This window comes from Corynebacterium nasorum (assembly GCF_032821635.1).
Taxonomy (GTDB): Bacteria; Actinomycetota; Actinomycetes; order Mycobacteriales; family Mycobacteriaceae; genus Corynebacterium; species Corynebacterium kefirresidentii.
In genome coordinates this window covers 1-56826 of record NZ_JAVBIE010000011.1, presented here as the reverse complement: position 1 = coordinate 56826, position 56826 = coordinate 1, and the positions used below count along the sequence as shown (strand labels likewise).

Below are 56826 nucleotides of genomic sequence, written 5' to 3'. Positions count from 1 at the left end.
GTAGCGTCCCCACCGCCCAGAACCCCGCCTCCGGCTATTTGCTGTCCTTCGATAATGCGCCGTCCATCGTCCTCGATATGGGCCCTGGCACCTTAGCGCAGCTGGAACAGCAGCAGGATCCTTGCGATGCGCACGTGGCTTTTAGTCACCTGCATGCCGATCACTGCCTGGATTTCCCCTCTCTGATGGTGTGGCGCCGCTTCCATCCCACGGCGCCCGCGGCCTCAAGAAATATGTGCTTCGGGCCGGAGGCTACGCCGACGCACCTGGGCCGCCTGTCTTCCGATGAGGTCGATGGCATCGATGACATGTCCGATACCTTCGCCTTTAGCGCATGGGAGCCGGGCGAGCGCCAGCTTGTCGACGATGTATATATCACTCCCTTCCCGGTCACCCACCCGGTAGAGGCCTATGCTTTGCGCGTGGAACATACTAAGACGAGCCAGACCATCACCTACTCCGGTGATTCTTCATATACGCCCGCGCTTGTCGACGCCGCACGGGGCGCCGACATTTTCCTCTGTGAGGCAGCCTGGGGCGCGAGCTCGGAGGGGATGGCACCGGATATGCATATGTCGGGCGCGGAAGCTGGCAGGGCGGCGCGCGAGGCGGGCGTGGGCAAGCTCGTGCTCATCCACATCCAACCGTGGGGCGATGCCCAAGCTACCTTGGAGGCCGCTCGCTCCGAATTCGACGGTGAGATTATCCTCGGCGCCGCGGGTATGGAGTTCTAAGATACGCTGGACGGCATGACTGAATTTACTCGTGCCGATGGGCGCGCGCTGGACCAGATGCGCAGCGTCCGCATTACCCGCAATTTCACCACCAACCCGGCCGGCTCGGTGCTGGTGGAGTTTGGCAATACCCGCGTCATGTGCACCGCATCCGTAGAATATGGCGTGCCTCGCTTCAAGCGCGATTCGGGCGAAGGCTGGCTGACCGCCGAGTACGCCATGTTGCCTTCCGCCACCCACGACCGTATGCCGCGCGAATCCATGAAGGGCAAGGTCAAGGGCCGCACCCATGAGATTTCCCGCCTCGTCGGCCGCTCCCTGCGCGCCGCAGTGGACTTGGAGGAGCTAGGGGAGAACACCATTCAGCTCGATTGCGATGTCCTCCAGGCTGATGGCGGCACCCGCACTGCCTCTATCACCGGCGCCTATGTTGCGCTGGCTGACGCCATCGCGCACCTCAAAGCCGAGGGCGTCGTCCCCGGCGAGCCGCTACTTGATCCCATCGCTGCAGTCTCGGTAGGCATCATTGACGGCGAAATCTGCCTTGATCTGCCTTATGAGGAGGATTCCCGCGCCGAGGTCGACCTGAATGTAGTGATGCAGGAATCCGGCGACTTCGTTGAAATCCAGGGCACCGGTGAGCACGGTCTCTTTGGCCGAGAGGAGCTCAACGAGATGCTCGACGTAGCGCAGAAGGGTTGCCGCGAACTCATCGCCGCACAGAAGGCGGCGTTGGGGTGGTAATTCTCGTCGCGTCTAATAACCCTAAGAAGCTCGGCGAGCTGGAACGGATTCTGGCTGATGCCGGCATCGAGGGTGTCGAGCTGCGCCCGCTTTCCGCCGTGGAACCTTATCCAGAACCGGTAGAAGATGGCCGCACTTTTGCCGATAATGCGCTCATCAAGGCCCGTGCTGGCGTGGCCGCTACCGGTTATGCCACCGTGGCGGATGATTCGGGCCTCGCTATCGAAGAGCTCAACGGCATGCCCGGCGTGCTTTCCGCCCGTTGGTCCGGCCAGCACGGCAATGACCAGGCCAATAATGACTTAGTCTTGGCGCAGATGGCCGATGTCCCTGATGAGCGCCGTGCCGCAGCCTTTGTCTCGGTCTGCGCGCTCGTCACGCCCGAAGGCGCAGAGCACGTGGCCGAGGGCCGCTGGGAAGGCCGCTTCTTGCGCGAGCCGCGCGGGGAAAACGGCTTCGGCTATGACCCACTCTTCCAGCCGGAAGGCGAGTCCCGATCGGCTGCAGAGATGTCCCCAGAAGAAAAGAACGCGGTCTCGCATCGCGGCCGCGCTCTTAGTCAACTTGTCCCCGCCATCGCGGAGCTTGTCCACAACTCTTAGAGTTGGAACTCCTCCGTGATTTCCTTGCGGCGCTTGTGCTCCATCCAGAAGGACAGGAAGGGCACCACGCCCGCAAGGGCGGTGGTAAAGAGCTTGCCCACCGGCCACAGCGCGCGCGGGCCGAGGATGAGGATGGACAGCAGGTAGGTCATGTACGCGATGCCGTGCACGATCGCGATATAGGTGGCCCACTCGGGGATATCCATGCCAATGATGTACTGGCAGACCATGCGGATGACCAGGATGATCAAGAAGATACCGGTCACAGTGGCCGCGATGGAGAAAAACTTCAAGGGTCCGCGGATGCGGGCTTGGCGGGCGGGGTGAACTTTATTGGTCATAATCAGCTTTCTTCATTCTCGCCGCGCCGGCGGCGCGGGGTATTCATGGCGTTGAACGTTTCCACATCCATCTGGGGCCGCTGGGGCAGGAAATCCTCATCAATTTTGGTTTCTGCCTGCGGCTGTGTGGGAGCGTCGGCCGGGGCGGTTTTGTCTGTGTCATCCATGTCGCGGACTTCTTCCTCGGCCGCGAGGCGCTCGTTTTCATAGCGCAGCGTGGTGCGATAGGCATAAACCACGAACACGGCAAACAGTGGCCACTGGAAGGCATAGCCCAGGTTTTGGAAGGTGCCCGAGCCGGAGCGGAAGCGGGTCCATTGCCAATAGGCCAGGAATAGGAAGAGCACGACGAAAAACGCGATGAGGAGGACGTGCCACCATCGCACCTGCACGCGCTTGTTTTTCTGTTCCTCTTGAGTGCTCACGCGTTCCACCCTACCCACCAACGGCCGGAAAACAGAACACCCCTGGTTTCTGGATTACCCGCCCACCGTGTACACTATGTCAAGTCCCCCGCGCCCGTGGCGGAATTGGCAGACGCGCTAGATTTAGGTTCTAGTGTCTTATGACGTGTGAGTTCAAGTCTCACCGGGCGCACCATAGGCGCCGTCGACCCTCGTGGTCGGCGGCGTTTTCGCATATCACCGTCCGTATTTCACCCTAAGATGGGCATTATGAAAAAGCTGTTTTCCACCCTTATCGTTGTCATTCTCATCGCCGCCCTGGCGGTAGCTGCGGTGGTGGTGTGGCAAGTCCGGGAACCGGTGGACGTGGAGACCGAATCGAGCAATACCAAGGTCATCAAGGCCGTGGAGCGCGAGGAACAGGTGGTGCTCGTCTCCTTGGGGATTGAGGGAATATCGGAGGAGTCCGCTACCAGCACGCTGTGGAATTGGCAGGTCCCAGGCAGTGAGCGTACCCAATACATCAAGTACTCCTACCGCGCGAAGCTCGGCATTGAAGGATCCCAGGTGCACGTAGAAGAGGAATCCCCGCACCACTTCCGCGTGCAGATCCCAGAGTTCATTTTCATTGGCCACTCGGATGAGAACTTCGAAACCGCGGTGGAAGATAATGGCGCGCTGAGCTGGATTACCCCGGATATCGATAAAGCGGAAACCATCACCAAGATTCTGGATGAGGACAAAAAGAAAAAGGACATCGCGGATAATCGCGATGTCCTCCAAAGCCAGGCCAAGCAGTTCTACACCGGCATTATTTCCGGCGTGGACCCGGAGGCTGAGGTAGATTTTTCCTTCCGGTAGCTAGTCCACCTCGGTGAACTTGCGGTCCCAGGAAGAACGGACCGGGTTGGCATCGGCCAGCAAGATATCGAAGCGGTCGTTGGCAATCTCTACGATCTCACCCATCGCGGTGCGGTACTCCTGCTCCGGGGAGTTGGCCAGCCTGCGTACGCCGGCGTCAATGACGCGGTCAACGGTGTCATTGGTATCTAGATAAGCCACAAAGGGCATATCGAAGCGCTCGCGGTAGGCGGCGGAAAGCTCGGTAATGCGCTCGGTCTGCACATCATCCAAGTCGGTTAGTCCCAAGGAGCCGCGGTCGGCGGAGATGGTGGCGGCTTCGTCGGCGTCGGCAAGCAGCAGCTCATCCATGGCCGGGTAATCGTGGATGAGGGCAGCACGGCGGGAATCATCCGCGGTTAGCACGGCTACCTGAATGGCGGCGCGCAGCTCATTGATATCGCTGAAAGGCCGCGACTCCCACGCCAGTTCGAGCGGCCACGTCTCGTTATTGAATAGCGGGCGCAGCGCGGAGACGAATTCCTCGCGGGAGGCATTGTTGAGCTGCTGTAGGCTTACGCTCTTGCCGACGGCCCGAGACACCTGCGTGCCCTGCTTACCCCCGGTGTGGAAGAACAGCAGGTTAAGCACGATGGCCGTAATGGCGCCGATGGACATGCCGGAGGAGACGAAGGTTTGCGCCCACTCCGGGAAGGCGGAGGCGATATCCGGCTTGAAGGTCACCAGCATGGCCAGGCCGAGCGCGGAAGTGACGATGACGGAGTTGCGGCCATCGGAAAGATCGGCCTTGGCGATGGTCTGTAGGCCCACCCACGCTACGTTGGCGAAAAGCGCCAGGGAGGCGCCGCCAAGCACAGGGGACGGGATGGCGGCCACGACCGCACCGGCCTTGGGCAAAATGCCCAATACCATCATGAATCCGGCGGCAGCCACGGCCACCCAGCGCGATTTCACGCTGGTCAGGCGGACCAGACCGACGTTTTGTGCAAAGCAGGTATACGGGAAGGAGTTCATTACGCCGCCCACCAGGGTGGAAAGGCCATCGGCGCGGATGGCGCGCACGACATCATCGCGACGGATGCGCTTTTTTACAATCTCGCCGGTGGCAAAGACATCGCCAGTGGTCTCCACCATGGTGATGATCATGACAATGATGAGCGAGAAAATAGCCACCACGTCGAACTTTGGCATGCCGAAGTAGAACGGGGTGGTGATACCGAGGGCGGGGGCGGAGGAGACTTCGCTAAAGGAGGCGTCGCCTAGCACGAGCGCTACGCCCGTACCCAAGACTAGGCCGATGAGCACGGCCAGGGTGCCTAGGAAGCCAGAGGAAAAACGCTGCACCAAAATGATGACCGCGAGCGTGCCAAAACCGTAGAGCAGGTCACGGGTGGCTGGAACTCCCTCGGCGTAATTGACAAAGTCATTGGCCGAAACCCCCAATAGTGAAGTGCCCATCACCAGCAGGACCGAACCGGTGACCACCGGCGGGAAGAAACGCAGCACTTTGCCAAAGACCGGCGCCGCGAAGAAAGTAAACAGGCCGGCGACGATGATGGCGCCATAAATGGTCGGCAGCGAGGCCACCCCGCCTTCGCCGTCGGTTGCGCCCAGGCCGATGGCGATGATCGGGGAGACGGCCGTTGTGGTTACGCCCTGCACGATGGGCAGGCGCACGCCAATGCGCTTGCCGACGCCCATAGACTGAATGATCGTTGCTATGCCACAGGTCAAAAGGTCCGCATTGATGAGGTGGATGGTGGTTTCCGCATCCAGGTTAAGCGAGCCGGCGATGAGCAGTGGAACGATAACCGCCCCGGCATAAAAGGCCAGTACGTGCTGCACACCCAAGGCGGCTAGTTTGGGGGCGGGTGGGACGGTATCTACTGGATGCTTGGGCTGGGAAGCCACGAAGTCCTCCTTTGTGCGGAAGCGAAGCTGAACGGGTTTAACAGTAGAGGTTCGTGCAGGTAGCGACCAAAAAATCGGGGTGATGAGGAACACGTTCGGGGCTAGTCCACCCCCGATCTAAGACGTACGTGCGTTCTGCATGAAATCACTAACCAGCGAAACAACACGACCGGTTTATATTTAGCCTTTCCAACGTCTGCTGAACTTGTTATTACCGCTGATGTAGTCAACAATTGAGGCCAGAGGGGCTTGGTGCTGTGGCTCGAAAAAGCGGCATTTACCCCTGATAGAAATTCGCCCGAAAGAAGGGAATTATGACTACCGCAACGCAGCCTCAACAGTTTGAAGCGTGGAAGGGATTTGAGTCCGGTCCATGGACCGAGGGCATCAACGTCCGCGACTTCATTCAGCGTAACTACACGCCGTACGACGGCGATTCCAGCTTCCTGGCGGGCCCGACCGAAAAGACCAAGCGCGTCTGGGAGACCCTGGAGAAGAACTACCTGTCCGTCGAGCGCGAAAAGCGTGTCTACGATGTTGACACCCACACCCCGACCGACATTGACGCTTTCCCGGCCGGCTACATCTCAGACGACGATGACGTCATCGTCGGTCTGCAGACCGATACCCCGCTGAAGCGCGCCATGATGCCGTTCGGTGGCTGGCGCATGGTCAAGCAGGCCATCGCCGAAGCAGGCAAGGAAGTCGACCCTGAGGTGGAGAAGATCTTCACCCGCTACCGCAAGACCCACAACGATGCGGTCTTCGATATCTACACCCCGCGCATCCGCGCTGCTCGTTCATCACACATCATCACCGGTCTGCCGGATGCTTATGGCCGTGGCCGCATCATCGGTGACTACCGCCGCGTGGCTCTCTACGGTGTGGACTACCTGATCGAGGAAAAGCAGGCTTCCCGCGATTCCGTCGCAGACGCTGGCTTCTCTGAGCACTGGGCACGCTTCCGTGAGGAACACTCCGAGCAGATCAAGGCCCTGAAGAAGCTCAAGAAGATGGCTGAGTCCTACGGCTTCGACATCTCCAAGCCGGCTAAGACCGCTCACGAGGCAGTACAGTGGACCTACTTCGGCTACCTGGCATCCATTAAGTCCCAGGATGGCGCCGCAATGTCCATCGGCCGCCTGTCCGCCTTCTTCGATTGCTACTTCGAGCGCGACCTCGCCGCTGGCATCATCACCGAGGAAGACGCCCAGGAAATCATCGACTCCCTGGTTCTCAAGCTGCGCATCGTCCGCTTCCTGCGCACCATCGATTATGACCAGATCTTCTCCGGCGACCCGTACTGGGCAACCTGGTCTGATGCTGGCTTCGGCAACGACGGCCGCCACATGGTCACCAAGACCTCCTTCCGTCTGCTGCAGACCCTGGTAAACCTTGGCCCCTCACCAGAGCCAAATATCACCATTTTCTGGGATCCAAAGCTGCCAGAGGGCTACAAGGAATTCTGTGCCCACATCTCGATTGAGACCTCCTCCATCCAGTACGAGTCTGACCGCCAGATTCGTGAGCAGTGGGGCGACGACGCCGCAATTGCCTGCTGTGTTTCCCCGATGGAAGTGGGCAAGCAGATGCAGTTCTTCGGCGCTCGTGTGAACGCCGCTAAGGCTCTGCTTTACGCCATCAACGGTGGCCGCGATGAGGTAACCGGCAAGCAGGTCGTAGAAGGCTACGAGCCCATCAAGGGCGATGGCCCGCTGGACTTCGATGAAGTTTGGCAGAAGTACGAAGAGATGCTGGACTGGGTTGTTGGCACCTATGTTGAGGCCCTCAACATCATCCACTACTCTCACGACAAGTACGCCTACGAGGCAGTCGAGATGGCGCTGCACGATTCCAATATCGTACGCTCCATGGGCTGCGGCATCGCCGGTCTGTCCATCGTCGCCGACTCCCTGGCTGCTATCAAGTACGCCAAGGTCACCCCGGTCCGTGACGAGACCGGCCTGATTACGGACTACGTCACCGAGGGCGAGTTCCCGTTCTATGGCAACGACGATGACCGCGCCGATGACATCGCCGCAACCATTGTCCACACCGTGATGGAAAAGATTAAGGCCATCCCGATGTACCGCAATGCCATCCCAACTCAGTCCGTGCTGACCATTACCTCGAACGTGGTCTACGGCAAGGCAACAGGCGCCTTCCCGTCGGGCCACAAGGCCGGCACGCCGTTCTCCCCAGGCGCTAACCCTGAAAACGGTGCCGACAGCCACGGCATGGTTGCTTCCATGCTGTCCGTTGGCAAGCTGGATTACAAGGACGCCTTGGACGGCATCTCGCTGACCAACACCATTACTCCTTCCGGATTGGGCCGCACCCCAGAAGAGCGCATCACTAACCTGGTGGGCGTTCTGGATGCCGGCTTCATCATGGAGAAGTAAAAACCACTCAACCCTCAACCATCTCGAAAAGGAGAAAATCATGGCAACCCCAACTTTCGAAGACCGTATGTCAGCAATGAAGGCAAACCGCGATGCACACCAGATGAACTCTGGTCTGTACCACGCCAACATCAACGTGCTGGACAAGTCCACCCTCGAGGACGCCGTTGAGCACCCAGAGAAGTACCCGAACCTCACCGTTCGCGTCTCTGGCTACGCTGTCAACTTTGTCAAGCTGACCAAGGAGCAGCAGCTCGACGTTATCTCCCGCACCTTCCACCAGGGTTCTTAATCATGGCTGATGGCGTTACTGGTGTTGTCACCCTCTCTCCGGAAGAAGGAGAGCGTGTCCGCGGCGTAGCTGCGGGCCTGGGAGATAATGCACAACTCGATGACATTACCCGCCCGGAGCTCATGGAGGCGCGCCGTACCGGCGATATCGCCCTCGTGCACTCTTGGGAGCTCGTGACCGCCGTCGATGGCCCGGGAACCCGCATGACGATGTTCATGTCCGGATGCCCACTGCGCTGCCAGTACTGCCATAATCCAGACACCTGGGAGATGAAGACCGGCACACTGGAGCGGGTCGAGGATGTGGTCAAGCGCATCAAGCGTTATAAGCCCATCTTCCAAGCTTCCGGTGGCGGTCTGACCATCTCCGGTGGCGAACCCCTCTTCCAGATTTCCTTCACGCGCAGCGTGCTTAAGGAAGTCCACGATGCGGGTATTCACACCACCATCGATACGGCTGGGTACTTGGGCTCGCGCTTGCGGGACGAGGACCTAGACAATATCGACCTCGTGCTTCTCGACGTCAAGTCGGGCGACGAGGAGACTTACCGCAAGGTCACCCAACGCCAGCTCCAGCCAACACTGGATTTCGGCGACAGGTTGAACAAGATAGGTAAGCCGGTATGGATCCGCTTCGTAGCGGTGCCTGACCTCACGGACTCGCCAGAGAACGTGGAAAATGTGGCCAATATCGTGGCGCGTTGGAAATCTAACGTCGAACGCGTCGAGGTCTTGCCCTTCCACAATATGGGCAAAGACAAGTGGGAAGGTCTAGATATGACCTACCAGTTGGCAGACACGAAGCCACCAAAGCCGGAGGACGTGGAGAAAATCCGCGACGTCTTCCGCTCGAAGGGCTTGGAAGTCTACTAGCCTGGGAGGGCATGACCGACTACCGCCGCTTTGGCCACACAATTAAAGAGCACCACCTAGAAGTCCCGTGGGATTATTCCAATCCCCACGGGACTTTTGGGCTTTATGCCCGCGAAATCATCCCGCCCGGCGGAGAGGGCCTGCCCGCGTTGCTTTACCTCCAGGGCGGGCCTGGTTTCCCAGCACCCCGGCCGCTGACACCCACGGGGCTTATTGGCAAGGCACTGGAGCGGTACCGCGTGATCCTCATGGACCAGCGCGGCACCGGCCGATCGCACCGCATCGATGCACTGAGCCCGGCCGCGGAGCGCACCGCAGCGCACTTGGCGTTGCTGCGCCAAGATAATATCGTCCGCGACGCCGAACGTTTGCGCGAACACCTCGGCCTGGAGAAGTGGTCGCTATTCGGCCAATCCTTCGGCGGCTTTTGCATTACCGCCTACCTGTCCCAGGCCCCCGAACACGTCGAGCATGCATTTTTCACCGGTGGCATCCCCACGCTGAAGGGTGCAGACGATCTATACCGCGCCACTTTTAGCAAGCTCAAGGCTCGCCAGCAGCGTTTCTACCGCGAATTCCCGTGGGCCCAGGACAGCATTGAGGAGATCATCTCCCACTTGGACAATTCGGATGAGCGCCTTCCCACCGGAGAGCGTCTGTCCTCGCTGCGGTTTCGCACCATCGGTATTGAGCTCGGCCGCGGCACCGGTTTTGATTCGCTGGCTTATCTGCTGGAAGAGCCTTTCCGCACCGTGGCAGGGGAGAAGCGGCTGCGCGGCGATTTCTTGGTGGACGTCGGCCAGCGCGTGAGCTTTGCAGACGGCCCGCTGTATGCCGCTATCCATGAGTCAATCTATGGCGGCGCCGGTGGGCAGGCCGTTACTCATTGGGCGGCGCATCGTGTGCGCGAGGAATTCCCGGAGTTTGCGGAGTCCGGCACGTGGTTGACTGGCGAGCATATCTTTCCCTGGCAGTTCGACGAGGACCCTGCTCTGCACGCGTTTGCCGACGCCGCCCACGGCCTCGCCCGCCACGAATTCTCCCCGCCCTATGCGCTCGGTGAGGTGCCGACCACGGCCGCGGCCATATATGTCGATGATATTTTCGTTCCGCTCGAAGAATCCTTGGCTACCGCCGCCCACCTGGGGGACCTGCGGCCGTGGATTAGCAACGAGTTCCAGCACAACGGCATTCGCGAAGACGGTGCGACCATCCTGGGCAGGCTTTTTGCGCTTATCGACGATCACTAGCGTTTCGCTATTTCCTATGCGAAAATATTGGTGATTGTCACGACATTTAGGGAGATATTTTGATCGCCACCATAGTTATAGTCCTCATCCTGTTGCTTATCTTGGGAACCCTCTTTGATGGCTATTTCATCGTTCGCACTCGCGAAGCTGCCATCTTGGAGCGCTTGGGTAAATTCCAAAAGGTGGCGCATGCTGGCCTGCACTTCAAGATGCCGTGGGTAGACCGCGTACGCGATAAAATTTCGCTGCAGGTGCGCCAGCTGGATGTGATGGTGGAGACCAAGACCAAGGACAATGTCTTCGTCCAGATCCCTGTGGCCGTGCAATACGAGGTAGTTGAAGGCCGAGAGCGCGAGGCATATTACATGCTCTCCAACCACGAACAGCAGATTGTGGCCTACGTGCAGGATAATGTTCGTTCCTCCGTGGCGAATATGGACTTGGATGATTCCTTCTCCTCCAAGGACACCATTGCTCGCAATGTTGCGGCTTCCCTGCGCGATAATATGGCCGAGTACGGCTGGAACTTTGTCAACACCCTGGTTACCGATATCCGCCCCGATTCCCGCGTACGCGAGTCCATGAACTCCATTAACGCGGCGCAGCGTGAGCGCGAAGCGGCCGTCGCCCAAGCAGAGGCCGAGAAGATCCGCGTGGTCAAAGAGGCCGAGGGTGCCGCCGAAGCAAAGAAGCTGCAGGGACGCGGCGTTGCGGACCAGCGCAAGGAAATCGTCGAGGGCATTGCCCAGCAATACGAAATGCTTCGCGACGCCGGCGTGGAAGAATCCCCCGAGGCGCTCATGCTGGTCTCTCAATACCTTGACGCGATGGTCGATGTCTCCCACAACGGCCAGGCCTCTGTGCTGTACATGCCCTCCAACCCGCAGGGCATGGGTGACCTCTTCAGCGGCATGCGCGACGTGCTCATGGCCAACCGCGCCCTCGACTCCGCCGAGGGGGCGCCTCAGCACCGCCGCCCGCAGCCGCACAAGCCATCCCGCGCCGAGGAAATCGAGCGCGAGTCCAAGCGTCAGGCAGAGCGTGCCAAGCGCGAAGCCATCGCTGCCTCCCAGCGTGCTGAGCAGGAGCGCTCCGAGCAAAATCGCGGTGAGCAACAGGCGCAGCAGGGCCAGCACTCCACCGCGCAGCCCCAGGCTGCCCGCGAGTACTTCCAGCAGCTGCGCGACCAACTCAAAAACGAGGACTAGCCCTGAGCATCGATAACCTCTTTGACGCCTATACCGCCCAGCGCGGTATTACCCGCCGCGCAGAAGTTGTACCCGACCACGAGTGTCAGATTTTCCCCGCCGAGACCAGGGCTGCCTCACAAGTCGATGCCTTAAACGCTGCCCGAAGCCTCGTTCACGACGCCCTTTCTGCCGACCAAGAGCATGAGTCCCAGCGCGACGGGGACAATTCCGACAACAAGTAGGTAGGTCCGCTCCGCACCCGCCGAGGAAGGGTCATACAGCGTCGACAGCGTTCCCGCTAGCGAGGTTCCAATGGCCATGGTGAGGAAATACAGCGCGGAAAAGCGCGTCGCGTACGCTCGCGGCGCGTGCGCGGCCGATGCCGCCATACCCACCGGCCCGATAAATAGCTCGCCGAGCGACATCAACAAGATGGTCACGGCTAACACCACAAATGGCGTTGAATTTTCTCCGCCCCCGACGAACGGCAACAGCACAAACATTCCGGAACCTGCCACCATGATGCCTACGGCCATCAGCACACGCCGCGAGCATGCCCACCGTGACATGCTCGCCGCCAGCGGTAGGGACAATGCCAGGATGAACAGTGGATTGAGTGATTGCGTCCATGCCGCCGGAATCTCAAACCCGCCGACCATGCGGTCTACACGTTGATCCGAGTACACGGCTAGCACCCCGTAAATCTGCGGCTGGAGAGTCCAGTAGGCCGTCGAGCAGAAAAAGAGCGGGATATACGCCAGAACCTGCTTCCGCTCCGGCACGCTGACCCGCGGGGATCGCAGCATGCTGGCGAAGAGGGTGAGGGCGGCCGCGATCGTCGCAAAGAGCAAAAGCATGGCGAGCTTGTCTGGTGGAACCATCACCGCGACCGCGACGCTGCCCACTACAGCCACCACAGCTACCGCCGCGGCCTTGCTTGGTGCGGCAGTAGGGTTGGGAGGCCGGTTATCGAACTCCGTGACTACCCGCTGGCGCAATAACCCGTAGAAAACACACCCGCAGCACATGAGGCCTGCGGCTGCGAGGAAACCGGCATGGTAGCCGTACTTTTGTGCCAGCCAGCCCGTGAGCATCGGTCCGAGTAAGGCGCCGATATTTATCCCCAGGTAAAAGATTTGAAAAGCTCCATCCCGTGCGCCGGCCGTGGGAGGAAAAGCCGCGCCCAGAATGGTAATTGCCGCCGTTTTAAGCAGCCCTGAACCCAGCGCAAGCGGCAACAGTCCGGCCACGAGGCCCGCCATACCAGGCACCAAGGACAGCGAAAGGTGCCCGCACATGAGCAGACCCGCGCCGGCAAGCAACGTGCGTTCGGCGCCCAGGAGCCGGTCGCTGACCCACCCGCCAACGAACGTGCACAGGTAGAGCAGACTGCCGTACGCTCCGACGAGCGCCGTGGCCTGCGCCTGGTCCATGCCGAGTCCGCCGGAGGTGGAATAGAGGTAGTAGGCGAGGATGGCCTGCATGCCGTAGAAGCTAAAGCGCTCCCACATTTCAATTCCGGCGATAGCCGGCAAAGCCACCGGTAAACGCCGAATTGAACGATGTTTAATAATTGTCATAAAAGCACTATAACGGCCGAAAGTCTGTGATAAACCTAAAATCATGGATATTTCAGCGGAGGACATTGCCGCTCTCGACGCACGCCACATTTGGCATCCCTACGCCGAGCCAGGCGAGCCCACGCTTGTGGTGGACTCGGCCGCCGGCGTTTATTTAACACTCGCGGATGGCACCACGCTTATCGACGCCATGTCTTCCTGGTGGGCTGCCGCCCACGGCCACAGTCACCCACGGCTCAAGGCGGCAGCGAACGAACAAATCGAGAGGATGAGCCACGTCATGTTCGGCGGACTCACCCACGAACCGGCTACGCGGCTTACTCGTAACCTCATGGAATTAACGCGTGGTGATTTTGAGCAGGTCTTTTATTCCGATTCCGGATCTGTATCGGTCGAAGTAGCCATCAAAATGGCACTGCAGTATGCCCGTGGCGCAGGGCACCCAGAGCGCTCCAAGATGTTGACGTGGAGGTCGGGGTATCATGGCGATACCTTCGCGGCGATGAGCGTGTGCGATCCCGAAGGCGGCATGCACTCGATGTGGACCGGTACCTTAGCGCAGCAGATTTTTGCCCCGGCGCCGCCTACTCGCGGGGCTAGCCCGGCCGAGCGCGCGAACTATCTGCGCGAGCTGGAAGCGTGCATCACGGAAGAAGTTGCGGGGCTAATTATTGAACCTGTAGTCCAAGGCGCGGGTGGCATGCGCTTTCACGACCACGAGCTGGTCCGCGGGGCCCGAGAAATCTGCGACCGCCACGGTATCGTGCTCATCGCGGACGAAATCGCCACCGGGTTCGGGCGAACCGGCGAACTTTTTGCCACCCAAGCCGCTGGCGTTGTGCCAGATATCATGTGCGTTGGCAAGGCGATGACCGGCGGTTTTATGACCATGGCTGCCACGCTCGCCACCGCGAAGGTGGCCGTGGGGATGCGTCCGCGCGCGCTAATGCACGGACCAACATTTATGGCTAATCCACTCGCTTGTGCCGTTTCGGCCGAGGCAACTGCGCTCATTTTGGAGGGCAATTGGCGCGAGCAGGTAGCCGGCATCGAAAAGCAGCTGCAACGAGGGTTTGAGGGCCTGTCCGAGGAACCTGGGGTAGCCGACGTGCGCGTACTTGGCGCCATAGGTGTGGTGGAAATGGAATGCGATGTAAATATGTCCGCAGCGACGGCCGCAGCCGTAGCCCAAGGTGTGTGGTTACGTCCGTTCGGCCGGTTGATTTATATCATGCCGCCGTTTATCAGCACCGCAGATGAAATAGCGCAAATGTGCCGCGGCGTGCGCGCTGCGGTGGCAGGAGGACGACAGTGATAATTTACGTGACGGGGACGAATACTGACGTCGGTAAGACTGTGGCCACGGCCGCGCTCGCCAGCGCGTTCAAGCAACGCGGCCGCGAGGTCATCTACGCCAAACCGCTGCAGACGGGAGAGCCGGAAGGCAAGGGGGATGCGGCGACCGTCGGCAAGCTGGCGGGGGTGGAGGTAGCAGAGATGGTGCGCTTTCCGGAGCCACTGGCGCCGAATCTTTCTGCGCGCCGGGCCGGCATGCCCCAACCCGGCCTGCAGGAACTTAAAGAGTGGATTGCCGCCCTTGACGCACCCGGCCGTGTGGTGCTCGTGGAAGGCGCCGGCGGGCTCCTCGTGCGTTTAACGGACGCCTATACGCTTGCCGACGTCGCCGATAAGCTCCTCATCGTCACCTCCCTTAACCTAGGAAGCCTCAACGCGGCCGAGCTGACCGTGCGCGAGGCACAACGCCGTGGAATTGAGGTGCTCGGGCTAGTTGGCGGCTCGCTGCCGGCCGATCCGGACTTGGCTACGCGCCTGAACCTGGAGGAGATGCCGGAGGTGACAGGCTGTACGTTTTGGGGCAGCCTGCCGGAGGGCATGGCGCGCATGGCACCGGCCGAATTCGCTCGGGTAGCCGCGGAAGTCTACGCGGACTTTGTCGAGCACGCCGAGTAGCGCTACCTCGCAGAGGCAGCGCTAGCGGACCCAACGAACCTTGCCATTGACTCGGGCAAGGTGCCCACGCAGCGGCGGGGCATTCGGATCATCTTGGTTGACCCCGTTGTGATACGGGCAGCACACCGTGAGGTTGTCCATATTGGTCAGTCCTCCGTGCTTCCAAGCCTTCAGGTGATGGATCTGGGCCTTGTCCGCAGGGTGGTTGCACGGCGGCCACGGGCAGGTAGGGTTTTCGGCCGCGGCCATCTGCCGCTGTTTCTCGGTGGCGTAGCGCGAGGTGCGATACAGGTTGACGGGGCCTTTAACGGGATGGATAAGGGTGGCTAGTCCGTGCTCGGTGAAGGTGCGCTCGACCAACTCGGCGCCGGTAATCGTGGCGCCATTAGTCAGCCGCAGGGTGACTTCTTCACCGTCGCCGTCCAAGATGCGGTCCAGCGCGTTGAGCGGGATGATGACGTTGGTTGTGGTGCGCGCCGAAGGCGCACCCGTGCCGCGAAGGAGATCGCGCAGGGAATCGAGTGGGCGCGCGGGGTCGAGCGCGGCGTCAAACTCCGCGAGGAAGGCCGAGGGGGCGGTAATCCGCATGGTCCAGGGGCCATTCGGGCGGCGAAGGAGCTGGACCCCTTCGCGGGGCGGCGTGCGGCGCGGGCGGAGGTCGCGCAGGCGTTGCTTGGCGCGGCGGGCGATTTCAGAGGCGGGGCCTCGCAGGCGGCACAGCTCTACCCGCAAGTTCCACGCATCGCGCTGTGTGCGCACGCGGGAGACATATTTTTCAATCAGCTTGAGCGTTATGAGGTCATGGTGGCGAGCGGCCGTGGTGGCGTGGCGTTGCTTCCGGCTGAAGCGGGTTGGGCCGTAATAAACTGCGGCAAGCGCGCGGAGGTTGCGAGCTTCTACATCTGGTAGACCCAGCTCGATGAGGGCGCGCTCAGACATGCCGCGGGCCTCGGCGAGGATATCCATCGCCGAGGCTATGTGGGAGGCATAAGTCTTCAGTGCGCTCATGGCCGCAACTCTAAACAGGACCGGCAGTAGAACCGAGTCGTAGACGGCCGCAGCTGTGGATAGCTTGTTTAAGTGTCAACTGCCTGCGGTGGGCGGAAGTGGCACAAAGGCGCGAAACGAGCGCGCTTTAGATCGCTACCACCGTGCTAGAAAGGCCCCCGGATCGCGCGCAGTTGCGCAATTGCACCGTACGGCCAGGCTGTGGATAAGGAGACCGGCCCGGTCAATGCGTTCGTCACTGCGCTGGACGACGCCGCGCTAGCTTAGGCCCTTCATCACGCGGGCGACGTGGCCGGTGGCCTTGACATTGTAGTGCGTCTGGCCGATGGTGCCGTCCGGCTCGACCAAGAAGGTGGAGCGGATGACGCCCTGGACGACCTTGCCGTAATTCTTCTTCTCGCCAAAGGCACCGTAGGCGGTCATAACGGACTTATCCGGATCCGACAGGAGCGGGAAGTTCAGCTCATGGTCCGCGCGGAATTTTGCCAGCGCCTCTGGCTTATCGGGCGAGATGCCTACGACGGCAATATTGAGATCATTGAGCTGCTCCAAGGAATCACGGAAATCGCAGGCCTCCTTGGTGCAGCCCGGGGTATTGGCGCGGGGGTAGAAATAGACGAGTACGCGTTGGCCTGCGTAATCGGCGAGGGAAACGGTGTTTCCGGCGTCGTCGGCGAGCGCAAAGGCAGGGGCGGTATCTCCAACGTTCAATCGGTTTTCAGTCATGGTTCCCACCATACTTACCGGCCGGGCTGCACGCTTTTGCACCGGCGGGGTAGAATGATCCCGTTAAGAGCGAACCTAAGTTAAGAGGAGAACTTCGTGGCACGCAATATTGAAGACATTCAACGCGATATCGAGCGCACTCGCCGCCAGCTGGCCGGCACCCTGGACGAGCTTGCGCAGCGCAGCAAGCCGCAGAACTTTGCCAACGAGGCCAAGACCGCGGCTACCGATAAGCTGCAGGACCGCAACGTGCAGATGGCCCTTGGCGGCGTCGGCGCCGCTGTGGTTGGACTAATTGCTTTCTCGATCTTCCGTTCTCGCCGCCGCAAGAGCGACTTGAAGGAGCTGCAGCGCCTGCTGTCCGAGCGCCACTAATTACTAATTAAGGAAGTCCCCGCACACCGCGGGGACTTTTTTCGTAGGCTGGGTTGGGATGAAGACACCAATCCCTTTTTATTTGCAGGAAATCCTCAATAAGGTGCGCGATAATCGCGACGGCACCGTGGCGGATTATATTCCGGAGTTGGCTAAGGCGGAGCCCGAGTACCTCGGCGCCGCGATGTGCACCACCACCGGCCACGTATATTCCGCGGGCGATGATGAGGTGGAATTTACCCTGCAATCCCTGTCTAAACCGTTTGTTTACGCACTGGCGCTGCAGGAGCTCGGCCTTTCCGCGGTGCGCGAGATAGTGGGTATGGAGCCTTCGGGGGAGGCTTTCAATGAGCTTTCGCTCAACCGTGATGACCACCGGCCGGTCAACCCCATGATTAACGCGGGCGCGATTGCGGTCACGCAGTTGATTAATGGCGTGGATTCGGAGCCGGCCGCGCGCGTGGAGCGGCTGCGCACCTATTTCTCCCGGTTGGCAGGCCGCGACTTGCTTATCGACGACGCCATGCGCTCGTCCGAGCTCGATGTCAGCGAACGCAACCTTTCGCTAGCGCACATGCTGCGCAATTACGACATCATCCAGGACGAGGCACACGATGCGGTCTCGACGTATATCGAGCAGTGCTCGATTGTGGTGACGGTGCGGGACTTGGCAGTGATGTCGGCAACCTTGGCCAATGGTGGGGTGCAGCCGGTAACGGGAGACAAGATTTTGGATGCGGACGTGTGCCGACTGACGCTGTCAGTGATGAGCTCGGCCGGCATGTATGACGGCGCCGGCCGGTGGATGGCCGAGGTGGGAATCCCGGCGAAGTCGGGTGTTTCAGGTGGCCTCTTGGGTACTCTGCCTGGCCAGCTGGGTGTGGCGACGTTCTCGCCGCGGCTGAACAAGGAGGGCAACTCGGTGCGCGGGGTGGATGCGTTTAAGTTGTTGGCGAAGGATATGGGCCTGCACCTAATGTCTACGGATGAGCGCTATGGCGTGAACCCAGTGCGCAAGGTGGAGCAGGATGCCGAGCTGACCGTCATCTATCTGCAGGGCCTGATTAACTTCAACGCGGCCGAGACCATCTTGTACGAGCTGATGGAGTCGGATTTTGGCGAGGGCACGGTGGTGCTCGAGCTATCGCATATCACCGGTACGAACCGCATGGGCCGGCGCATGCTGAAAGAGGGGCTGCGCCGAATTCGCGAGTCCGGCTTCGATATTGCGATTGTGGATCCGGATGGAGAGTTGGAAAACCGCACCATGGCGGACGGAACTGAGGTGCCCAAGGGAGAGCCGGAAGACTACACGATCAACGGCGAACCCGTTTAGGTTTGGGTTACCTTACTTAGTCAGGTTAGGATGTCCTATGTAAGGCCCATCGCGGCTGCTGCGAGGGCATCCAACAACCAAGGACTAAAAAATGGCTCATACCCCCTTCAAGGTGATGGCGGTTGTGGCGGCATCGGCAACCGCACTCGTCGGCTGTGGCGCAGCTGAGGAAGTAACTGGCGGCTCCAGTGGCGATGCCGAGTTCTCCTTCACCGATATCACCGGCCGTGACGTGGAACTGGATAAGGATCCCGATCGCGTGATTTTGGGGGAGGGCCGATCGATTTTTGCCACCGGTGTACTCGACCCCGATAATCCACTGGACAAGGTCGTTGGCATCGGTACGGATCTCAAGCAGAACGTGCCGGATTACTACAAGGCGCTGGAAAAGGAACTGCCGTCCGTAAACGAGGTTCCAGAGATTGGCGGCTTTGCCAAGGGCGATGTGACCGTGGAAAAACTCGTGAGCCTAGACCCGGACCTCATTGTGCTCTCGCTGGATCAATACGATGCCTCCCGCGAAGCTGGCCTGACCGACAAGATGGACCAGGCTGGTTTGAAGTATGCGGTCACCGACTTCCGCCGCGACCCGCTGGAGAATACGCCTAAGACCATGGACATCTTCGGCGAGATCTTCGGCCAAGAGGAGCGCGCTGAGGAATTCAACGCGGACTGGCAAGAGACGGTGGATCTGGTTGAAGACCGCGCAGAGAAGGTAAAAGATAAACCAAAGACCTTCGTTTGGAGAGCAGCAGGTGTCTCCGATTGCTGCGGTTCGTGGAACGATTCCAATATCTCCCAGCTGGTCAACGCGGCCGGCGGCGAGAATATCGGCGATAAAGTCATTCCGGGCGAGTCCGGCACGATCACCCCGGAAAAGGTCCTTGAATCTGACCCGGACATGGTTATTGCCACCGGTGGCGATTGGTCTGAAATGAAGGACGATGAGGGCCACCCAGTCGGCTATGCGGCAGTCGGTTATGGCATTGATGAAAAGAAAGCCAAGGGCAGCGTCGCCAAGCTGCCGGGCAAGCAGGCCGGCTTCGATAAGCTGCGTGCAGTCAAGGAACACAACCTGCACAGCATGTGGCACCAGTTCTATGATTCGCCGTTTAATTACCTGGCGCTGCTGCAGGTGGCGGAGTGGATTGACCCGGAGGCGTATGCCGATATGGACGTCGCCAAGCAGTGGATGGATGCGCAAGAAAAGTACTCGCCGGTTTCCGGCGAGGGAACCTTCTTTAGCACCAACTAATGGAGGGCGCAGAGGTAGCCGCGCTGGCGCGGCAGCACAAGAAATTAACGTGGCAACGCATCGGCATTGTTGCGGGCCTGACCCTGATCGCAGCCGTGGCTTTTATTATCAGCAACTTCGTGGGTGCGATCGATATCAGCCCGGGCGAGGTCATGAAGGGCATAGTCAATCCTGCGGGGCTGGATGACCAGACGCGCACGGTGCTGTGGCAGCTGCGCCTGCCTATGGCCGTGATGGCCGTGCTCATTGGCATGGCGCTGTCTATGGCTGGCGCGGAGATGCAGACCATCCTTAATAACCCGCTAGCCGAGCCGTTCACGCTGGGCATTTCGGCGGCCGCCGCGTTTGGCGGCGCCAGCTCCATCGTGCTCAAATGGCAGCTGATTGCGCAGCCGCAGTTCAATCTCGCGTTGGTGGCGTGGCTTTCGGCCGCGGTAGCCACCGCGATCATCGTGATTGCGGCTGTTATTCGCGGCGCTAAAGCGGAAACTATGGTGCTGCTGGGCATCGGCTTGGTGTTCTTCTTCCAAGCCATGCTGGCGCTTATCCAATACCGGTCTTCGGCCGAGGCGCTGCAGCAGATTGTCTATTGGTCCATGGGTTCTCTGACTCGCGCCAACTGGGCGGCCAATGGCGTGCTGGCGGCCGTGCTCATTATCGCCCTGCCTATCCTGTGGGTGCTGGGCTGGCGCCTGACGGCCTTGCGGCTTGGCGACGCCCGCGCTACCGCCATGGGCATCAATACCTCGCGCCTGCGCGTAGTGGTGCTTATCGTGGTCTCGCTGGTCGCGGCGACGACCGTGGCCTTCGCAGGCATCATCGGCTTCATTGGCTTGGTGGGCCCGCACATCGCCCGCATGCTGGTAGGCGAGGACCAGCGTTACTTCCTGCCGGCCTCCATGGCGGCGGGTGCAGCCGTGATGTGTGCAGCGCATGCGGTGAGCCTGATGATTAAACCAGGCTTGGCTATTCCTATTGGCATCGTTACTTCGCTGCTGGGCGTGCCATTCTTCATTGCTATCGTCATGACCCGAAGGAGGGCACTGTGGACGTAGAACTGACTATTTCCGGCCTGAGTGCGGCCTATGGCAAGCATCGCGTGCTGGAGTCCGTGGATGTGGAAAAGCTCCACGGCGGGCAGCTAGTTGGCCTTTTGGGGCCGAATGCCTCTGGCAAGACAACGCTTATTAAGTCCCTAGCCGGCGTGCACCGCGGCTGTGACGGCGAGGTGGATTTCCGCGTCGATGGCACGGCCCCGCGCGGCAAGCGACGCCGCCAGCTTATCGGCTACGTGCCGCAGGACCTTACGAGCACGGCCGCGCTGCGGGCCTTTGAAGCCGTGCTGATTTCCGCGCGCCGGGAGTCCTGCGAAGACCCGATTACACGCACGGGTGAGGTACTGCACTCCTTGGGGCTGGATGCGATTGCTTCGCGCTACCTCAATGAGCTCTCTGGTGGCCAGCGTCAGCTTGTGGCGGTGGCACAGATGCTGGTGGGAAATCCAGGCCTCATGCTTCTCGACGAACCCACGTCCGCCCTCGACCTCCATCACCAGATCTTTGTCTTGGATGAGGTCCGTGCCAAAGCACAGCGCGATGGCAGCCTGGGCCTTGTGGCCATCCATGACATCAACCTGGCCGCGCGCATGTGTGACCAGCTGGTGGTGCTTAAAAAGGGTCATATTCGTGCTCAAGGTAGCCCTGCGGACGTTCTCACGGGGGAGCTCGTGGAGGGCGTGTATGGGGTAGAGGCGGACGTCGTCCAGCATGGCGGCGCTCCACTCATTGCCCCGTTGCGGGTGAGATAGCACAAGGCCGGGTAATCGCCCGGCCTATTTTTATTAGTTTTAGTGGTGAGCCATCAGGCATCTGGTTTCTTGGCGCCGTGAGCACATAAGTCATGTGCGGCGCGGTGACAAGGACTGGCTCATAAAAAGAAAAATCTCGAGGTGCCGTTCTAAGAACAACGCCTCGAGATTCGTATTGTGCGCCATCAGGGAATCGAACCCCGAACCCACTGATTAAGAGTCAGTTGCTCTGCCAATTGAGCTAATGGCGCATTGTTGACTTCCTGCCGTGTGGCTCTCTGTGCAACGAGTAGATACTCTAGCAGCCATTCTTTAAAAGTGTAAAATCGCCTGGTCAAAGCGGTTTTTAAAGGGTGTATAACAAATTGGTTAATGCCTGAAGTGGCTTCTGGTAATTGGCGGAGGGAGACGCTAATCTATGTTGGTCTGTGAAAGCAGCAATTACGTGTCTAAGGGCAACTCAGTGAAAAATTCCCTCCCTATCGCGCGCCGTCTCGTAGCGGCCGTGGGCGTTGCGTGCATTTCCCTAGCCGCCGCCTCCTGCTCCTCTGATTCCTCAGCCGAGAATCAGGCTGCCGACCAAGAATCCACCGCCGCCGCACATGCGGATGGAGACAAGGATGGCGGCAAAGAGTCCGACAAAAAGAAAGACGGCCTTGTAGCCTCCGTAAAGGACGGGGCGACGGATGTAGATCCGTCTAAGCCTGTCACCGTGGAGACCACGGGCAAGCTCAAGAGCGTCACCATGACCAATGAAATGGGCGTGGAAGTTAAAGAAAAGCTCTCTAAAGACGCCAAGACGTGGTCTACTGCGGAGGACTTGGGCTATAACCACACTTATTCCATCGCGGCCTCCGATGTAGATGGCAACAAGAAGAACCTCAGTTTTTCCACCCCGCAAGCAGCGGGTGTTGCCGAAGTCTCGCTTACCCCTATTCCGGATTCTGAGGTTGGCGTAGGACAGGTCATTGGTGTGAACTTCGGTGTTCCTATTACGGACCGGAAGGCGGCTGAAAAGACCATTACTGTGAGCACTAACCCCAAAGTGGAAGGTGCTTTCCACTGGGTCAATAACCAGGAGGTGCGCTGGCGTCCGAAGGATTACTGGGAGCCGGGCACTAAGGTTGAAGTAAAGGTGGACCAGTATGGCAAGGACCTAGGTGGGGGAATCTATGGCGGTGAAAACGCCAAGACGAATTTCACCATCGGTGACCGCACGGTGGCCATTATTGATAACGCCACCAAGACGATGAAGGTCTTTAAGAATAAGAAGTTCTTGCGTGCCATCCCGGTCTCGCTTGGCCGCGATTATCAGTACGATACGCCCAATGGCCGCTACGTTATCGGCGATGAGCACCCGCAGCTAGTCATGGACTCGGAGACCTTTGGCCTAGCCCATGACGCGGGCGGCTACCGCACGACCGTGGACTGGGCTACGCAAATGTCTTATTCCGGCATCTATGTCCACTCCGCTCCGTGGTCCGTGTGGGCGCAGGGAAATACCAATACGTCCCACGGTTGCGTCAATGTGACGCCGGAGGCTGCGCAGTGGTTCCAGGAGACGATGAAGCGTGGCGACGTGGTGCGGGTATTCAACACCTACGGCGAGACGCTTAATGCGTTGGACGGTCTCGGTGACTGGAATATGTCCTGGGACGAGTGGTCTAAAGGTAACACGGACGCTAATCAGTAGCGGCTAAGGGCCGCGCAAGGCACAAGCGCATGGCTACAGTGGTGGCCATGCGCTTTTCTGTTTTGGACCGCGGGGCAGCCGGCCCACTGGATCAGGTGGCCGAACACGCCCGGCACGTAGAGAAGTTAGGGTTTCAGCGCTTTCTAGTGGCCGAACATCACGGTGTGCCGGGAATACCAGCGGGGCAGCCGGGGATGCTCGCGGCGCACGTTGCGGCACGGACGCAGCGCATTCGGGTGGGCACGGCCGGCATTATGTTGCTCAATCACCCGCCGTTTCTGGTGGCCGAGCAGATTAATCTCCTCGAGGCGCTGTATCCCGGGCGCATTGATATAGGGATTGGCTCCTCCGTCGGGTTTACCGCGCCGGTGCGAAAGGCGCTGCGCCAGGGGGAGCCGGCCGAGGTGAAGCAGCGCTTCGAGACGGAGCTAGCCACGCTCTTGCGCTACCTGCGCGGCGAAGAGGCGGTGACGGTCAGGCCTGAGTATAGGGGCACCCCGCTCTATGTTTTGGCGGGCTTTCGCTCGGCAATGGTGGCGGCAAAGTTGGGACTTGGTGTCATTCTGGGCGGTCCTGTAGCCACGCAGGAGGCCGCTGCGCGAGTGTATCGCGAACATGCGCTTGCCGACGCCCCGCCTATTATCTCTTCGCTCAATATCGCCGTTGCCGAGACGTCCGCGGCCGCCCGTGATCTCTTGTTGCCGGAAGCCTATGCGAAGGTGCGAGCGCAATCGACCGGCGAGTTCGCGACCTTGCGGCCGGCGGGCGAGCTGGACATGGATGCCCTCACGGGGCAGCAGCGACGGCGCATTGAGGAGGCGTTGGCCCATGACGTTTGGGGAACGGTGGAGGAAGTGAGGGAGGAACTAAGGGGCGTCGGCAAGCGGCTAGGCGTTAGTGAGTTTGTGGTCACCGGAGATATGCCAGATGTTGCTGGCCGGGCTCGTTCGGAGGAGCTGTTGGCGAGCATGCAGGTAGAAAACTGAAAAAGCCCGAGCGCGAGGCTCGGGCACTTGGGGTGGCTGACGGGACTCGAACCCGCGACACCCAGGATCACAACCTGGTGCTCTACCAGCTGAACTACAGCCACCATCGCTGCTTTAAAGCAACGAGATATAGGTTAACTCACGCCGCCTAAATTACAAAAACGCCTGGTAATCTGCGGTGGTTTCCGCCTTAATCTGCTCCGCCTCGGGGGAGGTAGGCCCCTCATCGGTGCGGAAGACGCTGCGGCGGTAGAAGTCTAGCTCGCGGATGGATTCGATGATGTCCTGCAGTGCGCGGTGGGCCATGCCTTTATCGGGCTGGTTGAAATAGGCGCGCGGGTGCCAGCGGCGGGCAAGCTCCTTGATGGTGGACACGTCGATCATGCGGTAGTGCAGGGCACTATCGAGCCGGGGCATATAGGTGCGGATGAAGGTGCGATCAGTGGCGATGGAATTGCCGGCCAGGGGAGCGGGGTGCTCCGGATCGCAGTACTCGTTGATGAGCGCAAGTACGGCATCTTCGGCCTCGCCGATGGAGGTGGTGGACTCGCGGATTTCTTTATCCAACCCGGAATTGGCATGCATCTCGGTGACGAAGGAATCCATCTGTGCCAGCTCCTCCTCGGTGGCGTGGACGACCAGATCGATGCCCTCTCCCAGGATGTTGAGATTGCCATCGGTGATGACGGCGGCGACCTCGACGATGACATGGCGCTCGGGGTCCAGGCCGGTCATTTCCAAATCGATCCAAACGAGGCGGTCGTGCTTTGCGGCAATGTCGGAATGTGGCATGCGGCCCATTCTACTCCCGCCTCCTTTTACCCCTAGATGGGGTACGGGCGGGGTTGTTCTGGAGGGGTGATTGCCACTGGGGAGGGCGGCCTTCCCGCGAGTGTGTTTCCATCCTGCATAAAAATAATTGGTGATTTGCCTCATATACTAGTGTGAGTTAGGGCATACTCTGGGTTATCGCTCTTCATTCGGGAGGTGCGACAGACTTAGGAGAGACCAGATGGCAAACTTCCTCGATGCCCTCAATACCGTAATTTGGTCCCCCGTCTTGGTGTTTTTATGCCTCGGCGCGGGTATTTATTTCACCGTGGTGACACGCGTTTTGCAGGTGCGCTGCATTCCGGACATGCTCAAGCAGATCGTCAACGGAGAAAAATCCGCAGACGGCGTTTCTTCCTTCCAGTCCTTGATGGTTTCGTTATCTGGCCGCGTGGGTGTGGGTAATATCGCCGGCGTGGCCACGGCCATTGCCTTCGGTGGACCTGGTGCCGTGTTCTGGATGTGGGCCGTAGCGCTACTCGGCTCGTCCACCTCGTTTATCGAATGTACGTTGGCCCAGATCTACAAGGAAAAGGACCAAGACACCGGCGAATACCGCGGAGGGCCTGCGTACTACATCGAGAAGGCCTACAAGCACACTAAAGCCGCACCCTTCATGGTGGTCTACGGAATCGTCTTTGCCGTCGCTATGATCCTGGCAACCAGCTACTTCCTTCCCGCAATTCAGGCCAACGCGGTAGCTGCTGCGGCCGATACCGCGTGGGGTGTGAACTCTACCTGGGCGGCCGTTGTCCTGGCGGGCATTTTGGCCATCATCATTATCGGTGGTGTTAAGCGTATTGCGAACTTCGCCACCATCGTCGTGCCATTTATGGCGGTTATCTACATTGTGATTTCTGTGGTGGTCATGTGCATGAACTTCTCGCAGATTCCAGAGGTCTTCGGGCTTATCTTCAAATCTGCTTTCAATATGGAAGCCGGCTTCTCCGGCATGCTCGGCGCGGCCATCATGTGGGGTGTAAAGCGCGGCATCTACTCCAATGAAGCCGGTCAAGGCACCGGTCCGCAGTCCGCTGCAGCCGCTGAGGTTTCCCACCCAGCTAAGCAGGGCTTCGTGCAGTCCTTTGCGGTCTACGTCGATACGCTCTTTGTCTGTTCGGCTACCGCGTTCATGATCATTTCTACGGATATGTACACCGTCTTCCGCGGTAGCTCCGAGGATGGTGAAGTGGTCTAGCACGGTTCGCTGCCAGAAGGCGTTGAGGTGGGGCCTGGCTACGTGCAGTCCGGTCTCGATAGCGTCTTTGCAGGATGGGGACCCACCTTCATCGCGGTCTCCATTGCCTTTTTCGCCTTTACGACGGTCCTAGCGTACTACTACATGTCCGAGGTTAACCTGACCTATTTCAACCGGTGGGTACGCTCCCGCGCTGTCCGCCGTGGCCTGATTTGGGTGCTGCGCGCGCTGATTATTGTCTCCGTCATCGTCGGTGCTACCACCAGTCCGGGGGCGGCGTGGGCGCTCGGTGATATCGGCGTTGGCACGACGGCATGGCTTAATATCATTGCCATCCTCTTCCTCCAGGTTCCTGCCATCAAGGCACTCAAAGACTATGAGAAGCAGAAGAAGGCTGGTAAGGATCCGCAGTTCGACCCGGAGGCCTTGGGAATCAGGAATGCAGACTTCTGGGTAGAGCGCAAGCGAGCACGCGGCGAGGACAGCGTGCTCAAAAACAAGGATCTAGAAGACGCCGGGGCTTAGCCCATCTTGGCGTAGAAGCTGCCCACCAGCGGTGCAATTACCGGGGTGGGCAGCACTTGGCTGAGGGTATTCATAGCCTTCGACAAGGGCCCTGGCACCACGCGGCGCTGGTTGCGGCGCATCGCTGCAATTGTTTCTTGGGAGCAAGACTCATAGGTGGTCCACAAAAAATCTGGAACTACCTTGTCCACGATTGATTGGTCTTCTTCGGCGATGGTGGCCTCGCGCACGGGGCCGGGGGCAAGCAGGGTGCAAGAGACCCCGGTGCCCTTCAGCTCGTAGTGCAGGGCCTCTGTAAACGCATTAACGCCGGCCTTGGTGAAGACATAAGTGGCGTTATTGGGGATGGGGATATTGCCCGCGGCAGAGCCGACATTGCAAATGGCGCCGCTGCGGCGCGGCAGCATCCGCTCCAAGGCAGCCCGCGTAAGACGGTGGACGGCAGTGCCGTTCAGCTCAAACTGGGTTGTCTCATAGGACCAGTCCTGGTCCATGAAGGGGCCGAAGCTGGCGATGCCGGCGGAATTAACCAGGATCGACACCTCGTGGGTGGCGATGGTGTCGGTTACGCGGGCGACGTCGTCAGCCACGGCGAGATCCGCCGGTAGGGCGATGGCGTCAATATTGTGGCGCTGCTTGAGCTCCGTAGCGATGGACTCCAGTAACTCGCGGCGGCGGGCCACGAGGATGACGTTATAACCCAGGGCAGCGAAATCCTGTGCCATGGCTTTGCCAATGCCTTGGCTGGCTCCCGTGACGAGGGCATAGGAGGTGCGGGAGGGGGCGGGAAGTGACATGGTTATTCCTTTCCGGGGTGGGGCATGGTGAGACCTAGCGTAAACAAAAAGCCTTGAAGCGGCGAGAAACTCGGCGCCTCAAGGCTTCACACGGTGCCCCCAGCAGGATTCGAACCCGCGACACATGGGGTAGAAACCCACTGCTCTAATCCACTGAGCTATGGGGGCTTATGACCCACTTATAGTAGCCCACGACGGCGGGGAAACCTAAGCCAGGGTGCGCTGCGGGGCGCGCAGGATGTCCACCAAGTCTTGGGCGGCAGCGGTCAGCTCGCGATCCGTGCGGTAGGCCACGATGGCGTAGTAGTGCGGCAGCTCATCGGAAATTGGGCGGTTGATAATGCCCTGTGGCTGCACAGCAGGCGCGCAATTGGGCACGATACTTACGCCTAGGCCACTGGAGACCATGGGAATGGCGCTATTGAGGCTGGCTACCTCCTGGGTCCTTTCTGGCTTGAGGCCAGGGCGGCTATTCCACAGGTCGCTATAGAACTCTGCTAGCTCAGGAAGCTCGCGGCTGCGCGGCGGAATGAGCCAGGTTTCGCCGCGCAGGTCCGCGAGCGAGACGGGAGAGTCTAGCCCTGCAAGGCGTTGGGGTAGGGCGACGGAGTAATCAAACGTGGCCACCTGGTGGATGGTGAGCTCGTGGGCGTAGCGGCGGAGGAAGGCTTTTGGGTCGGATGTCGGCAAAAGCGCTAGGTCTACCTGGCCATCCAGCAGGCGTTTGATGGCGGTGGCCGGCGCGGCGTCGTCCAGCGAGATAGTGGCAGTGGGGTAAATCCGCTTCAGTTCGGCCAGGGCGGAAGGGGTAAATTCCCAGTTCAAAATGGGGGCGGAGGCGAGGGAAACGGTGCTGGCCTTGTCGCCGGTGATTTCGCTGATATGGCGCTGGGTTTCGTTCAGTAAAGCGTCAACCTTGACGGCCGTTTCATAGACATAATCGCCGGCCTCCGTGGTGGAGACGCCGGAGCGCCCGCGCGAAAGGAGCTGGGCATTAAGTTCCTTTTCTAGCTTTCGTATGGAAAGGCTCAGGGACGGCTGGGTCATGTCGAGGGACTCGGCAGCGTGCGTGAAAGAGCCATTGTCTACAACGGCGCGAAAATAAAGAAGTTGACGGGTGTCCATAAGCTCCATCATGGCACATGTAAAGACAAAATGTGTGTTAGGTGGGGAACTAGGTTGCGCTATACAATGCGCACTATGGCAAATGAGCAGGTTAACAGTGTAAATAAGGCGGGGAAGAAACCTCGTTCTTCCTGGGGAATTTATGTCGCAGCGATGCTTATTGCCGGCTTGATCGCTGGTTTCATTTCCCTGTTTCTCCTCGCCGATTCCCTAGCGGCCCTGGGAATTCCGGACCCCGGCCGCATTACCACCTTTGGCCTGCCGCTCTTTCGCGGCTTGGCTTGGATACTCATGGCTTTGTCCATCGGCTCGTTCCTCGCCTCGTCGTTCCTCATTGCTCCGCGTGGAGACAACGCTGCGCTTATCGACGCCCCCTTGTCCGTCGACGGCCACATCGCCGCGCGCACAGGTACCTGGGCTTCCTTCGGCATGGCGGCCGTGGGGCTAGTGGAAATTCCGCTCATTATGTCCGATCTCACCGGAGCGCCATTTTTTCAGGTATTTGAACCTTCCACTATGAAGATGGCGTTGACGGAAATTTCTACCACCATTGTGTGGGGAATCTCCGTACTCATCGCCCTTGTCGTGGGCGTTCTTGGCCTGTGCGGTCGCGGCTGGTCGATGCAGCCGGTGCTGCTTTTCTTGTCCATCTTGCAGGTTGTGCCCATCGGCATGGAAGGCCATTCCGCGGCTGGTGGTGACCACGACTATGGCACCAATTCGCTCCTGTGGCACTTGGTCTTTGTCATGCTGTGGGTAGGCGGGCTCATGGCGCTAATCGCCCATGGTCGGCGCCTTGGCCCCAATCTCGCCTTTGCGGTAAAGCGTTACTCCGGCATTGCCTTCATGGCCATTGTGGTGCTGGCAGTATCGGGCTTGATCAACACCCTCATCCGCATGAATATCTCCGATTTGGTGGATTCTGCCTACGGCATCATCTTGATCACTAAGTTCGTACTCACGATTTTGCTGGGAATCTTCGGCCTTGCTCACCGCGAGCTCACCATCCCGCAGCTGGGCAAGGATCCGCGCCTTTTTATCCGTATCGCCATTGTGGAAGTAGCGGTTATGGCCGGCACCATTGGCGTGGCCATTACGCTGGGGCGCACCGTGCCCCCAGCGCCGCGTGATCCGAACCTCAACTCGATGCAGATTTTGATGGGTTATGAGCTCTTTGAAAAGCCCACGGTGCTCAACGTGTGGACTATGTTCCGCTTTGACATCATGTTCGGCACCATTGGCCTGCTCTTGGCCGCGGCGTATGGTTACTGCGTCTACCGCGTGCATAAGCGTGGCCTGACGTGGAACAAGGGACGTACTGCATGGTTTATGAGCGGCGCGTTGGGTATGACCCTCGTGATGTCTACCGGCCTGGGACTTTATATGCCAGCGATGTACTCGATGCACATGTTGGTACATATGATTTTGTCGATGGCGGTACCGCTTCTGCTCGTCCTTGGTGCGCCACTGACCCTGCTTATGGAGGCCTTTGAGCCTGGGCCGAAGGGTCAGCCGAGCCTGCATGACTATGCGCTGGCGGCCACCCAATCTAAGGTCGTCGCGTTTATTACCAATCCGTTTGTCAATCTCGTGCAGTACCTATTTTTCCTGTACGTGTTGTATTTGTTCCCGAGCCTGTATCAATTTGCCATCTCGGAACACGCAGGCCACCTCATTATGAACTTTGCGTTCATCGTTTCTGGCTGCTTCTACTTTTGGGAAATCATCGGGCCGGACCCGCTTCCCAATCGTCGATCTACCCCATTCCGCTTGGCCGTGCTATTCCTTTCCATGCCGTTCCACCTTTTTGCTGGTGTATATCTCATGCAGCTGCAAAGCGTGCTGGGTGCCGACTTCTATCAGTATTTGGACCTGCCGTGGGATCAGGATCTGCTCCAAGATCAGCGCGTGGGCGGCGGCATTGCGTGGGGCTTTGGCCAGTTCCCGCTGGTCATCGTCTTTGGCAAGCTCTTCCTGGATTGGCTGGGCGATGACCGTGCTACCGCCCGCCGCCATGATATGCAGGCGGATGCGGACGATGATGCCGAATTGGAACGCTATAACGCGATGCTGCAGGATATGGGACACGGCGATGAATCGAGCTTCCGCGGGCGCTAGCCTGTGGATAACCGTTTAAAAATCTCCCCAAACTCTGTCCTTCGTTGACGGATACAACAAGTTATTCACAGGGTTGGGGTCGCCGGCATGGTGTGGCTTGTGCGCGGGCATCAGGATGTGCAAACGAGCGAGGAAAACCACACTCGCCAACCCAACTATCCAGCAAAGGATTTTCTAGCACTATGTCCCAATACCCAATTACCTTGACCGGTCGCCTTACTCGCGACCCAATCTTGACCAAAACCTCCACTGGGGCCTATAAAGCCAAGCTGCGCGTCGCCTCCTCGCGCCGGATTCCGGACCGCCAAGCCGATGCCGGTATGGACAATACGGAAGGGCACAACACCAAGGCGCCGCAGTGGCGTGACGTGGATCATCTTTATATCGACGTCGAGATGTGGAATCAATTCGCCATCAACGTGCGCAAATCCCTGGCAAAAGGCATGCCTCTAGTCATCGTAGGGTCTCTCGTTACCGAACAATGGCGTGATGACCAGGGTGCCGATCATTTCCGCACGTATATTAAGGCGCAGTACGTGGGCCTGGACTTGAACCGTCACGTTATCGGTACAAAGCGCCTCGCCCCGCAGTACAACCAGGAAAATATCGCGGTCCCAGAGCTGGGGGACAATGCTATCGAACCAGACGTGGACCACAGCCTGCCGTCGCAGCAGGCGGGGCAGGGAGACACCGCTGCCGATACCGCAGCGGACCGCTACCTTGCCGAACGAGCCGCAGCTGCACGCGGTGGGGAAGAAGATGCCTTCGACGCCGAAGTGGAAGAGGAGGCTGCCGAGGCAGAATCTGCCCCAGTGAACGCTTAAGCGTTTCCTCCCTGGCTTGATCGCCTCGGGCGTACCTGACCCGAGGCACTCGAGCGGTGGTTCTGATGTAGTGTTTGTGTAGATAAATACGTCTCCCAAATTTTTGCAAAGGGGTAAAAGTGGGCGAATTCATCTACACGATGAAAAACGTGCGTAAGGCAATTGGCGATAAGGTCATCCTTGACGATGTAACAATGGCGTTCTACCCAGGTGCCAAGATTGGCGTGGTCGGCCCCAATGGTGCCGGTAAGTCCTCCATTTTGAAGATCATGGCCGGCTTGGACCAGCCTTCCAATGGCGAGGCCTTCCTAGATCCGGGCGCCACCGTGGGTATCCTGCAGCAGGAGCCGCCGCTCAACGACGAGAAGACCGTGCGCGGCAACGTCGAAGAGGGCTTGGGCGAAATCTTTGAAAAGAAGCAGCGCTTCGAGCAGATCGCCGAAGAGATGGTCACCAACTACAGCGATGAGCTCATGGAAGAAATGGGCAAGCTGCAAGAAGAGCTCGATGCTGCTGATGCATGGGAGGTCGACTCCAAGATTGAGCAGGCAATGGAAGCTTTGCGCTGCCCGCCTTCCGATGCCCCGGTGACCAACCTTTCTGGTGGTGAGCGCCGTCGCGTAGCGCTGGCTAAGCTCCTGCTTACCGAGCCGGACTTGTTGTTGCTCGATGAGCCTACGAACCACTTGGACGCCGAGTCTGTGCAGTGGCTGGAAAAGCACTTGGCTGATTATCCGGGCGCTGTCTTGGCCGTGACCCACGACCGCTACTTCCTCGACCACGTCGCGGGCTGGATTTGTGAGGTTGACCGCGGCAAGCTCTACCCATACGAGGGTAACTACTCCACCTACCTGGATAAGAAGCAGGAGCGTCTGGAGGTTGCCGGCAAGAAGGACGCGAAGCTGCGCAAGCGCTTGAAGGACGAGCTGGAGTGGGTACGCTCCGGTGCGAAGGCTCGCCAGGCCAAGAACAAGGCCCGTCTGGAGCGCTACGAGGAGATGGCTGCAGAAGCCGAGAAGTACAAGAAGCTCGACTTCGAAGAGATCCAGATTCCTACCCCGCCGCGCTTGGGTAATAAGGTCGTGGAGGTCAAGGACCTGCAGAAGGGCTTTGATGGCCGCACCTTGATTAAGGACCTCTCTTTCACCCTGCCGCGCAATGGCATCGTGGGCGTTATCGGCCCGAACGGCGTGGGTAAGACCACCCTGTTTAAGACCATCGTTGGCCTGGAGCAGCCGGACGCCGGTTCCGTCGAGGTGGGCGATACCGTCAAGCTGTCTTACGTGGATCAGAACCGTGAGAATATCGACCCCGAGGCAACTGTCTGGGAGGTCGTCTCCGGCGGCCTGGATTATATTCACGTGGGCCAAAACGAGATGCCTTCGCGTGCCTACCTATCCGCTTTCGGTTTCAAGGGCCCGGATCAGCAAAAGCCGTCCAAGGTGCTCTCCGGTGGTGAGCGCAACCGTTTGAACTTGGCGCTGACCCTGAAAGAGGGCGGTAACCTGATCCTCCTTGACGAGCCGACCAACGACTTGGATGTGGAAACCCTCGGCTCGCTGGAAAACGCGCTCGAGAAGTTCCCGGGCTGTGCCGTGGTCATTTCCCACGACCGCTGGTTCTTAGACCGCACCTGTACCCACATCTTGGCCTGGGAAGGCAATGTGGAAGAAGGTCAGTGGTTCTGGTTTGAGGGTAACTTCGGCGATTATGAGAAGAATAAGGTCGACCGCCTTGGTGAAGAGGCAGCCCGTCCTTCTCGCGTGACCCACCGCAAGCTGACCCGCTAAGTAGCTGAAGCCTTTACTGAGGAGAATGATGGCAACCCCAAGTGTGCACACGTATCGTATTCAAACCCGCTGGTCGGATTTTGATATGTACGGCCACATGATGAATGCAAACTACATCGAGCTCGCCCAGGAAGCGCGCTTGGCCTTTGCGAAGGAACATATCTATTCCAAAGGCCTTGACTTCATTGCGTTCGTGCGCCACCTCGATGTGGACTTCCTTCGCCCGATGGAGTTTAAGGACACCACTACGGTGGAGGTAGAAACTACCATTTCGCAGATTGGTACCACCTCGTTTACCACTACCCAGCAGGTCAAGGATGACCAGGGTGAAGTCGCGGCAACCGTGGAGTGCGTGCAGGTAGTCATTGATCGTCAGCAGCAGACTCCTCGTCCGCTGACGGAACAGGAAAAGGATATTCTGCAAAATACCGCGGCCAATTAACCGCGGAACGGAGCGAAGATGAGAAAGGCAGGGCCCGAAGGCATGGTCACCGAGACTCTAGAAATTGGAAGCGGTGGACCTGGCCTTCGGGCCCTTGTCACGCGCGCGGTTGGCTTGGATTCGGGTGCTTCGGTGCGGCTACGCCAGCTGACTGACGACGTCGTCGATGTCTTTGTCACCACACCTTTCGAGGTGGTTGCCTCCCGCCGCGTGCAGGGCGTCGTTTCCCGCGACGGGGCAGTGGTTTCTGCGGCTACCCTGGCCGAGCTGCTCAAGGAGCAAGAATCGAGCGGAACGCTAGATTTGGGACCTGCCCGCGATGCGTCGTGGCCGGGAGCGCTTCCGCCGGCCACTGGCTACAGCGTGGTCGATACCTTGCCGGTTACCGTGGTGCGCGAGCTCTCCGATAAGGGTCAACAACTGACCCGGCAATTTTCTGGCCCCATGGGCCCGCCATCCAGCTTGCTGAATCAGACCGTTGTCACGGTCGAGGGGGAAGGTGCCACGGTGGAAATCCCTATGCGCATGATTTTTGCCTGCACCAATTTGGGTTTGATCCCTGGTTTTTCCGCACCGATGGATGTGCCGAGGCACCTGCGGGTGGCTCAGCTAGGCAGGTGGGTGCGCCTCGACGCCCCCTTTGGCAGCATCTACCGTTCCACCCGGCTGTCGTTGTTTTAACTTCCGTCGCCTAGCGCACACGGGTTGGGCCTGCGTCCATTGTTTCTGTTCAACAAAACGGCGCCCGGTGATCTCATTTCGAGTAAAGGCTTCGCAAAAGTAGTCCGTCTTAGGGGTAGGCGACTTTTAGCGTAGTGGCGAGAATTCTCTATTGAGCTGCGTAATTACCTGGGATGTTGGTGGCTTGTTACCCCCGCTTTGTGAATTCAGGAACATAGTGCCGCACACAAACGTGTCCTGCGTTACCCTTACGTGGTCGATATAATTTACTCCACCCGCAAGGAGATTGTGTAATGCGTATTGCTGTGCCTAAAGAAATCATGAATAACGAGAATCGCGTGGCTCTCACCCCGAGCGGCGCTCAGACCCTCGTTCACGACGGCCATGAGGTCCTCATTGAGACCGGTGCTGGTGAAGGCGCATCCTTCCCGGATTCCGAGTACGAGGCCGCCGGTGCCAGCATCGTTGGCACCGCGGAGGATACTTGGGCACAGGCGGAACTGCTGCTGAAGGTCAAGGAGCCGCTCGAGTCTGAGTACCAGTACCTGCGTCCGGACCTTACCGTCTTTACCTACCTGCACCTTGCCGCGGACCGCCCTTTGACTGAGGCGCTTGTTGACGCCAATACCACGGCCATTGCATATGAGACGGTTACTGACCGCCACGGTACCTTGCCACTTCTTACCCCGATGTCCCAGGTGGCAGGCCGCCTTGCCGCAATCGAGGGCACCCACCACCTGCTGTCCACGCAGGGCGGCCGCGGTCTGCTGGTTTCTGGTGTTCCAGGTACCCAGCCAGCACGCGTCGTCGTGATCGGCGGTGGCCAGGTTGGTGCGTCCGCCGTTGCCATGGCCCACGGTCTGCGTGCCGAGGTCACCGTACTGGACCTTGATCCGCACGTTTTGCAGCGCTTCGATGACCAGTACGCCGGCAGCGTGCGCACCTTGATTTCGGATCCGGCCACCATCGATAAGGAACTGCAGGAAGCTGACCTCGTCATTGGCGCGGTACTCATCCCAGGCGCCGCTGCACCAAAGCTGGTGCGTGAGGAGACCGTAAAGAAGATGAAGAAGGGTGCCGTCCTCGTGGACGTCGCCATCGACCAGGGTGGTTGCTTCGAGAACTCCAAGAAGACCTCCCACGATGACCCAACCTTCCAGGTCCATGACACCTTGTTCTACTGCGTGGCGAATATGCCGGGTGCGGTGGCCAATACCTCCACCCGTGCCTTGTCCTCCGCAACTCTGCCCTACATTCGCGCGGTGGCCAATGACAGCCTGGATGCCGCCATCAAGCGCTTCCCGGGCCTAGAGGGTGGCGTAATGACTCGTGGTGGCCGTTTGGTCTCCGAGCCTGTACGTAAGGCCTTTGACTGGGAAGACTAAGCATCAGGTCCCCATAGTGTGGGCTAGATAAACCACAAGCCCGGTTCCTCGCTAAATAGCGGGAGCCGGGCTTTGTCTCTTGGGTGGGGCAAGACGGTGCGATTATGGTGCCTTGTTGATCATCATGGCGGCCACGCGCTGCATATGATCCCAGATCATTTCGCGGTAGGCCGGTGGGATGGTTTCCTCGTCGATTTCCGCGAGGGAGTTACCCATTAGCTCTAGCCACCGGTCATGCGCGGTTATATCGATGGGGTAGGGGGCGTGGCGCATGCGAAGGCGCGGATGGCCGCGGTTTTCAGAGAAGAGCTGCGGGCCACCCCAATACTGCGCCAAGAACCAAGTGAGGCGCTGCTCGGCGCCTTCCCAGTCATTATCGGGGTACATCGGACCGATGACATTGTCCTCTTTGACCTGGGAATAAAAGCCGTGGACGAGGCGCTCAAAGGTCTCCATGCCGCCAATAGCCTCATAAACAGAATCCATTTACTCTTCTTCTTCCTTGCGGGGATCGGGAATGCCGATGCCGTGCGGGTAGGGGGTAGTAATGCCTTTAGTGTGCATGACATTGAGCACGCGGGATTGCAAGAAACGCTGGACGTCCCACTGCTTGCCCGGCAGGGTCTTTGTAGACACGCGGAAGGAAACATAATCCGGTTCGAAACCGGACATGCCATCCACACGAGGCGTGCTGAGGATGAGCTTGCGTACCTTATCGTCCTGCGCGGCTTCCTTCACTGCGTCCTCGATGACCTCGCCGGCGAGCTCTGGGTCATTAGAAAGGCCCACAGGAATCTGGATGCGGGCAACGGAGTACTCATCGGAGTGGTTAGCTACCTGGAGGATTTCGCCATTGCGCACGTACCACAGAGCACCGTCGATATCGCGGACCGTGGTGATGCGTAAGGAGATGGACTCGACATCGCCAAAGACGCCGTTGCCAAGGTCAACCACGTCGCCAATGCCGTATTGATCCTCAATGAGCATGAAGATGCCGGAAAGGAAATCCTTCACCAGTGCCTGGGCGCCAAAACCAAGGGCGACGCCAATAACACCGGCGGAGGCGATAAGCGGTGCCACGTTAACGTCTAGCTCATCCAAGATGGCAATAACGGCCCATACCCACACGAAGATAGCGGCGGCGGAACGGGCCACTCCGGCTAGCGTCTTAATGCGGGAGGCGCGCCGGGTTTCGCGGGTATGGCGCATGGCCTCTTCTTGCTGGGTCGGTTCGGGGCGGTTGGCTCGACCCTTGAATTTTCCGCGGAAACGCTGCTTATCCAGCCCGGAAGATTTGATGCTGTTTTCGGCCACCTTGTTGATAATGCGGTGGAGGAGCCAGTGGGCAATGACGGCCAGGATAAGGATAACGGCGATGCGAATCGGGCGCTCGATAAGCCAGCTTTGCACCTTCTCGTCATTCCAAAAACTAGAGACGGACTCGACGGCCGAGTCCTTGGTGGAAGCGGCTGAGGCTAAGAATTGCGTATTCATCATTCTTTCTTAGTCGTGGACAATGGGAACCGCGCCCATTGTAAAGGCCGAGCCTGAAAACGCGATGAGTGGTGGGTGGCTAGGTGGGTGAAAATAAATACCTATCTTTCCTTAGCAAGTGAACAGCTTGGTCTAGACTGTGTTGCTATGACAGAACGCAGCACGCAGAACCTCGCTCAAGGCTTTACGTCCCGTTCCATCCATGGCGGCTACCACCCAGACCCGCACATGGGCTCTATCAATGTGCCGATCTATGCGTCAACCACGTTTGCGCAAGATGGCTTAGCGCAGCTGCGCGGCGGGTTCGAATACGGACGCGTGGCAAACCCCACCGTGCGCTCGCTCGAACGCACTCTAGCGGCGCTAGAGGGCGCTGAGTATGCCCGCGTGTTCTCTTCCGGCATGGCCGCCGCCGATACGCTGATTCGGATCTTGGTGCGCCCAGGGGATCACGTCATTTTGGGTAATGATGCCTATGGTGGTTCCTACCGGCTACTGAATGATTTCACTGAGTGGGGCGTGGAGATGTCCATCGTTAATACCAGCGATACCGCCGCAGTAGCCGCGGCGGTCCAGGACAATACCAGGCTCATCTGGTTGGAAACGCCCACCAATCCGGCGTTGAATATCACCGATATCGCCGCGGTGGCCAAGATTAAGGGCAACGCGCAGGTCCTAGTGGACAATACTTTTGCTACGCCTTACCTGCAGAACCCATTGGAGCTCGGCGCGGACCATGTGTTGCACTCGACCACCAAGTACCTGGGTGGGCATTCCGATGTACTGGGCGGTGCGGTGGTTACTAATGATGCCCACGTGGACGAGCGCCTGCTCTACTTCCAAGGCAATGTGGGTGCGGTGAGCTCGCCTTTCGACGCCTACCTTACGGCTCGCGGAATCAAGACTCTTTCGGTGCGGATGGATCGCCACTGCGCCAATGCGCAAAAGGTGGCAGAGTTCCTGCAGGGCCGCCCCGAGGTAAAGCAGGTGCTGTACCCAGGGCTGAAAGATCACCCAGGGCATAAGTTGGCAGCACAGCAGATGCGCGGATTTGGCGGCATGATGTCCGTGCGCTTTCATAGCGCGGAGCATGCCAAGCAGATCTGCCTCAATACGCGGCTTATCTGTCTAGCGGAATCGCTGGGTGGGGTGGAATCGCTCATCGAGCACCCGAAGAATATGACGCACGTATCCGCGGAAGGATCCGAGCTGGTGCCGCCAGATGATATGGTGCGCATCTCAATCGGAATCGAAGATATCGATGACCTGCTCGCGGACTTGAAGCAGGCCCTCGACGCGCTATAGGCCGCGGGACCGGGGCCAGGACCGGGACCGAGCCCTTAGCGCGGTGGTGGCTTAGGAGCGCACCACGGCGAGGAGGGAACCGGCGGTTTTATCGGTTTCCTGCAACATGAGTGGGTCGGTTCCCGGCATCGGAGAAATAGTGGTATCCGGCCACTGGGAATAGGTGGGGATGCCCACAATGTGCAGGCGCGCATCCAGCTCGCCGTTCGGGTGAACGGTGCGGCGGGTCGTCCCATCGGTTTCCGGCGAACCGGTGGGTTGTCCGTGATCGGGGAAGGGGCGAACGCGGCCGGAATCTACCAGGCAGCGGGTCATGGAATCGCCGGCGGTGCGGATATCGGGGCGATGCATAAAGGCGTCGACAAGCGTGGGTGCAGAAGCCGAGCGTGGGCCGGAGGTTAGGGTGAAGTGATCTGCCTCGATGGCCAGGGTGGGGTGATCGCCTAGGAAGTGGGCCAAGTCGGCGTCAACAAGCGCGAGCAGCTGGCGCACGCGGAAGAGCGGCGGGCCGGAACCTATCATCTGGCCAAAGGACATTACTTGGGCATAGCGGCCGGTGCGGGACTCGCGGGTATAGCGGCCCTCCGAGCCAAGGATGGAGGCGGGCTTGCGCGATTGCGATAGCGACCATAGCGCGGCCTTGATGGGGGAGTCGTGGCCGGCGGAGGCCTCCCGGATATCGCTTTCCATGGACTGGGCAATATGCTCGGTGAGCTCATCTATGTCCCCGGTAAACCCGGCAATTTGGTACATGAGATCGTTCATGTCCCACGGCTCGGTAACCATGGGCGCAATAGCCGCGCCTAGCTCATCCGGGGCGGTGGCATCGATGACCTCGAGAATGTCAGCGCGCGGGCGCAGCAAGGAATCCGGGCGCACGCGCTCCAAAGTGGTGATATAGGCCTCGTAGCTATCGCGGGCGATAGCGGGCCAAACCTGGGCGTCAAAGTCGATGTCATGGGTGCCGTTGAGCTCCGCAATGACATTCTTCAGACGGCGGCGTGGCATGGTAGGCGGCAGCTCACCGTATTCGGACTTGGGGTGGTAGGGATAGCCGCGGCCGGAGGAAATGATGAAGTTGGGCTCGTCGCCGCAGGGCTCATAGCGCAGGCCGGAACGTGTGGAAGAATCCTCCACGAAGGTGCCGCCGCGCTCGATGGTGGTCAGCGCCATGATGTCATAAAAGCCCATGCCCAGCCCGCGTACCAGCACGTCTTCACCGCCGGGGATGGCGGCGTAGTCCTGCTCCACTGGGCTATCGGGAGCGATCCAGTTCAGGCCGGAAGCCGCCAGCTGCTTTTCCTGCTCGTTGTACTCCGGAACCATCCAGCCATAGGCCAGCACGGTGGCATCGGTGCGCACCTCGGAGCCATCGGCCAAGCGGAGCACGTCTACGTGGCCATCCTCGCTGATGGTTTCCAAACGGCTGAAGTGGTTCACGGTGGAAATGCTCTTAGGTAGGCGAGCAATGACCACGTCATAGACCCAGCGCAGGTACTCGCCATACAGCGCGCGCGAGGGGTTGGATTCGGGGCGGGTAGCGGCAAGTTCTTCGCGGTAGTCCTGGGCAATATGTGCGGCCGGAGGATACTTCTCAAAAAGCTCGCGCTTGGCGGCGGAGACATTGTCGCCATCGCCGCGCAGGAGCTGAATCCACTCGTATTGGATGGGCCCCTCGAGCACGGGGGCGTCCACGGTGGAGCCGGGCTCGGTGAAAAGGGTGACAGCGCCGGCGCGAGTATTCATGCATAAGGTCTTGGTTTGATCCGTTTCCCAAATGCGGCCGGCACCATGCTGGGCATCATCGATGAGGTGGACGGTTATGGGGTCGCTGGAATCGTCCATGCGGGCGGAGAGGCGTTCCAAGATGGAAATGCCGCGTGGGCCCATGCCGACGATTGCGATTGCTGGAGTAGACATACTACCTATCGTGCCACATCCAGACCCTTCCACGAGCATCGGACCCAGCGGTGGTATTTAAATAGACTAAACAGTCTATACAAAAGTTTCTTTCCCCTTGTTATGGCAGGTAATAGGGTAGACCGTCCAGTCTTGTATTTGTGGGTATGGATATGCTCTAATGGGCGAGTACTACTTAAGAATTAAAGGAACTCGAGCTTTTATGAAGCAACTTTCTCGGCTCCTGAGACCAGTGGCCGCGGTCTTGGCCAGCGGTGCGCTAGCTCTCTCGCTAACCTCCTGCGCCTCTACTTCCCATGCCGCGGAAGATGGCATGGTCACCTACGTCGAGCCCAATATGTTCAATAACCTCTATCCCCCCTCCGGCGGCTATTACCCCAACGGTGGCGTGCTCAATAACATCACGGACCGCCTGCTGTGGCAGGATCCGGATACCCTCGAGCTGCACCCGTGGATTGCGGAGGAGATGCCTAAGGCGAACAAGGACAATACCGAGTTCACCTTTAGGATTCGCAAGGGTGTGATCTATTCTGATGGCTCCCGCCTCGATGCCGCGAACGTAAAGAAGAACTATGACCTCTACGCCCTAGGCGATGAGGACCGCATGCTCACGCCCTCGGAGCAGCTTCCCAACTATGAAAAATCCGAGGTTATTGATGATTACACGGTGAAGTTCTACTTCAGTGAGCCCTCCCCAGGCTTTCCTCAGTCCACCTCCGTGATGAATCAGGGCCTGCTTTCTAATGCCACGCTGGATTTAGATGACACCGGCTTCGCGCCGGGCAATGCCACCGCTATTTCTGGTTCGGGCCCCTTCGTCATCGAGGAAGAAGAGCTGGGCACCAAGCTGGTGCTCAAAAAGCGGGAGGACTATGACTGGGCACCACCGGCCCGCAAGGACCACCAAGGGCCGGCCGACATTGAGGGCATCAATATTGTTCTCGCAGCCGAGGATTCCGTGCGCGTGGGATCGCTCGTGGCGGGGCAGTCCGATATTGCTCGCCAGATCGAAGCCCCCGATGAGAAGCACCTCAAGGATCAAAACCTGGAGATTTTCGCCGCGCCCACCCGTGGCGTAAACAATAGCTTCCACTTCCACTTCCGCCACCCACTCTTGGCGGATAAACGCGTGCGTCAGGCCATTATTCACGCCATCGACCGCGATAATATTCTGAACACCCTCTTTTCTGACTCCTATCCCAAAGGCACATCGATCCTGGCCAAGACGGCTATTGGCTATAAGGATCAAGCAGCGAATTATGCCTTCGATCCAGAGGAATCTAAGCGCTTGCTCGATGCAGCCGGTTGGCGCGAAGGAGAAGATGGCATCCGCGAGAAAGACGGCAAGCGCCTGTCCGTGACCTTTAATGAGGCAGTCCCGCAGCCGCGCTCTAAAGAGATGTTCACCAAGGCCCAAGAGATGCTCAAGAACGTCGGCATCGAGGCCAACCTCAACCCAGGCGACCGCTCCGCGCAGCAGAAGGCCATGAAGGACCAAGACACCGTGCAGGTACGCCACACCATGACCGGCCGCGCCAATGTGGATACCTTGGCCACGTGGCTAGATGGCACGGGCCGCAATTCTTTCCTCAACTATGACGAAAAGACCGATAGCTTCGGCGATAAGAAGCTGCAGAAACTGGTGGAAGACTACTTCGACCTCAGCAACGAAAAAGACCGCCTAGCTATGACCGGCCGCATGCAGGACTACCTTTCCGAACAGGCCTATATCCTGCCCATGTTTGAAGAGCCGCAGGTCTATGGTTTCCAGCCTTATATCGAAGGCTTTAGTACCGAGGCCATCGGCCGCCCATCGTTTTATGCGGTAGACATCAACACCGCAGAAGGGGAGGAGTAATCCATGAGCCTGAAATCGATTGCCCTACGCATCGGTCAAGCCGTGCTCGTAATCTGGGCTACCTTCACCCTTTCTTTCATCCTTTTGGCGGCGCTGCCTGGCGACGCCGTGGCGACCCGCTATGACAACCCCACCCTGGGGCTCAACGCCGAGCAATTGGCCGCTATCCGTGAGGTTTATGGTGCCGATGAACCGATCTTGAGCCGCTACTTCAGCGCGCTCGGTGGATTCCTCACCGGTGATTTCGGCTTTTCCGTCGCCACCGGCACTGCCGTATCGGAGATGCTAGCGGATGCCCTTCCTTCCACACTGGCGCTGGCTATCCTTGCCTTCCTCCTAGGAGTGGCCCTAGCCTTCCTCATGGCCATCGCCTCCACCTTTGGTCCATTTTCCTGGCTCCGTAGCTTCTTCCGTAGCCTGCCGTCCGTGATGGTTTCCCTGCCCACCTTCTGGATCGGCATCATTTTGATCCAGATATTTTCCTTTGGTTTGGGATGGGTGCCGGTTATCGGCGCGAGCGATGCCCAAAGCCTTATCCTGCCGGTGATTACCTTGGCCATCTTCGTGGCCGCACCGCTGGCACAGGTGCTCCTGCGCTCCATCGATGAGGTAATGGATATGTCCTTCGTGCAGGTAGTGCGAGCCAAGGGTGCTAGCGGTGCCTGGTTGCTGTGGCGCAATGTCCTGCGTAATGCGTTGCTGCCGGCGCTGACCATGGCCGGCCTTACCTTTGGTGAGCTCGTTGGCGGCTCCGTGGTGACGGAAGCAGTTTTTGCCCGCCACGGCATTGGCGCGTTGACCGTGGATGCGGTGGCTAACCGCGATACCTCCGTATTGCTCGCCATCGTGGTGCTGGCCGCGGCTGTCTTTGTTCTTATCAATCTCATTGTGGACCTGCTCTACCCAGTGCTTGACGTGCGCCTGCGCGAGGTCAACCACGATAGCGCACGCAGCACCACCACCACCGCCAATACTCCCGCAAAGAACGAGAAGAAGGTCCAAGCATGAAGCTTAAATCCACACGCCTGAAGCTCACCCCGGGCACCATCATCTCGCTTATTGTGCTGGGCCTGGCGGTGCTCTGCGCACTGTTCCCCCAACTGTTTACCTCCCAGGATCCTAACCAGGGCGGTGACACCACAGCGCTGCTGCAGCCCAGTTTCCAACATTGGTTCGGCACCGATGCCGTAGGCCGTGATCTCTATGCCCGCGTGGTCTATGGCGCGCGCCAATCCCTACTCGGCGCGCTATTGGCGGTACTTTTCGGCCTGATCGTTGGCACCGTCTTGGGAATTGTCGCCGGAGTGCGCCGTGGCTGGGTAGATGCCGTCATCATGCGCATCGTGGATGTGCTGTTGTCTATTCCTGGCCTCTTGCTTTCCCTGTCCGTCATCATCGTGCTCGGACACGGCATCTTTAATGCTGCCATCGCCGTGGGCATTACCTCCGTGGCAACCTTTGCGCGCCTCGCGCGCTCTCAGGTTCTTAGTGTTGCCGGCTCCGATTTCGTCGAGGCCGCCTACGGCTCCGGCGGCTCTGCCTTCCAGGTGCTCGTGCGCCATATTCTTCCCAATTCACTCACCGCGGTCTTTGCTGTAGCAGCACTGCAATTTGGCCTGGCCATTTTGCAGCTAGCCACCCTAGGCTTCCTGGGCTATGGCGCTCCGCCCCCAACACCGGAATGGGGCCTGCTCATTTCTGAATCACGCGACTATATTGCCACCGCCGGCTGGCTGACCATCGCCCCCGGCATCGTTATCGTCGCCGTGGTCCTCGCGGCCAACCACCTCAGCCAGACACTGCGAAAGGCGGCCTAATGTCCCTGCTTAGCATTAGTGATTTATCCATTACGTACCGCACCGCCCACGGCGAGATGGAAGCGGTCAGCGGCATTGAGCTCGAAGTGAACCCCGGGGAAATGACCGCCATCGTGGGCGAGTCCGGCTCCGGCAAGTCCACCTCCGCCATGGCCGCCATTGGCCTGCTGCCAGACAATGCCTCGATTGTCTCCGGCACCATTACTTTCGACGGCCACGATGTCACCCATTTCTCCCAAAAGCAGTGGCGCACCCTGCGCGGCCGCCGCATTAGGTTGATTCCGCAAGATCCCAATAACTCGCTCAACCCGCTCAAGACCATCGGAGCCTCGGTGGAAGAGGGCATGGCCATCCACCGGCAGGGCGATAAGGAGTCCCGGAAGAAGCGTGCTCTGGAGTTGCTGGAGCGCGTGGGCATTGATGATCCACAGCGCCGTTATGATCAGTACCCGCATGAGCTTTCCGGCGGCATGAAGCAACGCGTGTTCATCGCTGCCGCTGTGGCACTGGAGCCAGAGCTCATCATCGCCGATGAGCCTACTTCCGCGCTGGATGTCACCGTGCAGAAAATCATCCTGGATCTCCTTGATGAAATGCGCGAAGAGCTCACCATGGGCATCCTTTTTATTACCCATGATCTGGCCGTGGCGGGTGACCGCGCCAATAATATTGTGGTGATGGAAAAGGGCGCCGTCCGCGAGTCGGGCGTAGCCGCCCGTGTCCTCACCGATCCCCAGCATGCCTACTCCAAGCGCCTGCTTGCCGACGCCCCCTCGCTCACCGCCCCTACTTCCTCCCAGACCGCATCTCCGGTGTGGAATAGTACGCCCGCCCAGCAGGAGACGTTACTCGAAGTCGAGGGGCTCACCCAGCGCTTCGGAGATTTCACCGCGGTAGGTGACATCAACTTTTCCGTAGCCCGGGGCACTACCCATGCCTTGGTGGGGGAGTCCGGTTCCGGAAAGACAACTACCGGCCGTGCCATATCTCTGTTGAGCACGCCTACCTCGGGAAGTATTCGCTTGGCGGGGGAAGATATCAGCACCGCCCGCGGCAAGCGCCGCCGGGAGCTGCGCCGTTCTATCCAGATGGTCTACCAAAATCCTTTTGGCTCGCTCGATCCACGATTGAGTATCGGCGATACCATCGCTGAGCCGGTGCGCAACTTTACTGGGGCCTCGAAACGCGAAGCCCGAGCGAAAGCACAGGAGTTTCTTGATTTGGTGGCCTTGGATTCTTCCATGGCAGCCCGCCGTCCTCGTGAGCTCTCCGGCGGCCAGCGCCAGCGCGTGGCTATCGCCCGCGCCATGATCATTGAACCCGATCTTGTGGTGCTCGATGAGGCCGTTTCTGCGCTCGACGTCACCGTACAGGCACAGATCCTGCGCCTGCTCGATGAGCTGCAGCGCGAGTTGGAGCTTACCTATATCTTCATCTCTCACGACCTCGCGGTAGTCAACCAGATTTCCGATACCGTCTCCGTGCTCTCCCACGGCACACAAGTGGAATCCGGGCCCACGGCGCAGGTTTTTGCACACCCAGAAACCGAATACACCCGTCAGCTAATTGAGGCCATCCCAGGCTCCCGCTACCGCGCTGGAGACCTAAACTTGGGGCTATAAACCGAGCCCTAGAAAGGTTGGACTGAGAATATGACCGACATTATTAACGAGCTCTCCCACGCCTCCGCCGAGGTGGAGCAACTGCGCCGCGCGCGCCAAGAGGCGCAGGACAATGCGCAGCTGAGCTTTAGCGCTTTGCTTGAGCCTGCAGAGCCAGGTGAATTCACCTATGCAGAGCGCTATGCCGTCGCGGCTTTTAGCGCTGCGGTCTACCAGGCGGGCGAGGCAGCAGATTTCTACTTCGACCTGCTGGGTGATGAGGTCGATGCGGACCTTGTTGCCGCCGTGCGCGCCGCAAGCCAGCGTGGCGTGTCTACCGGCCCCTACTACCAGGGTGACTTCCTTATTTTTGGCGATACTGCTGCGGAGGCAGCGCTCGGAAAGCGCCTAGCCGCTGCCTTTGACTGGGCCCACCTTTTGGCCTTCCACCCCAAGGACGCCTCCCCGCAGGCCATCGGTCACCTCGACGCCGCCGGGTGGTCGGCTACCGATATTGTCAGCCTGTCTCAGCTGGTGGCATTTTTGGCTTTCCAGCTGCGCGTGGTCCACGGTCTGCGGGTGCTCTCTGGCGAGGAGAGCGCTGCACGCCCCGCGGCCGAGCGTGCAGCCGGGGTAGCTGACCCAGGCTGGCAGGTTACCGCGAATACCCTGCAACCCGATACCGTGCTGCCGGACCACTTTGTCAACCACTCCCTGGGCTGGAAGCCTTGGGTAGAGGCACTGGCGAAAGAGGACTTCACCGCAGCGCATACCGACGCCCTCATCAAACCAGAGCGCATTGATTCCGAGTACTTCCGCTTGCTCGCCCGCGATCCCGCGGCTTTGAAGGCGCGTACGCTAACTGACTTGGACATCTTCTATAACACCGAAGGCGGCCTCTCCCGTGCGGACCGCGAGCTCGCTGCCACTGTGGCCTCGCGGTTCAACGGTTGCGAGTACTGTGCTTCCGTGCACCAGGCGCGGTGCGTCCAGGAAGGAGGCGACCGTGAAATCGTAGACCGCCTTTTGGATAAAGGCATCGACGCCGATCTGGGTTCTAAAGAGTGGGACCTTATCCGTCGTGCCGCTGTGGCGTTGACCGAAACTCCCTTCGCCTTCGATGCGCAGCTATGCACCGACCTTCGCAACGCCGGTTTCGATGATCAGTCCATTCTGGACCTCATCTACGCATCGTCCTTCTTTAACTGGGCCAATCGCTTGATGCTTACCTTGGGGCAGCCGGATGTGCCCAAGCGCTTTCGCCAATAGGTGGTGATTGGGTTGGTGCGGCAACCTCAGCGGAGGATCCCTATGATGGGGCGGCATGACTGATACTAAGAATCTCACCGCACCAGCACACTCAGAGGCCGCAGCCCCGCGCAAGGTGGCCGTCGTCACCGGCGCCACCGGTGGCATGGGCCGCGAAATCATCGCCGACTTGGCTGGTGATTACCACGTGTACGCACTGGGACGGAGCGCGGCGGACCTGCCTAAATCGGAATCCATCACGCCGATCGCCATCGACCTAGTAGCAGGTCTCGATGAAGGCATGGCGCTGCCGGAGCTGGATCGCGTAGATGTGCTCGTGCACGCCGCCGCACGGGCTACCAAGTACTCCGTGGAGGAAGCCACTCCGGAAAATTGGCGCGCGCACATGGACCTCAACGTGCACGCCCCCGCAGAGGTGACCCGCGCTTTGCTGCCGCAGCTGCGTAAAGCCGAAGGCACAGTGGTCTTTATTAATTCTGGTGCTGGCCGCCACAGCTATGGCGATAACGTCATCTATGCGGCCACGAAGCACGCGTTGTATGCACTCGCAGACGGACTACGCATCTCCGAGCCGGGAATCCGCGTTTCCACCGTCGCGCCCGGGCCTACCGATACTCCGATGCTGCAGGGCCTGCAGGATTATGATCCCTCCCAGGTCATTGCACCGGTCGAGGTGGCGCGTGCCATTCGTACCGTAGTAGAGGCGGGGCCGACCACTCAGTTGACGGAAATCCAGGTCAGGCCGCGAATCGAACTATCTCTGCGCAAGTAATAAATCAAGTGTTATTAAGGTTCATCATGCAGTGATGGGGGTTGGTTTCGGCCCGCCCGTTACACTCGAGGGCTGTGACTTCCCAAAGCCGAAAACGGCCCGCCTATCTCCTTATCTCAGATGCCCTACGTGACAAGATCGAGCGCAATGAATTAGAGCCTGGTCAGCGTTTTCCTACCGAACGCGAATTGGTCCGAGAATTTCATGTCGCGCGCATGACCGTGCGCCATGCCTTAGACATTTTGGAAGATGAAGGCCTTATTGATCGCCGCCGTGGGCGCAGCGGCGGCACTTACGTGCGCACGGTTCCCCCTACACTGAGCCTGACCAATAAGGACAGTATCGCCACTCAACTACGCGAGCGTGGGCACGAAATCACCGTGCGGGTGGTCTCCGTGAATAAAACCCATGTGCCCAAACATGTGGCAGCGGCCCTGGGGGTGAATGATGCCACCTATGCGTGGGATATTAAACGCCTTTTTATCGTCGATGGTAAGCCCGTCATCGTCTCGCGCTACACCATCCCAGTGGACATGGCTCCCGAGCTCAATCAGCACGACCTGCGCGAGCCCATCCTAGACATACTGGCAGGCTATGGCCTCCAGCCGGTCTTCAAACGCGAGAGTATGAGCGCCGCTACCGCTCGCACAGAAGAACAGAAACTCTTGGGCGTGAGCCGATCGCACCCGCTTTTGCGGTTCGTACGGCTGCTGAAGAATGAGACCGGCGTGGTCTTTGCCTATATCGAAGAGTCGCTGCGCTCTGATATCGCCAATGTAGAAGTGGTCTTGGGCGAGGATCCTGCGCCACAACCCGTACAAACCCGGGACGGCGGCGCAGGAAAGCCGGCCTAGCCAGCGTCCACCTGGCGGTTGCGTAGCGCGCGGGCCACGCGGTCGCGCTGCTCGGTAACTGTACGACGCAGACCACCGGGCAGGTCCTTCTGCAAGAAGGCATCGGCTCTGTCCAAGCCCTTGCGGGTGATGTCCCAGGAAGGGAAGAGGCCGGTAACTGTGGTCAGAGCCACCTCGGAGGATTGGGAAGCCCACACCTTTTCCGCGATATCGAAGAACTCCGCGGTGGGAAGGAACGCATCGCCATGCGGATAGAGCAATCCTTCAAGTTTGGAAGTCAGCTCGCGGTTGGTGAGATTACCAGCCACGATTTCTTCCCATACCGCGCGCTTGTTTTCCGCAGTTGCCACTGCGGCGCGAGCGCGCAGCGAAGAGTAGTAGCCGGTGGCGGAATTATCCCGCTCCAGTTGCGCATCCGCGGCAGCGGGGACGTCCTCTATCGCGCCGTCGGCGGCAAGTGCCGCGAGCGCGGACCAACGCAGCCCTGCATCCTCGGAGGATTCGAGCACGCCGCGCAGGTAGTCACGCGCGCTATCGTGCAGGCGAATTTTCGCCAGCGCCTGGGTGCAGATGATGGAGCGCTGGGCATCGGAACTGCGGGCGCCGTCGAGGAGGGCGTCGGCAAGCAGGGTGCTCTGGGCGGCCCACCGTGGATCGGCATAGTTCTTCAACGCGCTGGAGGCCTGCAAAACAATGCGCTCGAGGACGGCAAGCTCGGTCTCGGCCTGCATACCGCGGGCCACGAGTTGGATGAAATCGCGGGCGCGCATAGTCCCGGCGCGGGTCATCTCCCAGGCGGTGGACCAGCACAGGGTGCGGGCCATAGGATCAGCAAACTTATCGATATTATCCAGCAGGAATTGCAGGGAACCCGCGTCCAATTCGATGAGGCAGTAGGTCAGGTCATCGTCATTGGGCAGCAGGAAGTCAATGTCTGCTAGCTGGCGGCCGATGAGCTCTGGAATCTCGGTGGAGGAGCCATCGACATCCATCTCGATGCGATCGGTGCGCACCACCTGACCGTCCTGCAGGTTATACAGGCCCACCGCCACGCGGTGGGTGCGCAGCGTATCGCCGTGCTGGGAGAAGTAGGCATGGGTAATCGTGCCTGATTCATCCGCGTTGAGTGCCACGCTCAGCGTGTTGATGCCGGAAGTCTTAAGCCACTGCTGCGCCCAGAAGGAAAGATCGCGGCCGGAGGCCTGTTCCAGGTGGCCAAGCAGATCATCAAAGGTGGCATTGCCCCAGGCATGGGCGGCGAAGTGGCGGCGCACGCCGGCCAGGAAGTTTTCGCGGCCGACATAAGCCTGTAGCTGCTTCAGCACCGAAGCACCCTTGGCGTAGGTAATGCCATCAAAGTTTTGCTCCACGGTTTCGATATCGCTGGCATCGGTAGAAATCGGGTGGGTGGTAGGCAGCTGATCCTGCTGGTAGGCCCAGGACTTTTCTACGTTGGCAAAGGTTACCCACGCGGTATCGTATTCGGTCTCTTCCGCTTGGGAAATGGCCGCTGACCAGGTGGCGAAGGACTCATTGAGCCACAAATCGTCCCACCACTGCATGGTGACGAGATCGCCGAACCACATATGGGCCAATTCGTGCAGAATGGTATCGGCTCGGCGTTCGTATTTATAGTGCGTGGCCTGGGAGGTAAAGACGTACTCATCGCGGATGGTAACGCAGCCGGCATTTTCCATCGCACCCGCGTTGAACTCCGGCACGAAAATCTGGTCATACTTGCCAAAGGGGTAGGGGAAACCGAAATTGCGGTGATAGAAATCAAAGCCCTGCTTGGTCTCCGTAAATAAGCGCTCAGCATCTAAAGCATGGGCGAGCGAAGCACGGCAGTAGATGCCCAGCGGTACTTCGAGCTTTTGGGCCGGCTTGCCCTCTGGGTGTGCGGTCAGCTCGCCGCGCCAGGTATCGGTGACCTCGTGGTAGGGACCGGCGCACAGGGCTACCAGGTATGTCGATAGTGGGTAGTCGATAGCAGTGCTGGCCACGTCTCCTTCCCAGCTCACTGGTCCATTGCTAATGACGGTCCAATCCTCCGGCGCCTTGAAATGCAGCGCGTAGGTGGCCTTCATATCCGGCTGGTCAAAGCAAGCAAAGACCCGCTTGGCATCGGCGGTTTCAAATTGGGTATAGAGGTAGACCTTTTCATCGGCGGGATCGACAAAACGGTGCAGGCCCTCGCCGGTGCGCGAATACGGGATCTTCGCGGTGACTTCTAGCGTGTAGTCGGCCACTTGGAGGCCGGAAAGCGGAATGCCGTAGGCGGGGTTATAAGAATTCGTGGGCAGCGGATTGTCGTTGAGGCGCACCTCGTGGATTTCCTCGGCGCGCAGATCGATGAAGGTGGAGCCAATCTCGCGCGAGGTGAAGCTCACCTTCGTAGTGGAAAGGAAATGGGTATCTGAATACTTGAGGTCTAAAGTGACATCATAATGGCCCACCTCAATCATTCGGGAGCGCTCGACCGCTTCCGTGCGAGTCAGGTTTACGGAGGTCATAGCCTATATTCTCCTTCGGTTCCGAAAATAGTTCTGCATCCACAGTAGTCGCGCGCCTAGGCTGGTGGGGCAAACTTTTATCAATCAAAGGAGCAATCATGGCTGACGCGGTAAAGTTCTGGTTCGACGTATCTTGTCCCTTCGCTTGGGCCACCTCGCGGTGGATCAAGGAAGTAGAAAAGGTACGCGATATTGAGATCGAGTTCGAGCCGATGTCCCTGTCCGTGCTGAACGATGGCCGTGATCTAGACCCCACTTACATGGACATGATGAAAGCTAACTGGGGTCCGGCCCGCGCCTTTGCCAAGGTAAAGGCCGAGCGTCCAGAAAAGGTAGATGAGCTTTATACCGCTATGGGCACCCTGGTTCACACCAAGGGCAATGGCGGACGAACTGGCTTTGGTGCTTATGATGACATCATCGCTCAGGCGCTTGCAGAAGTGGAGCTTCCGGCCGAGTTCGCCGAGGTAGCCAATACCGAAGACTATGACGAGAAGCTGCGCGAATACCACCACAATGGCATCTCTTCCGTGGGTGATGAGGTGGGCACCCCGGTTATCAAGCTGGGGGAGACCGCGTTCTTCGGCCCGGTCATTACCCGCGTCCCTACCGGGGAAGAAGCAGGCGAGCTTTTCGACGCCTCCTTGCGCCTTGCCCAGTTCCCTTACTTCTTCGAACTCAAGCGCTCCCGCACCGAGATGCCGCAGGTGGAGGAGGGTTAAGCCAAAACGAGGACCATTACTCACCACACGCTCCAATAGAAGGCGCTGGTGAGTCAAATCCTTCCGCCATAGGCACATGGGGGCTAAATGGCCCACTCTTGCTGCTGGATTCGCGGGGCTGAAAAGGCTGCGATCTCAGCAGCGTTAAGCGGAGATGCTATGGGATGCAGGAAGGAACAGGGGGCATCTTCCTTGCTTGCCCCCTACTTAGTCTTTAATTCTCCGCAAAAATCGGGGAATGCATTATCCCGGATAGGATTCGCAGCCCACACCGTCCCCGTCCTCATCTCGTTCTAGCGAGTAGTCAGGGTCGCCAGGGTAGACTTTGTGCCCAATTTCGGCGCAGGTTCGACCAGATCCACCACCGGCTGGTGCTGGGTCGTTTTGTTGCTCGGCCGGCGGTGCTACGAATTGCTGTGCAACTTGTGGAGCCATTTCATCTGAGCACTGTTGAGTCCAGCCGGAGGTGCCGTCCGAGAAAAACGTTGTGCCGCGTTCATGAATCGAAGGGTCTCCACAAGAGGAAACGGTCTTCTCTGCAGGAGCTTGCTTAGCTTGTTCTTCCTCATCTGAGTCGCCCAATGCAGCGTTCGGATTATCGTGTACGTGGAGATCGTCATCGTCGTGCTCATCCTCCTCGTCAGGTTCTTCAACCTCTGGTGGAGGCGTAACCTCGCTAGATGAGGAGGTAGTGACGCTACTAGTCGAGCTAGTCGTAGAGGACGTGGTGGTGCTCGACGGACTGCTGCTGGTCGTGCTGGAAGTGGTCTCGGAGCTTTCGCCTGAATCGCTACATGCTGATATCAAAAGCGTGGTTGTAACGAGAATAGGGAGTAGTTTTTTCATGCTTTAGTCCTTTGGGAGAGAGTTTCAGACTTTACTTAGACTACTTGATCCCTCGCCATTGCAGTCCTCTTTTGGATATGAATCGTCTGATTTCTAGATTTAAAGCGACGGTAAGCGGTGCCGGAGCTGACCTTTGTCGGCAGCCTAAAGGCAAAGAAAGAGCTTCCACCCAAAGAACCTGTTTCTTGTAGCTATTGAGCGCTCGTTTCGTGCCGGCGCAGCTGAATCGCGGCGCCGACGCACAGCGCGATGGTCAGTGGGGTCAAAATAAATGCCGGCAGACCCGCGATATTGATAGCGGGAAGCTCCATGCCGGCCTGAAAGTCCTCCCACGCAACAAGTACCCAGGAAGCCCATGAGACGCCGGCGAGGAGCGCGATAATGCCGGCCGCAATAGCGCCCCCATTTGCCCGCGGATTCCCGCGCACCTTCTGCGCAATCCACCATATGCCCAAGCCCACGTGCGCCAACGTTGCTAGGGTGCTGGCGATAAGCGGCAGGAGGAAGCCTCCGCCGCCGGATACCATAACGCCCAGCATAATTAGGAAGGCTAGAAGGCTTCCGCCGTATAGCGCGAGGATCCGGGTGGTTATAGGCATAGCTTTCCTCTCTTATCGCGAAAATCCTTGTCCGCGAGCCTATCAGGAATTTGTAATGCGAAACAGGGCGGGCGCTAAGCCTCCTCGAGGCGCGCCGGGCCGGTAGGATAAAGGCCATGCGCGTATATCTAGGAGCAGACCACGCAGGTTTCGAAACCAAGAACCTGATTGCTGAACACCTCACTAAACAGGGCCACGAAGTCATTGATTGCGGCGCCCACACCTACGATGCCGAGGACGATTACCCGGCATTTTGCATCGAAGCGGCACAACGCACCGTCAATGATCCGGGTTCCTTGGGCATTGTGCTTGGCGGCTCCGGCAATGGCGAGCAGATTGCAGCCAATAAGGTCAAGGGAGCCCGGTGTGCACTGGCCTGGTCCGCCGAGACTGCCCGCCTTGCCCGCGAGCACAACAACGCCCAGCTCATCGGCATCGGCGGCCGCATGCACACCGAGCAGCAGGCACTGGAAATCGTAGATGCCTTCCTGGACCAAGAATGGTCCCGTGCGGAGCGCCACCAGCGCCGTATCGACATCTTGGCGCAGTACGAGCGCACCGGCATCGCCCCAGAGCTGCCCGAGGCCTAAGCCTTGAGAAAATAAACGCCGCGGAACAAAGGTGTTTCCGCGGCGTTTATTTGTGTTTCGGCCAAGACTAACTAAGGCGCTAAGCCTTAGGCATCATTCATGTCATTCGGGTGCGGGCCGCCGCGTCCCTCTTCGCCTTCGTCCAAGGCGGTGATGGCAGCCATCTCCTCCTCGGTTAGTTCAAAGCCGAAGACATCAAAGTTTTCCGCAATGCGCGAGGGCGTCGCAGACTTGGGGAAGAGGATGACGCCATTTTGTAGGTGCCAACGAATGATGACTTGCGCTGGGCTGACATCGTGCGCTGCAGCGGCGTCGGTGACCTCGGGGGCATCCAAGATATCGCTCTTTCCCTGCCCCAGCGGGCCCCATGCCTCGATAGCCACGGTGTGGGCGCGGAAGGCGTCCAGCTCCCTCCAGCGCTGCAGATAAGGATGAAGCTCGACTTGGTTGACCGCTGGCTTTATATCGGTCTTGAGCTCCAGCTGTTCCAGGTGCTCCAGCTCGAAATTGGAGACGCCGATGGACTTTGTCTTGCCCTGCTTCTGCAGATCAATGAGTTGCTGCCAAGTCTCAACATAGGTGCCTTTTGCTGGTGTAGGCCAGTGGATGAGGTAAAGATCCACATACTCCAAGCCGAGCTTTTCCAAGGACTCATCGAGCGCTGCGGCAGCATCGGTCTGGCGGTCATTCCACAGCTTGGTGGTGATAAAAAGCTCCTCGCGGGGAATGCCAGACTTGGCAATAGCCCGTCCTACGCCTTCCTCATTGCCGTAGATAGCAGCGGTATCAATATGGCGATAACCCACGCGCAGGGCCTCAGCTACCAAATCTTCGGTCTGCTCCGGATCCATCTGGAACACGCCAAAGCCCAGCTGCGGGATGGTATTGCCGTCATTAAGGGTGATGTTAGGTACGCTCATGCGCCCCAGACTACCTATCTATTGCAGCGGGCCGAGAGTGATGAATTTATTCCACGTCTCCCACTCATCCTGCAGGCGGGCACGCTCATGGGGCGGGGTAGCGGTGCCGTCGATAAGCGAGGCATCAATCATGCGCACTCCATTGTCAAAGAACAACGCGGCGTGCCCCGAGGCGCCATGCCGCAGCACCGGCACCAAGTTCAATCCATCAAAGGACAGTTGCGCATTAGGGCGCACGTCGAGGCCGGCAATGGCAGCGAGCGTAGGCGCTAAGTCAATAGGGGAGACCAACTCATTATTCTCCCCGCTTTCGGCTACACCTGGCCACAACACCGACATAGGTGAATTTCCACCTAGTAGCGAGCAGACGGCGATGACGCCATTGACCTCGTTGAGTTCTTCCAGGCTGGGCTGCTCTAGCAAGCGAAAGACATCGCCACCGGCCGGCTGCGTATCCTCGCGCACCTCATAACCCACGCCCGCGAAAACCTCGCTAATACGCGTGGTGGCTTGGCGCTGCGGATATTGCCCGGTCAGCGTGCCGCGGCGGGAGTCAGCGTACGTTTCCGACGGCACCCACGTGTTGTTGAAGCGCACGCCCCGCAGTGCAGTCTCAGGTGCATGGTCAAAGGTGGCAAGAGTGATATCCATAGCCATAATTCTAGGCTTGCCGGGGCGATTCAACGATTTCGTCCGCACAGATCGCCTGTTTCGTCGACGGTTGCGGTGTTTTAGATGGACGAAATCGTTGAAAGTAGCTTCCTGATGGGGCGGGGGCTAATCGAGGTCGAGGCCATCGATGCCGTGAACTGTCACGGTTTCCGAAAGTGGCGCGCGGCCTGGATTCGTTTTAAAGACCGGGCTCGATTCATCAGCTTTACCAAAGGTAATGGCGGTGACCAGCTTGTAGTCCTCGTCTACACCGAGGAATTCACGCGCAGTTGGCGCAATCAAGGAAATCATCCCCTGTGGGATGCCGTGGTAGCCGTGTGCTTCCAAAGAAAGCAGGAAGTTTTCGGTATAGGTTCCTTGGTCAAAGGCGGCGCGAATGCGGTCACCCATCGGCGGGATAAAGAGAAGTACCGCATGGGGTGCGCCAAAGAAGCGCAAGTTTTCGCGGATGAATTCCACGCGACCTGCTTTGTCCTCGCGCTCAATGCCCAGGAGGCCGTACATTTTGGCGGCTAGCTCTTGGGAGCGCTTGGGATGGATCCCCTCACCATAATCGGTGGTGAAGTCTGGGCTGAGCCCGTTGGTGTCGAATTCCTTAATAAGCGCGGCGCTTAGTTCCTTGAGCTTTTCTCCACCCACCAAATGCACGTCCCACGGTTGGGTATTGGAGTTGGACGGTGCGGATTGAGCATCCAGCAAAACCTGCTTGATGTCTTCTACCGGCATGGGTTCTGGCAGGAACGCTCTGGGCGAATGGCGGCTGCGAATAAACTCAGAATACTTATTGGTTAAAGTCATGCGCGCCACCCTACACTTCGTCGCATGTGCTCGCCGTATACCGTGAACATCCAATGATGATGGGTGGAAAACGAAAAATCGCCCACCTAGAGGTGGGCGACAACTGGAGGGAATGACGGGAATCGAACCCGCGTCTTCAGCTTGGAAGGCTGCATAGAAATGTTGTATTATGCAACAAAAGCCGCCATTTCCGCTGGTCGCCAAAAACCATAAAATGTTA

The 56826-nt window shown here is 59.1% G+C and carries 52 protein-coding genes, 4 tRNA genes and 1 pseudogene (1 of these 57 only partly in view); 36 read left to right on the top strand and 21 right to left on the bottom strand.

The window, feature by feature from the left end; all coding sequences use genetic code 11:
* The 3 genes in view from RAE07_RS09450 to rdgB are tightly spaced (at most 15 nt apart) and all read left to right on the top strand, a layout consistent with a single transcriptional unit that may run on beyond the window.
* Positions 1–734: the 3' portion of an MBL fold metallo-hydrolase gene (locus RAE07_RS09450; protein ID WP_317001760.1), read on the top strand. 28 nt of this gene lie to the left of the window's left edge; only the last 734 of its 762 coding nucleotides appear in the window; its start codon lies beyond the left edge, outside the window; the stop codon is at positions 732–734.
* 15 nt (positions 735–749) lie between these two features.
* Positions 750–1478: a ribonuclease PH gene (rph, locus tag RAE07_RS09445; protein WP_005323955.1), complete on the top strand. Its 729-nt coding sequence runs from the start codon at positions 750–752 to the stop codon at positions 1476–1478.
* Positions 1472–2080, top strand: a complete 609-nt coding sequence (gene rdgB / locus RAE07_RS09440; protein WP_023020866.1) for an RdgB/HAM1 family non-canonical purine NTP pyrophosphatase — start codon at positions 1472–1474, stop codon at positions 2078–2080. The genes rph and rdgB overlap by 7 nt, the downstream gene beginning before the upstream one ends.
* Here the strand turns inward: rdgB and RAE07_RS09435 are convergent.
* Positions 2077–2421 carry a DUF3817 domain-containing protein gene (locus RAE07_RS09435; protein ID WP_023020867.1) on the bottom strand — a complete coding sequence of 115 codons (345 nt, stop codon included), beginning with the start codon at positions 2419–2421 and terminating at the stop codon, positions 2077–2079. The two genes, rdgB and RAE07_RS09435, sit on opposite strands and share 4 nt — an antisense overlap.
* A 2-nt stretch (positions 2422–2423) precedes the next feature.
* A complete protein-coding gene (locus tag RAE07_RS09430) occupies positions 2424–2846 on the bottom strand; it encodes a hypothetical protein (protein WP_023020868.1) in 423 nt (140 codons plus the stop codon).
* A gap of 90 nt (positions 2847–2936) precedes the next feature.
* On the opposite strand from RAE07_RS09430, the gene RAE07_RS09425 reads away from it, so the two are divergent.
* Positions 2937–3021, top strand: a tRNA-Leu gene (locus RAE07_RS09425).
* Between the two features lie 74 nt (positions 3022–3095).
* Positions 3096–3686: a hypothetical protein gene (locus RAE07_RS09420; protein ID WP_232212609.1), complete on the top strand. Its 591-nt coding sequence runs from the start codon at positions 3096–3098 to the stop codon at positions 3684–3686.
* On the opposite strand, the gene pbuX is transcribed toward RAE07_RS09420, so the two are convergent.
* Complete coding sequence (gene pbuX, locus RAE07_RS09415) at positions 3687–5597, bottom strand: PbuX/PucJ/PucK family nucleobase permease (protein ID WP_023020870.1); 1911 nt, start codon at positions 5595–5597, stop codon at positions 3687–3689. It lies immediately after the preceding gene.
* A 314-nt stretch (positions 5598–5911) separates the two neighbouring features.
* Between pbuX and pflB the strand changes: the two genes are divergently transcribed.
* From pflB to RAE07_RS09390, 5 genes are read left to right on the top strand one after another with little or no spacing between them, the layout of a single operon-like run.
* The gene (gene pflB, locus RAE07_RS09410) at positions 5912–7999 is read left to right on the top strand and encodes a formate C-acetyltransferase (RefSeq protein ID WP_023020871.1); all 2088 of its coding nucleotides are present in this window, start codon (positions 5912–5914) and stop codon (positions 7997–7999) included.
* Positions 8000–8039: 40 nt separating this feature from the next.
* The gene (grcA2, locus tag RAE07_RS09405; protein ID WP_005323969.1) at positions 8040–8291 is read left to right on the top strand and encodes an autonomous glycyl radical cofactor GrcA2; all 252 of its coding nucleotides are present in this window, start codon (positions 8040–8042) and stop codon (positions 8289–8291) included.
* 2 nt (positions 8292–8293) lie between these two features.
* Positions 8294–9163 carry a pyruvate formate-lyase-activating protein gene (gene pflA, locus RAE07_RS09400; RefSeq protein WP_317001759.1) on the top strand — a complete coding sequence of 290 codons (870 nt, stop codon included), beginning with the start codon at positions 8294–8296 and terminating at the stop codon, positions 9161–9163.
* Between the two features lie 11 nt (positions 9164–9174).
* Entirely contained in the window at positions 9175–10413 is a 1239-nt protein-coding gene (locus RAE07_RS09395) for an alpha/beta fold hydrolase (protein ID WP_200288697.1), read from the top strand.
* Positions 10414–10472: 59 nt separating this feature from the next.
* Positions 10473–11621: an SPFH domain-containing protein gene (locus RAE07_RS09390; RefSeq protein WP_200288698.1), complete on the top strand. Its 1149-nt coding sequence runs from the start codon at positions 10473–10475 to the stop codon at positions 11619–11621.
* A gap of 131 nt (positions 11622–11752) precedes the next feature.
* On the opposite strand, the gene RAE07_RS09385 is transcribed toward RAE07_RS09390, so the two are convergent.
* Positions 11753–13183, bottom strand: coding sequence for a peptide MFS transporter (locus RAE07_RS09385; RefSeq protein ID WP_317001758.1), 1431 nt, complete (start codon positions 13181–13183; stop codon positions 11753–11755).
* A gap of 43 nt (positions 13184–13226) precedes the next feature.
* Here RAE07_RS09385 and bioA point away from each other — a divergent pair, with 43 nt between their 5' ends.
* On the top strand, positions 13227–14498 hold the full coding sequence (gene bioA / locus RAE07_RS09380) for an adenosylmethionine--8-amino-7-oxononanoate transaminase (protein ID WP_317001757.1): 1272 nt from the start codon (positions 13227–13229) through the stop codon (positions 14496–14498).
* Positions 14495–15154 (top strand): dethiobiotin synthase, encoded by a 660-nt coding sequence (bioD, locus tag RAE07_RS09375; protein WP_317001756.1) that lies wholly within the window; start codon positions 14495–14497, stop codon positions 15152–15154. Before bioA ends, bioD begins: the two co-directional genes overlap by 4 nt.
* Before the next feature lie 21 nt (positions 15155–15175).
* Here the strand turns inward: bioD and RAE07_RS09370 are convergent, their stop codons facing one another.
* The gene (locus RAE07_RS09370; RefSeq protein ID WP_317001755.1) at positions 15176–16162 is read right to left on the bottom strand and encodes an HNH endonuclease signature motif containing protein; all 987 of its coding nucleotides are present in this window, start codon (positions 16160–16162) and stop codon (positions 15176–15178) included.
* Between the two features lie 258 nt (positions 16163–16420).
* Positions 16421–16888 (bottom strand): thioredoxin-dependent thiol peroxidase, encoded by a 468-nt coding sequence (bcp, locus tag RAE07_RS09365; RefSeq protein ID WP_005327287.1) that lies wholly within the window; start codon positions 16886–16888, stop codon positions 16421–16423.
* Between the two features lie 96 nt (positions 16889–16984).
* Between bcp and RAE07_RS09360 the strand changes: the two genes are divergently transcribed.
* The 5 genes from RAE07_RS09360 to RAE07_RS09340 all read left to right on the top strand — a co-directional run bounded on the left by RAE07_RS09360 (position 16985) and on the right by RAE07_RS09340 (position 21661).
* The gene (locus RAE07_RS09360) at positions 16985–17263 is read left to right on the top strand and encodes a DUF3618 domain-containing protein (RefSeq protein WP_023020880.1); all 279 of its coding nucleotides are present in this window, start codon (positions 16985–16987) and stop codon (positions 17261–17263) included.
* Between the two features lie 58 nt (positions 17264–17321).
* Positions 17322–18599 carry a glutaminase gene (locus RAE07_RS09355; protein WP_317001754.1) on the top strand — a complete coding sequence of 426 codons (1278 nt, stop codon included), beginning with the start codon at positions 17322–17324 and terminating at the stop codon, positions 18597–18599.
* A gap of 91 nt (positions 18600–18690) precedes the next feature.
* Positions 18691–19854: an ABC transporter substrate-binding protein gene (locus tag RAE07_RS09350; RefSeq protein ID WP_317001753.1), complete on the top strand. Its 1164-nt coding sequence runs from the start codon at positions 18691–18693 to the stop codon at positions 19852–19854.
* Entirely contained in the window at positions 19854–20909 is a 1056-nt protein-coding gene (locus RAE07_RS09345) for a FecCD family ABC transporter permease (protein ID WP_250411906.1), read from the top strand. The genes RAE07_RS09350 and RAE07_RS09345 overlap by 1 nt, the downstream gene beginning before the upstream one ends.
* On the top strand, positions 20900–21661 hold the full coding sequence (locus RAE07_RS09340; RefSeq protein ID WP_308767111.1) for an ABC transporter ATP-binding protein: 762 nt from the start codon (positions 20900–20902) through the stop codon (positions 21659–21661). Before RAE07_RS09345 ends, RAE07_RS09340 begins: the two co-directional genes overlap by 10 nt.
* 178 nt (positions 21662–21839) lie before the next feature.
* Here the strand turns inward: RAE07_RS09340 and RAE07_RS09335 are convergent.
* Positions 21840–21912 (bottom strand) — tRNA-Lys (locus RAE07_RS09335).
* Positions 21913–22082: 170 nt separating this feature from the next.
* Here RAE07_RS09335 and RAE07_RS09330 point away from each other — a divergent pair.
* A complete protein-coding gene (locus RAE07_RS09330) occupies positions 22083–23354 on the top strand; it encodes a L,D-transpeptidase (protein ID WP_524535622.1) in 1272 nt (423 codons plus the stop codon).
* A gap of 29 nt (positions 23355–23383) precedes the next feature.
* Positions 23384–24340, top strand: a complete 957-nt coding sequence (locus RAE07_RS09325) for an MsnO8 family LLM class oxidoreductase (protein ID WP_317001752.1) — start codon at positions 23384–23386, stop codon at positions 24338–24340.
* Positions 24341–24368: 28 nt separating this feature from the next.
* Here the strand turns inward: RAE07_RS09325 and RAE07_RS09320 are convergent.
* A tRNA-His gene (locus RAE07_RS09320) sits at positions 24369–24444 on the bottom strand.
* A 49-nt stretch (positions 24445–24493) separates the two neighbouring features.
* On the bottom strand, positions 24494–25141 hold the full coding sequence (gene orn, locus RAE07_RS09315; protein ID WP_239207935.1) for an oligoribonuclease: 648 nt from the start codon (positions 25139–25141) through the stop codon (positions 24494–24496).
* Positions 25142–25352: 211 nt separating this feature from the next.
* Between orn and RAE07_RS09310 the strand changes: the two are divergent.
* Positions 25353–26894 (top strand): annotated as a pseudogene (locus RAE07_RS09310) (alanine/glycine:cation symporter family protein).
* Here the strand turns inward: RAE07_RS09310 and cmrA are convergent.
* The 3 genes from cmrA to RAE07_RS09295 all read right to left on the bottom strand — a co-directional run bounded on the left by cmrA (position 26891) and on the right by RAE07_RS09295 (position 28828).
* A complete protein-coding gene (cmrA, locus tag RAE07_RS09305; RefSeq protein ID WP_248099431.1) occupies positions 26891–27691 on the bottom strand; it encodes a mycolate reductase in 801 nt (266 codons plus the stop codon). The pseudogene RAE07_RS09310 and the gene cmrA sit on opposite strands and share 4 nt — an antisense overlap.
* 94 nt (positions 27692–27785) lie before the next feature.
* Positions 27786–27859: transfer RNA gene (locus RAE07_RS09300), tRNA-Arg, on the bottom strand.
* Positions 27860–27898: 39 nt separating this feature from the next.
* Positions 27899–28828 carry a LysR family transcriptional regulator gene (locus tag RAE07_RS09295; protein WP_248099433.1) on the bottom strand — a complete coding sequence of 310 codons (930 nt, stop codon included), beginning with the start codon at positions 28826–28828 and terminating at the stop codon, positions 27899–27901.
* A gap of 54 nt (positions 28829–28882) precedes the next feature.
* Between RAE07_RS09295 and RAE07_RS09290 the strand changes: the two genes are divergently transcribed.
* The 6 genes from RAE07_RS09290 to ald all read left to right on the top strand — a co-directional run bounded on the left by RAE07_RS09290 (position 28883) and on the right by ald (position 36056).
* Positions 28883–30934, top strand: coding sequence for a bifunctional copper resistance protein CopD/cytochrome c oxidase assembly protein (locus tag RAE07_RS09290; RefSeq protein WP_317001751.1), 2052 nt, complete (start codon positions 28883–28885; stop codon positions 30932–30934).
* Positions 30935–31116: 182 nt separating this feature from the next.
* Positions 31117–31758: a single-stranded DNA-binding protein gene (locus RAE07_RS09285; RefSeq protein WP_317001750.1), complete on the top strand. Its 642-nt coding sequence runs from the start codon at positions 31117–31119 to the stop codon at positions 31756–31758.
* Between the two features lie 119 nt (positions 31759–31877).
* The gene (gene ettA / locus RAE07_RS09280; RefSeq protein ID WP_317001749.1) at positions 31878–33548 is read left to right on the top strand and encodes an energy-dependent translational throttle protein EttA; all 1671 of its coding nucleotides are present in this window, start codon (positions 31878–31880) and stop codon (positions 33546–33548) included.
* A 25-nt stretch (positions 33549–33573) separates the two neighbouring features.
* Entirely contained in the window at positions 33574–33990 is a 417-nt protein-coding gene (locus tag RAE07_RS09275) for an acyl-CoA thioesterase (protein WP_034660154.1), read from the top strand.
* 42 nt (positions 33991–34032) lie between these two features.
* On the top strand, positions 34033–34671 hold the full coding sequence (locus tag RAE07_RS09270) for a DUF8185 domain-containing protein (protein WP_200289015.1): 639 nt from the start codon (positions 34033–34035) through the stop codon (positions 34669–34671).
* A gap of 293 nt (positions 34672–34964) precedes the next feature.
* The gene (gene ald, locus RAE07_RS09265) at positions 34965–36056 is read left to right on the top strand and encodes an alanine dehydrogenase (protein WP_317001748.1); all 1092 of its coding nucleotides are present in this window, start codon (positions 34965–34967) and stop codon (positions 36054–36056) included.
* Between the two features lie 102 nt (positions 36057–36158).
* Here ald and RAE07_RS09260 read toward each other — a convergent pair whose 3' ends face one another.
* On the bottom strand, positions 36159–36542 hold the full coding sequence (locus RAE07_RS09260) for a globin (RefSeq protein ID WP_023020897.1): 384 nt from the start codon (positions 36540–36542) through the stop codon (positions 36159–36161).
* On the bottom strand, positions 36543–37553 hold the full coding sequence (locus RAE07_RS09255; protein WP_200288713.1) for a mechanosensitive ion channel family protein: 1011 nt from the start codon (positions 37551–37553) through the stop codon (positions 36543–36545).
* Between the two features lie 144 nt (positions 37554–37697).
* Between RAE07_RS09255 and RAE07_RS09250 the strand changes: the two genes are divergently transcribed.
* The gene (locus RAE07_RS09250) at positions 37698–38855 is read left to right on the top strand and encodes a cystathionine gamma-synthase (protein ID WP_200288714.1); all 1158 of its coding nucleotides are present in this window, start codon (positions 37698–37700) and stop codon (positions 38853–38855) included.
* A 51-nt stretch (positions 38856–38906) separates the two neighbouring features.
* On the opposite strand, the gene RAE07_RS09245 is transcribed toward RAE07_RS09250, so the two are convergent.
* Positions 38907–40775 carry an FAD/NAD(P)-binding protein gene (locus RAE07_RS09245; RefSeq protein ID WP_317001747.1) on the bottom strand — a complete coding sequence of 623 codons (1869 nt, stop codon included), beginning with the start codon at positions 40773–40775 and terminating at the stop codon, positions 38907–38909.
* Positions 40776–40977: 202 nt separating this feature from the next.
* Here RAE07_RS09245 and RAE07_RS09240 point away from each other — a divergent pair, with 202 nt between their 5' ends.
* From RAE07_RS09240 to RAE07_RS09210, 7 genes are all read left to right on the top strand, one after another.
* Positions 40978–42633 carry a TIGR04028 family ABC transporter substrate-binding protein gene (locus tag RAE07_RS09240; protein WP_317001746.1) on the top strand — a complete coding sequence of 552 codons (1656 nt, stop codon included), beginning with the start codon at positions 40978–40980 and terminating at the stop codon, positions 42631–42633.
* A gap of 3 nt (positions 42634–42636) precedes the next feature.
* On the top strand, positions 42637–43641 hold the full coding sequence (locus RAE07_RS09235; RefSeq protein ID WP_317001745.1) for an ABC transporter permease: 1005 nt from the start codon (positions 42637–42639) through the stop codon (positions 43639–43641).
* Positions 43638–44450, top strand: a complete 813-nt coding sequence (locus tag RAE07_RS09230) for an ABC transporter permease (protein WP_317001744.1) — start codon at positions 43638–43640, stop codon at positions 44448–44450. Before RAE07_RS09235 ends, RAE07_RS09230 begins: the two co-directional genes overlap by 4 nt.
* Positions 44450–46072 carry a dipeptide ABC transporter ATP-binding protein gene (locus tag RAE07_RS09225; protein ID WP_317001743.1) on the top strand — a complete coding sequence of 541 codons (1623 nt, stop codon included), beginning with the start codon at positions 44450–44452 and terminating at the stop codon, positions 46070–46072. The genes RAE07_RS09230 and RAE07_RS09225 overlap by 1 nt, the downstream gene beginning before the upstream one ends.
* A gap of 30 nt (positions 46073–46102) precedes the next feature.
* Positions 46103–47320, top strand: coding sequence for an alkylhydroperoxidase domain protein (locus RAE07_RS09220; protein ID WP_317001742.1), 1218 nt, complete (start codon positions 46103–46105; stop codon positions 47318–47320).
* Between the two features lie 55 nt (positions 47321–47375).
* The gene (locus RAE07_RS09215; protein WP_259825353.1) at positions 47376–48092 is read left to right on the top strand and encodes an SDR family oxidoreductase; all 717 of its coding nucleotides are present in this window, start codon (positions 47376–47378) and stop codon (positions 48090–48092) included.
* A gap of 74 nt (positions 48093–48166) precedes the next feature.
* Positions 48167–48946 carry a GntR family transcriptional regulator gene (locus RAE07_RS09210; RefSeq protein ID WP_317001741.1) on the top strand — a complete coding sequence of 260 codons (780 nt, stop codon included), beginning with the start codon at positions 48167–48169 and terminating at the stop codon, positions 48944–48946.
* Here RAE07_RS09210 and pepN read toward each other — a convergent pair.
* Complete coding sequence (gene pepN, locus RAE07_RS09205; protein WP_317001740.1) at positions 48943–51459, bottom strand: aminopeptidase N; 2517 nt, start codon at positions 51457–51459, stop codon at positions 48943–48945. The two genes, RAE07_RS09210 and pepN, sit on opposite strands and share 4 nt — an antisense overlap.
* Before the next feature lie 98 nt (positions 51460–51557).
* On the opposite strand from pepN, the gene RAE07_RS09200 reads away from it, so the two are divergent.
* Positions 51558–52181, top strand: a complete 624-nt coding sequence (locus RAE07_RS09200; protein ID WP_317001739.1) for a mycothiol-dependent nitroreductase Rv2466c family protein — start codon at positions 51558–51560, stop codon at positions 52179–52181.
* Positions 52182–52424: 243 nt separating this feature from the next.
* On the opposite strand, the gene RAE07_RS09195 is transcribed toward RAE07_RS09200, so the two are convergent.
* Both RAE07_RS09195 and RAE07_RS09190 read right to left on the bottom strand, forming a co-directional pair.
* Positions 52425–53027, bottom strand: coding sequence for an excalibur calcium-binding domain-containing protein (locus RAE07_RS09195; protein ID WP_317001738.1), 603 nt, complete (start codon positions 53025–53027; stop codon positions 52425–52427).
* Between the two features lie 191 nt (positions 53028–53218).
* On the bottom strand, positions 53219–53566 hold the full coding sequence (locus RAE07_RS09190) for an MFS transporter (protein WP_317001737.1): 348 nt from the start codon (positions 53564–53566) through the stop codon (positions 53219–53221).
* Positions 53567–53742: 176 nt separating this feature from the next.
* On the opposite strand from RAE07_RS09190, the gene RAE07_RS09185 reads away from it, so the two are divergent.
* A complete protein-coding gene (locus tag RAE07_RS09185) occupies positions 53743–54216 on the top strand; it encodes a ribose-5-phosphate isomerase (RefSeq protein WP_023020911.1) in 474 nt (157 codons plus the stop codon).
* A gap of 86 nt (positions 54217–54302) precedes the next feature.
* Here the strand turns inward: RAE07_RS09185 and RAE07_RS09180 are convergent, their stop codons facing one another.
* The 3 genes from RAE07_RS09180 to RAE07_RS09170 all read right to left on the bottom strand — a co-directional run bounded on the left by RAE07_RS09180 (position 54303) and on the right by RAE07_RS09170 (position 56606).
* A complete protein-coding gene (locus RAE07_RS09180; RefSeq protein WP_317001736.1) occupies positions 54303–55136 on the bottom strand; it encodes an aldo/keto reductase in 834 nt (277 codons plus the stop codon).
* A gap of 18 nt (positions 55137–55154) precedes the next feature.
* Positions 55155–55787, bottom strand: coding sequence for a hypothetical protein (locus tag RAE07_RS09175; RefSeq protein ID WP_317001735.1), 633 nt, complete (start codon positions 55785–55787; stop codon positions 55155–55157).
* A 126-nt stretch (positions 55788–55913) separates the two neighbouring features.
* The gene (locus tag RAE07_RS09170) at positions 55914–56606 is read right to left on the bottom strand and encodes a nitroreductase family protein (protein WP_239207925.1); all 693 of its coding nucleotides are present in this window, start codon (positions 56604–56606) and stop codon (positions 55914–55916) included.
* Positions 56607–56826 lie beyond the last annotated feature (220 nt).

Excerpts from the sequence above, each read along its gene's own strand:
- RAE07_RS09200 (WP_317001739.1), top strand. The coding sequence starts at position 51,558 with ATGGCTGACGCGGTAAAGTTCTGGTTCGACGTATCTTGTCCCTTCGCT.
- RAE07_RS09295 (WP_248099433.1), bottom strand. The coding sequence starts at position 28,828 with ATGATGGAGCTTATGGACACCCGTCAACTTCTTTATTTTCGCGCCGTT.
- RAE07_RS09275 (WP_034660154.1), top strand. The coding sequence starts at position 33,574 with ATGATGGCAACCCCAAGTGTGCACACGTATCGTATTCAAACCCGCTGG.
- RAE07_RS09250 (WP_200288714.1), top strand. The coding sequence starts at position 37,698 with ATGACAGAACGCAGCACGCAGAACCTCGCTCAAGGCTTTACGTCCCGT.
- bcp (WP_005327287.1), bottom strand. The coding sequence starts at position 16,888 with ATGACTGAAAACCGATTGAACGTTGGAGATACCGCCCCTGCCTTTGCG.
- RAE07_RS09170 (WP_239207925.1), bottom strand. The coding sequence starts at position 56,606 with ATGACTTTAACCAATAAGTATTCTGAGTTTATTCGCAGCCGCCATTCG.
- RAE07_RS09220 (WP_317001742.1), top strand. The coding sequence starts at position 46,103 with ATGACCGACATTATTAACGAGCTCTCCCACGCCTCCGCCGAGGTGGAG.
- RAE07_RS09350 (WP_317001753.1), top strand. The coding sequence starts at position 18,691 with ATGGCTCATACCCCCTTCAAGGTGATGGCGGTTGTGGCGGCATCGGCA.
- bioA (WP_317001757.1), top strand. The coding sequence starts at position 13,227 with ATGGATATTTCAGCGGAGGACATTGCCGCTCTCGACGCACGCCACATT.
- RAE07_RS09245 (WP_317001747.1), bottom strand. The coding sequence starts at position 40,775 with ATGTCTACTCCAGCAATCGCAATCGTCGGCATGGGCCCACGCGGCATT.
- cmrA (WP_248099431.1), bottom strand. The coding sequence starts at position 27,691 with ATGTCACTTCCCGCCCCCTCCCGCACCTCCTATGCCCTCGTCACGGGA.
- RAE07_RS09270 (WP_200289015.1), top strand. The coding sequence starts at position 34,033 with ATGGTCACCGAGACTCTAGAAATTGGAAGCGGTGGACCTGGCCTTCGG.
- RAE07_RS09185 (WP_023020911.1), top strand. The coding sequence starts at position 53,743 with ATGCGCGTATATCTAGGAGCAGACCACGCAGGTTTCGAAACCAAGAAC.
- pflA (WP_317001759.1), top strand. The coding sequence starts at position 8,294 with ATGGCTGATGGCGTTACTGGTGTTGTCACCCTCTCTCCGGAAGAAGGA.
- RAE07_RS09395 (WP_200288697.1), top strand. The coding sequence starts at position 9,175 with ATGACCGACTACCGCCGCTTTGGCCACACAATTAAAGAGCACCACCTA.
- RAE07_RS09420 (WP_232212609.1), top strand. The coding sequence starts at position 3,096 with ATGAAAAAGCTGTTTTCCACCCTTATCGTTGTCATTCTCATCGCCGCC.
- RAE07_RS09230 (WP_317001744.1), top strand. The coding sequence starts at position 43,638 with ATGAAGCTTAAATCCACACGCCTGAAGCTCACCCCGGGCACCATCATC.
- RAE07_RS09385 (WP_317001758.1), bottom strand. The coding sequence starts at position 13,183 with ATGACAATTATTAAACATCGTTCAATTCGGCGTTTACCGGTGGCTTTG.
- RAE07_RS09175 (WP_317001735.1), bottom strand. The coding sequence starts at position 55,787 with ATGGATATCACTCTTGCCACCTTTGACCATGCACCTGAGACTGCACTG.
- RAE07_RS09215 (WP_259825353.1), top strand. The coding sequence starts at position 47,376 with ATGACTGATACTAAGAATCTCACCGCACCAGCACACTCAGAGGCCGCA.
- RAE07_RS09225 (WP_317001743.1), top strand. The coding sequence starts at position 44,450 with ATGTCCCTGCTTAGCATTAGTGATTTATCCATTACGTACCGCACCGCC.
- pepN (WP_317001740.1), bottom strand. The coding sequence starts at position 51,459 with ATGACCTCCGTAAACCTGACTCGCACGGAAGCGGTCGAGCGCTCCCGA.
- RAE07_RS09355 (WP_317001754.1), top strand. The coding sequence starts at position 17,322 with ATGAAGACACCAATCCCTTTTTATTTGCAGGAAATCCTCAATAAGGTG.
- rph (WP_005323955.1), top strand. The coding sequence starts at position 750 with ATGACTGAATTTACTCGTGCCGATGGGCGCGCGCTGGACCAGATGCGC.
- RAE07_RS09435 (WP_023020867.1), bottom strand. The coding sequence starts at position 2,421 with ATGACCAATAAAGTTCACCCCGCCCGCCAAGCCCGCATCCGCGGACCC.
- RAE07_RS09195 (WP_317001738.1), bottom strand. The coding sequence starts at position 53,027 with ATGAAAAAACTACTCCCTATTCTCGTTACAACCACGCTTTTGATATCA.
- RAE07_RS09285 (WP_317001750.1), top strand. The coding sequence starts at position 31,117 with ATGTCCCAATACCCAATTACCTTGACCGGTCGCCTTACTCGCGACCCA.
- orn (WP_239207935.1), bottom strand. The coding sequence starts at position 25,141 with ATGGGCCGCATGCCACATTCCGACATTGCCGCAAAGCACGACCGCCTC.
- RAE07_RS09370 (WP_317001755.1), bottom strand. The coding sequence starts at position 16,162 with ATGAGCGCACTGAAGACTTATGCCTCCCACATAGCCTCGGCGATGGAT.
- RAE07_RS09290 (WP_317001751.1), top strand. The coding sequence starts at position 28,883 with ATGCGCACTATGGCAAATGAGCAGGTTAACAGTGTAAATAAGGCGGGG.
- RAE07_RS09240 (WP_317001746.1), top strand. The coding sequence starts at position 40,978 with ATGAAGCAACTTTCTCGGCTCCTGAGACCAGTGGCCGCGGTCTTGGCC.
- RAE07_RS09235 (WP_317001745.1), top strand. The coding sequence starts at position 42,637 with ATGAGCCTGAAATCGATTGCCCTACGCATCGGTCAAGCCGTGCTCGTA.
- RAE07_RS09325 (WP_317001752.1), top strand. The coding sequence starts at position 23,384 with ATGGCTACAGTGGTGGCCATGCGCTTTTCTGTTTTGGACCGCGGGGCA.
- RAE07_RS09190 (WP_317001737.1), bottom strand. The coding sequence starts at position 53,566 with ATGCTGGGCGTTATGGTATCCGGCGGCGGAGGCTTCCTCCTGCCGCTT.
- RAE07_RS09255 (WP_200288713.1), bottom strand. The coding sequence starts at position 37,553 with ATGATGAATACGCAATTCTTAGCCTCAGCCGCTTCCACCAAGGACTCG.
- RAE07_RS09180 (WP_317001736.1), bottom strand. The coding sequence starts at position 55,136 with ATGAGCGTACCTAACATCACCCTTAATGACGGCAATACCATCCCGCAG.
- RAE07_RS09345 (WP_250411906.1), top strand. The coding sequence starts at position 19,854 with ATGGAGGGCGCAGAGGTAGCCGCGCTGGCGCGGCAGCACAAGAAATTA.
- ald (WP_317001748.1), top strand. The coding sequence starts at position 34,965 with ATGCGTATTGCTGTGCCTAAAGAAATCATGAATAACGAGAATCGCGTG.
- pflB (WP_023020871.1), top strand. The coding sequence starts at position 5,912 with ATGACTACCGCAACGCAGCCTCAACAGTTTGAAGCGTGGAAGGGATTT.
- RAE07_RS09260 (WP_023020897.1), bottom strand. The coding sequence starts at position 36,542 with ATGGATTCTGTTTATGAGGCTATTGGCGGCATGGAGACCTTTGAGCGC.
- grcA2 (WP_005323969.1), top strand. The coding sequence starts at position 8,040 with ATGGCAACCCCAACTTTCGAAGACCGTATGTCAGCAATGAAGGCAAAC.